This window comes from Labrenzia sp. PO1 (assembly GCF_012273635.1).
GTDB lineage: Bacteria > Pseudomonadota > Alphaproteobacteria > Rhizobiales > Stappiaceae > Roseibium > Roseibium algicola.
Map to the genome: position 1 here is coordinate 922,161 of NZ_JAAXCR010000003.1, position 57,227 is coordinate 979,387.

Below are 57,227 nucleotides of genomic sequence, written 5' to 3' on the forward strand. Positions count from 1 at the left end.
CTTCCTGATGCACGCGCTGCGGATCCAGTTGACCGTCCGAAGCATCCATCAGCTCTGCGAGCTGTCGCTTCAGCCGTGCCTTTATGGCGTCCGGTTTGCGCGCAGGCAGATCCTCGGCGGCCTGGGTCAGTTCGGCGATCCTGTCGATCTGATCTCGTACCACCTTGCCAATTGCCTGCCCCTCGCTGTGGCGCATGTCGACAAGGTCAATCAGCGCAGCATCCAGGGTCGTCAGTAGAGTGTTGTGAAGCGCTGCCTGAACCGCTTCGTCTTCTTCGGGTTCCTTGAGCTCAAAGACGCCTTTTTGCGCCAGAATGGCGTCAAGCGACGGCGGAGCAAGATCAGGTACCCGGTTCTTGAGGAGATCGATTGTCGCAAGGACAGCTTCAAGAGCCGATTCATTGACCTGGAGCTGCTGTTCGGACGGGTCTCTCTGCATGGACAGCCCGACGGAAACATTTCCGCGCCGAAGAAGCTTGCCGCAACGCTCGCGGATCTTCGGTTCGAGCGTCTCCAAACCCGTCGGGATGCGGATACGAAGGTCAAGGGACTTGCCGTTGACAGATCTCAGTTCCCAGGTCCAGCGAACCGGTCCGGATTCTCCAAGGGCCCGTGCAAAGCCCGTCATGCTGGCAAGTGCCATGTGCCCCCCTTTGCGAATGTGCCGCCACCGGCCCGCCGCAAAGGCGGGCTCCGGTCAATTGGATGTGGCTGGCTGCGTTTCCTGGTTTTGCTCCGCCTGACGACGGTCTCTTTCCACCTGACGCCACTTGCGGACGTTTGCCTGGTGCTGCTCGTAGGTCTCGGCAAAGATGTGGCCACCGGTTCCGTCGGCCACGAAATAGAGATCCTGCGTGCGGGAAGGATTGGCGACCGCTTCCATGGCCGCGCGACCCGGATTACCGATCGGTCCTGGCGGCAAGCCGTCGATCTGGTAGGTATTGTATTTGTTGTCCGCCTTCAGCTCGGATTGCTTGATTGCCGAGCGGTCCTTGAGCCACGCTTCACCACCATAAAGACCGTAAAGGATCGTCGGGTCGGACTGCAGGCGCATGTTCTTGTTGAGACGGTTCACGAAAACACCGGCGACGCGCGGTCGCTCGTCTGCCAGGGCTGTTTCCTTTTCCACGATCGACGCGAGAATGACCAGGTCTTCCGGCGTTTCGACCGGCAGGCCTTCCGTCCGGCGTCCCCAGATTTCGCTCAGCAGCTTGGACTGCGCCGCTTTCATCTGGTTGAGAACTTCCTGGCGCGAGGCACCGCGTGCAAAGGTATAGGTTTCGGGAAGCAGTGCACCTTCTTCCGGAACCTCGGTAATCTCGCCTACAAGCACAGGGTGCTCGCGCACGCGCTCGATGATCTGGGCGGTGGTCCAGCCTTCCGGGATCGTTACCGAATGGGTGACGGCATTGCCTTCCACCAGATCGGTCATGATCTCCTGCATCGAGACGCCGGGCGCAAAAGCGTATTCACCGGCTTTCAGTTTGGTGGCGTTCTTGTAGAAGCGGATGCCCAGGTTGAAGATCCACTCGTCCAGCAGATTGTCGCTGATGACGCCCTGCCCTGAGAGCCTGTCGGTAATACCCGAAAGCCCGGCACCTGAAGAAATCACCACGGTGGCGTCCTTCTGCAGCGGGCCCTTTTCCTCGAATTTCTGTTTGCCGAAATAAAGCGCGCCCCCGAACGCGGCAAGTCCGAACACGGTCAACGTGATGACCATGTTGATCAGAATGACGAAGGGGTTGCGTACATGCCTGGAGCGTTGCGGAGGCGCAGGCGCCGGTTCCGGCTGCAAGGCTTCACGCGGGCTTTTGGGCTTAATGCGCATATTGGGTCGCACCTCCAAGATCGAGCCCCCAAATCCCTGACTTAGGCTCAAACGGACCAGTTGTCACAATCAAAGTTTCAGGCCGGCCCGAGAGAATCGGACCGGCCTGAAGAACTTGAATGGGTTATGCGGCAACTTTGCGGAAGACAAGCGAGGCATTTGTGCCGCCGAAGCCGAACGAGTTCGAAAGGGCGACATTTATATCCAGCTTCTTCGGCTTGTGCGGCACCAAGTCGATAACCGTCTCGACAGACGGATTATCGAGGTTGATCGTCGGCGGAGCCATACCGTCACGCATGGCCAGAACCGAGAAAATGGCCTCGACCGCACCAGCAGCACCGAGAAGGTGACCGATGGAGGACTTGGTCGATGACATTGTCAGATCGGCGGCATGTTCTCCCGCAAGCCGGGTGACAGCGCCAAGTTCGATCTCGTCGCCAAGCGGCGTCGAGGTTCCATGAGCATTCACATAGTCGATGTCGGCCGGCGTGACCTGGGCGCGCTTCAGCGCAGCTTCCATGCAACGGTAGGCACCATCGCCATCGGAGGACGGAGCGGTGATGTGATAAGCATCGCCGGACAAGCCGTAACCGATGATCTCACCGTAGATCTTTGCGCCGCGGCGAACTGCATGCTCGTATTCTTCGAGCACGACGACACCGGCACCTTCGCCCATCACAAAGCCGTCGCGGGCGACGTCGTAAGGGCGGGAACCTTTTTCGGGAGTGTCGTTGAAAGCCGTGGAAAGCGCACGGCAGGCAGCAAAGCCCGCGAGTGCAAGACGGCAGACCGGAGATTCCGTACCGCCGGCAACCATGACATCCGCATCACCGAAGGCAATCAACCGCGATGCATCGCCAATGGCGTGCGCGCCGGTCGAACACGCGGTCACGACAGCGTGGTTCGGGCCCTTCAGGCTGTGACGGATCGAGACATACCCGCCGGCAAGGTTGATCAGACGGCCGGGAATGAAAAACGGAGAAATGCGGCGCGGGCCTTTTTCGGCCAACAGATTGGCGCCCTGCTCGATGCCCTGAAGACCACCGATGCCGGAGCCGATCAAAACGCCAGAGCGTACCTGTTGTTCGTAAGTCTCGGCCTTGTAGCCGGAATCGGCCATTGCCTGATCGGCAGCCGCCATCGCGTAGACGATGAAATCATCGACCTTGCGCTGTTCCTTGACGTCCATCCAGTCATCCGGATTGAACGCGCCTTCAACGGACGAGTCACGCGGGATCTGACATGCGATCTGGCAGGCCAGATCGTCAACTTTGAAATTCGTGACCTTGTTGGCCCCGCTCTGTCCTTCAAGGATCTTTTTCCAAGTGACATCGACACCACAGCCAAGCGGCGTCACCATGCCCAACCCAGTTACGACAACTCGCCTCATACACCCGCACTTACGTTGGAAGGGCCAGGCGGGGTTTCGCCCCGCCGGCCCGATCTTCAAACATTCACAAGAAAGGGGTTACCCTTACTTGTTGGCTTCCAGGAATTTGACAGCATCGCCAACGGTCAGGATGGTTTCTGCTGCGGTGTCCGGGATTTCTACGCCGAATTCTTCTTCGAACGCCATGACCAGCTCGACCGTGTCAAGGCTGTCTGCGCCCAGGTCGTCGATGAAGCTTGCACCTTCAACAACTTTGTCAGCATCTACGCCGAGGTGCTCAACGACGATTTTCTTTACCCGATCCGCGATATCGCTCATCTTTCACTTCCTTAGTTTTCATCTATTCGTCACTCGCGAAACTGCCCCCATCCGGTTTGCAAACAAGCGGTGGCGCGAACTCGCGGTCTTTAAGATGTCGCCGCACACCAGGCCAGTTTATTTGGCCAACTGTGCAATTCGAAACAATCGGCGGGTTGGTAACACACTTTGTTGACCTTTACCAGCCGATCCAGACCGCTTGTGAGCGGCCCGGATTCTTTTTGCCTGCTCGGCAAAAATTCCTTTTAAATCATAGCCATGCCGCCATTAACGTGCAGGGTCTGCCCGGTCACGTAAGCGGCTTCATCGCTGGCCAGGTAGACGGCGGCTGCGGCAATCTCTGCGGAAGTGCCCAAACGCCCTGCGGGCACGCTCGTCAAAATCGATTCTTTTTGCTTGTCGTTCAGCGCATCGGTCATTGCCGTTTCGATGAAACCGGGCGCAATCGTATTGACCGTGATGTTGCGGCTGGCGACTTCCCGGGCAAGCGACTTGTACATGCCGATCATGCCGGCCTTGGCCGCCGCATAGTTGACCTGACCGGGGTTTCCGGTGACGCCGACGACGGACGTGATGCCGACGATGCGGCCGGACCGACGCTTCATCATGCCCTTGATTGCGGCGCGGCACAGACGGAAGCCGGACGACAGGTTCACTTCCAGAACCTGATCCCACTCTTCATCCTTCATGCGCATGAAGATGTTGTCGCGCGTGATCCCGGCATTGTTCACCAGGATGTCGACAGAGCCCATTTTCTCTTCAGCCGCCGGCAACAAGGCATCAACAGCCGCGCGGTCGGACAGATTAGCCGGCGTCACATAGGCGCGTTCGCCGAGATCAGCAGCAAGCGCTTCCAGCTTTTCAGCCCGCGTGCCGGACAAGGAGACGGTTGCGCCCTGTGCATGGAGCGACCGGGCGATTGCTTCGCCGATCCCACCGGTGGCACCGGTGACAAGCGCGTTTTTCCCTTCCAAGCTGAACATTCGGGATCCTTCCATTGTTCCTGTTTGGGTCCGCGGCGGACCAAATCGTCGCCTCGGCCGATATAAGCCTTATCCGGAGATCTTTTCCATAAGGGCGTCGATGTCTTCCGGAGAATTGACCGCCATGCCGGTGGCTTCCTTGGCGATCCGCTTGACCATGCCGGTCAGCACCTTGCCTGTCCCAACCTCGACAAAGGTGTCGACACCGTTGTCGGCAAGCCAGGTGATGCTTTCGCGCCAACGCACGGTACCGGTCACCTGCTGAACAAGACGATCGCGAATTTCATTTGCGTCAGTGATCGGGCGCGCAAGCACGTTTGCTACCAGCGGCACGACAGGAGAGCGAATTTCGGCATTCGCCAGAGCTTCGGCCATCTTGTCGGCAGCCGGGCCCATCAGAGAACAATGGAACGGTGCGCTGACCGACAGCATCACCGCACGGCGCGCGCCCCTGGCCTTGGCAATCTCGACGGCGCGCTCGACGGCGGCCAGATGCCCGGAAACAACCACCTGCCCCGGCGCGTTGTCGTTCGCGGCCTGGCAGACTTCGCCCTGTGCGGCAGCCTCGGCCACTTCTGCGGCAACATCAAACTCCAGCCCGAGCAACGCAGCCATTGCACCCTGACCGGCCGGAACCGCATCCTGCATGGCATCTCCGCGCACGCGCAGGAGCTTTGCAGCGGTCGCAATATCCAGGCTGCCGGCAGCAGCCAGCGCGGAATATTCACCAAGAGAATGTCCTGCGACAAAGGAAACACTGCCGGCAAGGTCGAGGCCGCGGGCTTCCAGAACGCGCATGGTCGCAAGGCTGACCGCCATAAGTGCAGGCTGAGCATTTGCTGTCAGCGTCAGCGTTTCTTCCGGACCAGTCCACATGACATCGGACAGCTTCTGGCCAAGCGCCTCGTCGACTTCGTCGAAAACGGCTTTTGCTTCCGGGAACGCATCGGCAAGGGCTTTACCCATTCCAACGCCCTGACTGCCCTGGCCGGGAAATGTGAATGCAATGGTCATCTGGAAACGCCTCCGTGACTCGTGAGCGGACCTTGTTGTTCTTATAGCGAAAGGTCGACGGCTTATTAGAAAGCGGAGAAGACAGCCCGTGCAGGCTGAAATCGAACTTGGCGCGAGGCTATGATACGGTCTTGACCAAACTGTCAAGGCCCACAGGGCAATCATTTCCGCTTTTCGGGCGGTTTTGCCGGTTTTCCTTTGTCCTGATTATCCCTGAAATGCCCGGCAACCCGATGGGCGTTGTCTTGCGCGCGAAACCGGTCCTCCCCTTACCTGCTTCGGGAACTCGATATATATAGACAGTCAGGCAATCTTCCAAATCGGCAGCGTTCGTATCTTCTCCCGATTTTCGATCCTTTCGGAAGTATGCTGCTTGCAATTTCCGCAAAACAGAGTATAGAGCGCGCTTCATCCGGGGTTTGGCCGGGGGCTGAACGGAAGGGCATGACGCCAGGATCCTTGATCGGATCCGACTTCCCGTGTTCCCGCTCTCGTTAGAATTCTCGTGCCTTTCCGGGGCTACGAGGAGGCTCTGCGCCGATCCCGCGTTGTCAACACGAAGAAAGGCTATTTCCATGCCTCTTTACGAGCACGTATTCCTGGCTCGCCAGGACGTTTCGGCCCAGCAGGTCGAACAACTCGTCGAACAGTACAAGGGCCTCATCGAAGGCGCTGGCGGTACTATCGGCAAGGTGGAAAACTGGGGTCTGCGTTCCCTCGCATACCGCATCAAGAAGAACCGCAAGGCTCACTACACCCTCATGAACATCAACGCTCCGCACGCCGCGGTTGCCGAGATGGAACGTCAGATGGGTCTGAGCGAAGACGTTCTGCGTTTCATGACCTTCAAGGTCGATGAACTCGACGAAGAGCCGTCTGCAATGATGCAGAAGCGCGACCGTGACGACCGCCGTGGTGGCGATCGTGGTGGCCGCTTTGGTGGTGGCGATCGCGGCGGTGACCGCGGTGGACGCGGTGGCGACCGCGGTGAGCGCGCTCCGCGCCGCGCAGAAGGGGAGTAAGATTGATGGTTGATATTGCACAGCTCCCGAGCCGCCGTCCGTTCTTCCGTCGCCGGAAGACCTGCCCGTTCTCCGGCACCAACGCGCCGAAGATCGACTACAAGGACATCCGTCTGCTGCAGCGCTACATTTCCGAGCGCGGCAAGATTGTTCCGAGCCGCATCACCGCGGTTTCCGCGAAGAAGCAGCGTGAACTGGCCCGTGCGATCAAGCGCGCCCGCCTGCTCGGCCTGCTGCCGTTCGTGATTAGCTAAGCGTTTCTCGAAAATCTTGAGACGTTTCTTTCGGGGGTTCCCGGAAGACCCGAATTGGGGCCGCGGGCAAACGGCCTCTAACCATCCTCAACGGGTGGGACAGTAGGAGAAATGACATGCAAGTTATCCTTCTTGAGCGCATCGCCAAGCTCGGCCAGATGGGCGACACCGTTCGCGTACGCGACGGCTATGCCCGTAACTTCCTGCTGCCGCAGGGCAAGGCACTGCGCGCCAACAAGTCGAACCTCGAGCGTTTTGAGCGTGAACGCGTTCAGCTCGAAGCTCGTAACCTTGAGCGCAAGAACGAAGCTGAAGGCGTTGCCTCCAAGCTCGACGGCGAATCCCTGGTGATGATCCGTTCCGCTGGTGAAACCGGCCAGCTCTACGGTTCCGTTTCCACGCGCGATATTGCTGACGGCCTGACCAATGCCGGCTTCTCCGTTTCCCGCAGCCAGGTTGAACTGCGCAACCCGATCAAGACGATCGGTCTGCACAGCGTTCTGATCCAGCTGCACCCGGAAGTCGAAGTCGCCATCAGCGTCAACGTTGCCCGTTCTGAAGACGAAGCTGTCCGTCAGGCTGCCGGCGAAGATCTCTCCACGCCGGAAATGGACGTCTTCGAATTCGAAGAAGACGAAGAAGCAGAAGACACCGAAGAAGGTGCAGAAGCTTCCGAAGAAGCAGTGGAAGAAGAAGCCTAAGCACTTCGCTTCCCTTGTGGACTTTAGAAAACGGCGCTGGCTTCAGCGCCGTTTTTTTGTTTGCCGGCAACTTTTTGAAATGATGGCAAGCCACGCCTAATCCTGGCTTTTCAGTTTCCGGTTTAAGGCCTTGAAACTGCTCGAAAATTCATTAACCAGCTATTAATCTTCTCGAAAATATCATAAATTTCAATAACTAAGAGGTAGGCCCTTGAGTCTTCAATCGAGTTCAGAGTCAAGCTGGATTCGATTCTTTCCCCGCTGATTTGTCCAAGCCGGTGGGAATCGAAATCAGCCATTTTTGAACCTTGAGCCCTCCCCCGTCACAGAGTATTCCCAATGAACTTGGGTCAACGGGGGTCGTTATGAAGGGCACGCTACAGAAGGTCGAAACGGAAGAAGACATCCAGCGCTTGGCACCACACAATGCCGAGGCGGAACGTCAGCTTCTGGGAGCGATTCTCGTTAACAACGAGACGTTCTACCGGGTCTCAGACTTTCTGGAACCACATCATTTTTTCGTGCCTGCTCACCAGGATATCTACGAGAAGATCAGCCATCTGATCCGCGCCGGCAAAACCGCGTCGCCGATCACGCTGAAGACCTTCTATCCCGCCAACGCGAAGATTGCGGATCTGTCCGCGACCCAGTTTCTTCTGCGACTGGCCGGTGATGCCGCCTCGATCATCAACGCCGAAGACTACGGCCGGACCATCTACGACCTGGCGATCCGTCGCAATCTGATCCGCATCGGCGAGGACATGGTCAATATCGCCTTCGACGCCCCGATCGATGTGCCCCCCTCCCAGCAGATCGATGATGCCGAGCGCCGCCTGTTCGAACTTGCAGAAACCGGCCGCAGCGAAGGCGGGTTCGTCGCGTTTGGCGACGCCCTGACCGAAACCATCGAGATGGCGCACGCCGCCTATAACCGTGAAGGTGCCCTTTCCGGTATTTCCACAGGCCTGCGCGAACTGGACCGTTTGATGGGTGGTCTGCAGCATTCGGACTTGATCGTGCTTGCCGGTCGTCCCGCGATGGGCAAGACCTCCCTGGCAACCAACATCGCCTACAACATCGCCCAGTCCTACAAGTCCGAAGAACAGCCCGACGGCTCGATCAAGACCGTGAACGGCGGCGTTGTCGGCTTCTTCTCTCTGGAAATGTCGGCCGAACAGCTGGCCACCCGTATCATTTCCGAACAGGCGGAAATCTCGTCCTCGAAAATCCGCCGCGGCGATATCACCGAAGCGGAATTCGAGAAGCTGGCCGCCTGTGCCCAGACCATGCAGGCCGTCCCGCTTCATGTGGACCAGACCGGTGGTATTTCCATCGCCTCGCTGGTTGCCAAGGCACGGCGTCTGAAGCGTCAGCGCGGTCTCGACCTGCTCGTGGTCGACTATATCCAGCTCTTGTCGGGCTCGAACAAAAACTCTGGCAACCGCGTTCAGGAAATCACCGAAATCACAACGGGTCTGAAGGCGCTTGCGAAGGAACTTCACGTCCCGATCATCGCGCTGTCACAGCTCTCCCGTCAGGTGGAATCGCGTGACGACAAACGACCGATGATGTCGGATCTGCGTGAATCAGGCTCCATCGAGCAGGACGCCGACGTGATCCTGTTCGTGTTCCGTGAAGAATATTACCTGTCCAAGACCGAGCCGGAATTCGGAACTGTCGAACACGAAAACTGGCAACGGGATATGGAGCGGCTCAAAGGCAAGGCAGAAGTCATCATCGCCAAGCAGCGTCACGGCCCGACCGGTACGGCGAACCTGCACTTCGAAGGCCAGTACACCCGCTTCTCCGATCTTGCCGAAGAAGATCACCTGCCCGAACGCTACGAATAACGGGCGTCTTCGCGATTTTGGACGGTCCTTGAGACAAGGTGCCCCGATAGCCGCCTGATGCCGCATTCAAGCTCTCGTCTGCGGCTCACTTGCGGCATTTGGCAATGGACACGCCGTCGCTCACGATTAAGCCACTGTTAAAACTCCTCACTTACTTTAAGTAGAAAGAATTTCGCCTAAAATCTTTTCCAGGTGACCGCATCTTGTATTCGTCGGCACAAAAACTCCTCGAAGAAGCTCGCATCTTTCCGCGTAAAAGATGCAAGTGGTCCGGCCTTTTGAAGCAGGACGCGACCCATCGCCCCTGCGTGGTCGAAGACATCAGCGTCGGTGGTTGCCGCGTTGCGACCAACACCAAGGGTCTTGAACGGCATCAGCGTATCACCATCGAAATCGAAAGCCGGAAATTGCGGTTTTACGGTGAAATTCGGTGGGTGCGCTCCGGCGAAGCCGGCGTCGAATTCCTCTATATGGATTGAGCTTCCGCTCTTCAGCGCACTTCCCGGGGGGAGCGCTGCAGTGCGCTTCACTTGGTCACGCTTTTGGCGGTTTGGCCGTTGGTGCAAATACGCCCCGATGCGATAAGCTCACTCTCGAATTTCAGACATTGATTCTGACTGGAGAGATATCCGGACCGTGCCTGCGACGATTGAACAAGCCTTCCCATCTGATCTTTACGGCGGACGACTGACGATCGACCTCGATGCGATCGTGTCGAACTGGTCCTTGCTGAAAGGCAAGGTAAGCGACAGCACCGATTGCGCTGCCGTTCTGAAGGCCGATGCCTATGGAACCGGACAGGACAAAACCGCTGCAGCCCTCTACCAAGCGGGATGCAGGACGTTTTTCGTCGCGGTGCCGACCGAGGCCCTGACGTTACGTGCAAGTCTTCCGGACGCCGTCATCTACGTGCTCGACGGGCTGTTTCCGGGAACGGCCGACCACTTTCTGACCCATGACATCCGTCCCGTCCTCGGCAGTCTGGAAGAACTTCTGGAATGGGGGGAAGTCTGCAAGGCGTCGGGCAAGAACAATGCCGCCGCTGTCCATGTCGATACCGGCATCCACCGTTTGGGCCTGTCTCCGGCTGAACTCACCCGCGCTCTGGGTGACAACGCCGTTCTGGGGCCGTTCCAGCCATCACTGGTGATGAGCCATCTTGCCTGTGGCTCGACACCCGACCACGACATGAACCGGCGGCAACTCAAGTTGTTTACAGAGACAACCGCCCCCTTCCCTCACATTCCGCGGTCGCTGGCAAATTCAGCCGGGGTGCTGCTTGGCCCGGACTACCACTTCGACCTTGTCCGTCCCGGGATCGCGCTTTACGGCGGGCAGGCTATCGAAACCGAGCCCAACCCGATGAAACCGGTCGCCAAGGTGGAAGCACGCATCATGATCGTGCGCGACGTTCCACAGGGCGATACGATCGGCTATGGCGCGAAACAAACCGCAAGGCGCCCTTTGCGCAATGCCGTCGTGGCTGCCGGTTATGCCGATGGCATGATCCGCCGTGCCGGCTCCACGGACGACCGCCCGGGTGGCTTCGGGCTGATCGGCGGTTACAAGGTGCCGATCCTCGGCCGGATTTCAATGGACATGATCACGCTCGACGTGACGGATGTGCCTGAACACCTGCTTCAGCGCGGCGCGTTTGTGGAAATGCTGGGGCCAGGTGTTGCAGCTTCCGATCTTGCCGCTTATGCGGAAACCATCGACTACGAATATCTGACAAGCCTCGGACGTCGGTTTGAGCGCGTCTATGCGCCCCTGACCTGACCGGAGCCGAGAGCGAAAGGCAATTTGCATGGCACGGCGCTCCACATCCTTCGTCTGCCAGTCCTGCGGCGCGGTTACCGCCAAGTGGGTTGGCCGTTGTGAAAGCTGCGGTGAATGGAACACCATCGTGGAGGAGCAGACCGGCGGCGGCGTCGGTGGCGGCCCCGGCAGGGCTTCCCGCAGCAAGGGCCGTGTCATTCCCCTTGTCGGCCTTTCCGGCGATGCCAAGGAAGCCCCGCGCATTCAGACGAAGGTGCCTGAACTTGACCGGGTGACTGGTGGCGGCTTCGTACGAGGGTCTGCCCTGCTGGTCGGCGGCGACCCCGGCATCGGCAAATCCACATTGCTGATCCAGGCGGCTGCGCAACTGGCCAACCTCGGGCACAAAACCGTCTATATTTCGGGCGAAGAAGCCATTGGACAGGTTCGGCTCCGGGCCGAAAGGCTCGGGCTCGCCCAGGCCCCCGTGGCACTGGCTGCGGAAACGAGCGTTGAAGACATTCTGGCGACGCTGGAATCCGACACGGCGCCGGCCTTACTCATCCTCGACTCCATTCAGACGCTCTGGACAGACCAGGTGGAATCTCCTCCCGGCACCGTGACGCAGGTGCGTGCGTCCGCCCAGGCGATGGTGCGTTATGCCAAGAAGAACGGCACCACCCTTGTTCTTGTCGGCCATGTGACCAAGGACGGGCAGATTGCCGGCCCGCGCGTGGTCGAGCACATGGTCGACGCGGTGCTCTATTTCGAAGGCGACGGCGCTCACCAGTATCGTATCCTGCGCTCGGTCAAGAACCGCTTCGGCGCGACGGATGAAATCGGCGTTTTCGAGATGACCGGCAAGGGACTGCAGGAAGTCCCCAATCCTTCCGCCCTGTTCCTGGGAGACAGAAACACGTCTGCGCCCGGAGCAGCCGTTTTCGCCGGTCTGGAAGGCTCAAGACCTCTCCTGATCGAGATCCAGGCACTGGTGGCGCAGTCTTCTCTGGGAACACCGCGCAGGGCCGTCATTGGCTGGGACAGCGCGCGGCTTTCCATGATCCTGGCCGTGCTTGAGGCACGGTGCGGCGTCCGCTTTTCACAACATGATGTCTATCTGAACGTCGCCGGCGGTCTCAAGATCAACGAGCCTGGAGCCGATCTTGCCGTGGCAGCAGCGTTAATCTCCTCACTCAGCGGACTTGCCCTTCCGGCCAATTGCGTCTATTTCGGCGAAGTCAGCCTGTCGGGGGCCATCAGGCCGGTCGCCCAAGCCCCTTCCAGACTGAAAGAAGCCGAGAAACTCGGCTTCGATCAGGCTTACTGTCCGGAGGGCAATCTCAAGGACGGCACCGTGTCTTCGTTCAGGACGACAGGCGTGCCGGAACTTGGGGACTTTGTTGCCAAACTTTCGGCGGAGGCTAGTGCTACGGGGCAGACCTGACGCAAGATGGTGACGGGTTTGGGCAAAAAGTTTAAGCTCTTGAAAGAGCGCCAGACAGAGGATTTTTCAGGAACATGCCGATAACGCTGCTGGACGGACTGCTCTTGGTCATCATGTTCATCTCGGCGGTCCTTGCGATGATCCGCGGATTTGTCAGGGAAGTTCTTTCCATCGTTTCCTGGGTGGCTGCGGCAGCTGCGGCATTCCTGCTGTACGAACGGGTTCTTCCTTACACAAAGCAGTATATCAACCATGACCTGGTTGCCATGGGCGTATCTGCCGCGGCAGTCTTTCTGGTCACGCTGCTTGTTGTCAGCTATATCACCATGCGGATTTCCGATTTCGTGCTCGACAGCCGGATCGGCGCCCTCGACCGGACCCTCGGGTTCGTGTTCGGAGCTGTGCGCGGTCTGCTGCTGGTCGTCGTCGCGATGATGTTCTTCAACTGGTTCGTCCAGCCGGAACAGCAGCCGAACTGGGTCAAGACAGCCAAGTCGCGGCCGATCCTGCTGTCTATCGGTGAACGGCTGGTGGCTGTGCTGCCAGAAGACCCGGAAAAGGCGATCCTGGACAAGATCCGGCAGAACAACCAGGCCGGAGGGGGAGCAACCCCGACTGATGAACCGGCCTACAGCGATTCAGAACGTCAGGGACTTGAACAGCTGACGACGGATAGTAACTAACAGGCCTTGGGCATAAACCAGGGACACTAACCGAGACTGGGGCAGTAACGGGCACCGCTTGAGGTGCAGCGCTGAATGAGGCATCCCGCGCCCAAATATGTGCGGGACGATGTACCATTTGCAAAGCGGCCAATGTTTCGTCCACCTGCGTGACGATGACAGACTTTTGACCGCAAGACCCGGCCGGTCCTCCCACCGGCCAGAACGAAGGAGTGTTCGCCATGGCTGGCGGAACCGACGTGCACGAACCGTTCGACATCAATGCAGATACCTTGCGCGAAGAATGCGGTGTTTTCGGCATTCTGGGTCATGAGGATGCCAGCGCGCTGACCGCGCTCGGGCTTCATGCGCTCCAGCACCGCGGGCAGGAAGCAGCGGGGATCGTCACCGTTGACAACGAGCAGTTCCGTGCGGAACGCCATCTCGGGCTGGTGGGCGATCACTTCTCCGACGCCGACACCATCGAGCGGCTGAGCGGAAAGGCCGCTGTCGGCCACGTTCGGTACTCGACGACCGGTGAAACCATCCTGCGGAACGTGCAGCCGCTCTTTGCCGAGCTGGACGGTGGCGGCATTGCCGTTTGCCACAACGGCAACTTCACCAACGCCCTCACCCTGCGCCGCCAGTTGATCCGAGACGGAGCAATCTGCCAGTCGACCTCCGATTCAGAGGTGGTCCTGCAGCTCGTTGCCCGCTCGCGCAAGGGGAAAATCGTCGAACGTTTCATCGACGCGATCACCCAGATGGAAGGTGCCTATTCTCTGGTGGCGCTGACGTCGAAGAAACTGATCGGCGCGCGTGACCCGCTCGGCATTCGCCCGCTGGTGCTGGGCGATCTGAATGGTGCTCCGATCCTGGCCTCGGAGACCTGCGCACTCGATATCATCGGGGCAAAGTTCATCCGCGAAGTGGAAAATGGCGAAGTTATCGTCTGCACGTCAACAGGGATTGAATCCTTCTTCCCGTTCGGCAAACGCCCGGCTCGTCCGTGTATCTTCGAATACATCTACTTCTCCCGCCCCGACAGCGTTGTCGGCGGTCGCAGCGTCTACGACGTTCGCCGCGAAATGGGGCGCCAGCTGGCCCGGGAATCCAACGTCGAAGCCGACGTGATCGTTCCGGTGCCGGACAGCGGTGTGCCGGCGGCCATCGGCTTCAGCCAGGAAAGCGGCGTGCCGTTCGAACTCGGCATCATCCGCAACCACTATGTCGGCCGCACGTTCATCGAACCGACCCAGCAGATCCGTGCACTTGGCGTGAAGATGAAACACTCCGCCAACCGGGCTCAGATCGAAGGCAAGCGCGTCGTGCTTGTGGACGACAGCCTTGTGCGCGGAACAACATCGGTCAAGATCGTGCAGATGATCCGCGAAGCGGGTGCGAAGGAAGTTCACTTCCGGCTCGCCAGCCCGCCGATCAAGTATTCCGACTACTACGGCATCGACACGCCGGTGCGTGAAAAGCTGCTGGCTGCAAAATACGGTCTTGAGGAAATGCGCGCCTATATCGGTGCCGACAGCCTGGCCTTCCTGTCCGTCGATGGCATCTACAAGGCCATGGGCTACGATGGCCGCGACGATGCCAACCCGCAGTTCACGGATCATTGTTTCACCGGCGATTACCCGACACCGCTGACCGATCTTTCCGAGGATCAGGACTTCGTCAGCGCCCCTCGCCTGGTCGAGGTCGGCTAAAGCGCTCAAAACTCTTTGGACCGCTTCAATTTATGCCTTTCGGCGGTACCGCCGGAAGGCAAATTGATCTAAGAGATCACGCATGATCAAAGACTTTGAAGGCCGGGTCGCTCTCGTCACCGGCGCCTCCCGCGGAATTGGCTATCAGATCGCAAAGCAGCTCGGCGAACGTGGTGCGCATGTCATTGCGCTTGCGCGAACTGTCGGCGGCCTGGAAGACCTCGATGACGAGATCCGCTCCGCAGGCGGGGAAACAACGCTCGTCCCGCTTGACCTGACCGACTTCGACGCGCTCGACCGGCTTGGCGCCGCGATCTACGAACGCTGGAAGAAGCTCGATATCTTCGTCGCCAATGCCGGCATGCTGGGTGTTCTGTCGCCGATCGGCCACATCAGCCCGAAGGACTTCGAGAAAGTGACGGCGGTGAATGTCGTTGCCAACTGGCGGCTGATCCGCTCTCTGGACCCGCTCCTGCGCCAGTCGGACGCGGGCCGTGCACTGTTCCTGTCTTCCGTTCATGCAAGCACCTGCACACCCTTCTGGGGCCTACAGTCCATCAGCAAGGCTTCCGTTGAAGCCATGGCACGGACCTGGGCGAACGAAAGCCTGCAGACCAAGATGAAGATCAACCTGGCCGACCCGGGCCCTACCCGCACAGGGCTGCGCGCCAAGGCAATGCCAGGCGAGCTCGCCACCAATCTTCCGACGCCGGATGATGTTGCGGCAGATCTTCTGCCCTTGCTGATGCCGGACGTTCTGGAAACCGGCGGCCTGTACGACCGCGTCAGCGGAGAATGGATTCAGCCCTAAGGCGGATCCTGCTGGGCTGATCCAATCAAGGGTTGCATAGCCCGTTCATTCCCTTTACGCCTTCCGGTCGATGATCGGAAGGGAAGCATGCCATGCGGTCAGATATCAGTGTCATCGCCTGGGATTTCGACGGCGTTCTAAACCGCAATGTCGTCGACGGCAGGTTCATCTGGGCTGACACGCTGGAGAGCGACCTCGGAATTGCACTCGATGCATTCGAACGCGGCGTCTTCGATGCCTCCTTCCTCCAAGTCATCTCCGGGAAACGGGACATAAAAACTCACCTGCAAGACTGGCTTGACCGGTGTGGCTACCTCCTGGATGCGGGAGATCTTCTCGACTACTGGTTTGCCAAGGATGATCTGCGGGATCCCTTCACCTGCAGCCTGCTTGAACATCTGACAAGTCATGACGTCGTTCAGGTAATTGCGACGAACAATGAAGATCGCCGCTCCAGCTACATCGAGCATCAGGCCGGCTTCGGCTCGCTGGTCAGCCGGATTTTCTCTTCCGGCCGCATCAAGTCAGCCAAGCCGGACACCGCGTTCTTCGCCCATGTCAGCGACACTCTCAAGGTTGCCCCGTCCGAGATCTTGCTGATCGACGACAGCGCCACAAACGTTCGCGTAGCGAAGGCGCTTGGCTGGAAGGGCTTTCATTTTACCGAGAAGACCCGCCTGGAACTTGCTTCCTTTCTGGAACTTTGAAAGCATGCAGGGTATCCAGCGGCGGTCGCTGCAGAGGAGCCAGGAAGATGAAACTCGGCGCGTTCTCGGTCAGTCTGGCCGTCAAGGACCTCGAAAAATCGAAGGCGTTCTACGAAGGACTTGGCTTCGTGGATATCGGCATCTCGGACGCGGACAACTGGGCGGTCCTGAAGAATGGCGATACCATCATCGGTTTGTTTCAGGGCATGTTCGACAAGAACATACTCACCTTCAATCCCGGCTGGGACCAGGATGCCAGGACACTGGAAGATTTTCAGGATGTACGGGACATCCAAAAGACGCTGAAGGCGAAGGGATACACATTCGTATCCGAAGCTGACGAGGCCGGCAGTGGTCGGGCCAGCTTCATGCTGGTCGACCCGGATGGAAACCCGGTTCTCGTCGACCAGCATGTGTGAGGCTGATTAAGCAGCTTCGAAAGGCGCAAAGGAACTTTCGGCGATTTCCTTCAGGTCGGCAAAGACGCCGGGAGCGCCAACAACGACACGTGCGCCGTCGTAAAGGGACTGGTTGATGTCCTGTTCCAGAACTTCACCACCGGCTTCCTTGGTGATCAGCATGCCTGCAAGGCAGTCCCAGGCGTTCATGTGGGATTCTACATAGCCGATAAGGCGCCCGGAAGCCGCGTAGGCAAGCATCAGACCGCCCGAGGCGTTGCGGAAGAACACACCGCCCTTGGAGACCAGAGCACCGACGACGTTGACCGCATCCGTAACGGCAGTGCGGCCATTGAAACCAACACCGACTGAACCGTGAGAGAGGCTTTCGCTGTCGGAGGCACGGATCGGCTTGCCATTGAGGAACGCACCGTGACCGGCGGCAGCCTTGAAGGTTTCCTTGGACACCGGATCATGGATCACACCGACAATCACCTGGCCCTGATGAACGCAGGAGATGATGACGCACCACTGCGGAATGCCGGCAACGAAATTTGCCGTACCGTCGATCGGGTCGGTAACCCAGGTGTAGCCCGAAGACCCTTCTTCCATGCCATGCTCTTCGCCCAGGATACCGTCGTCCGGATAGCTCTTTGCGAGTTCCGCGCGGATGAGCGTTTCCACATTGCGGTCCGCTTCCGAGACGAGGTCCTGATGCCCCTTCTGCGTAATCGTCAGCGTGTCCAGCTTGTGAAAATAGTCGAGACCGAGCTCGCCAGCCTTTTCGGCAAGGGCAACGGCGAATTCCAGCCGGTCGATGGACATGGTTCAAACTCCCTTAAGTGTCGATAGCGCGGCGGAAAGCTGCTTTCCCGCCAGGAAAGAAGAATACTGGCTGGCAGCCTGGCAAAATGGCAGGCTGCCCTCCCCACTCAGCCCCGTTTTCTCTTCGGGGCGTAAGGGTTTTCGCCTTTGCGGTAGGACAGGCGAATGGGAGTTCCGTGTATGTTGAAGGTCTGGCGCAGCGAGTTGACCAGATAGCGCGTGTAGCTTTCCGGCAATTGTTCGGGACGCGAACAAAAAACCACGAAATGTGGCGGCCGCGTCTTGGGCTGGGTCATGTAGCGCAGGCGCACCCGGCGTCCGGCAACTGCGGGGGGCGGATGGTTCGCGGTGACCTTGTCCAGCCAACGGTTCAGCTTGGCGGTCGAGACACGCGAATTCCAGGCCTCGTAGGCGGTAAAGACGCTTTCGATCAGGCGATCGACGCCCTGCCCTTGCTGGCCGGACAAAGTCGCGATCTGAACACCGCGGATCTGGTTGAAATACCGCTCGTTGGCGTCCTTGATTTTCTTCCAGGCTTCTTCCCGGTCTTCGATCAGGTCCCACTTGTTGATCGCGATCACCAGCGCGCGGCCTTCGCGCGCAACCAGATCGATGATCTGCAGGTCCTGCTTCTCGAAGGACATGGTGGCGTCCAGCGTGACAACGACCACTTCGGCGAACTTGATCGCACGCAGAGCGTCTGCCACGGAAAGCTTTTCGAGCTTTTCCTGAACGCGCGCCTTTTTCCGGATACCGGCCGTATCGAACAGCTTGATATGCCTGTCGCGCCAGACCCAGTCTACCGAGATGGAATCGCGCGTGATGCCTGCTTCCGGTCCGGTCAGCATGCGGTCTTCGCCCAGCATGCGGTTGATCAGCGTCGACTTGCCCGCATTCGGGCGGCCGACGATGGCAACACGCAGCGGTCTTTCAATTGTGCCGACCGGCTCTTCGTCCTCGACGAATTCACCGTCCTCGTCGACATCCACGTTGGTGATTGCCTCTTCGCGCTTTGCCTCTTCTTCTTCCGTGACCCGGTCGACATGAGGTTTCAGAGCATCATAGAGATCAGCAAGCCCTTCGCCGTGTTCAGCGGAGATTGCAATCGGATCACCAAGACCAAGCGAATAGGATTCGTAAAGTCCGCTCTCTCCGGCCCTGCCTTCCGCCTTGTTGGCCAGCAGGATCACCGGACGGGTGGTCTTGCGTGCGACTTCGGCAAAATGGGCATCAAGCGGCGTTACACCGGCACGAGCGTCAATCACGAACAGAACCGCGTCGGCGGTTTCGATTGCCTCCTCGGTCTGCCGGCGCATGCGGCCCTCGAGGGATTCCTTGTCCGCATCTTCGAGACCGGCGGTGTCGATGATCGTAAAGCGCAAGTCGCCCAAACGGGCATCGCCCGGCCGCCGGTCTCGCGTCACACCAGGTGTGTCGTCTACCAGCGCCAGGCGCTTGCCCACAAGGCGATTGAACAGGGTGGACTTGCCGACATTCGGCCGTCCGATAATGGCGACAGTAGCGCCCACAGCAGTTTCTCCTGATAGGCGGGCCTCTTCGGGCCCTGCCTCAAATGCTAGTTGAAGGCAGCGACGCCGTCATTGCCTGTCAGCACGATAATCCGGCCTCCGGCGACGATCGGTGTCACATAGACATCCGTATTGGTCCGCTGCGTCAACATGGTTTTTCCAGAAGCGGCATCCACGATTGCGATCTGACCGTCGCTGGAAAAGGCAACCAGTGCCCCATTCGCCAGGATCGGTCCAGCCCAGTTGCGGCGCTTCTTCTTCTTTTCCGGACGCGGCAAGGCCGTTGCCCAGAGGGTTTCCCCGTTTTTCAGATTGAGGGCGACCATACGGTCGTCGAGATCAACCATGAACAACGCGCTGCCGGAGACAACCGGCGTGTGCACGCTGCCGAGATCCTGTTCCCAGCGACGCTGGCCGGTGCGGGCATCCACCGCAACCGTGCGGCCGGCAACACCAGTGGCATAAACCGTACTGCCGGAGACAACCGGGCTCGCCGAAACGTCCGCGAGACCGGACAGGGCAAGTGTCCTGAAGCCGCGCGACACGCCATCGATCCAGGCCGGTTCGCCCGACTTGATGTCGATGGCCATGATTTCACCGGAGGAGAACGGCACGATGACACGGTTGCCGGAAATGGCCGGATTGGCCGCAGACAACAGACCAGCAGTTTCCTCGATACCTGCATAGGTCCAGGCAACGCTGCCGTCAGACTGCTTCAGGGCATAGACTTCGTTGGACTGGGATACAACGATCACATGACCGGCACCGGCAACAGGCGCACCACGAGCCGGCGTGTCGATGTCGACTTTCCAGATTTCCCGGCCGGAGCCGGCTTCAAGAGCCGCCACCTGACGATAGCTGGTGGCTGCGTAGACAACGCCGCCTTCAACGGCAACACCACCACCAGGACCCACATCCCTTTCGCCTTCCGGACGCAGGTTCTGGGTCCACTGGCGTCCACCGCCCGTCGACAACGCTACGACTTCGCCATTCGGCTTGTAGACATAAATACGGCTGCCATCGCTGACCGGACGGGAAGACACCCGAAGTGCGGATGTTGTCAGCCCGCCGCCGGACGAGCCGACCTGAGCGCGCCAGGCACGATTGCCGGAGACGGATATGGCGACGTTGCCCGGATCGTTGGTCAGGCCACCACCGGCTGTTGACCAGGACTGCCCGCCAGTCGCAGAACCGACCTTTGCTGCCTGGCCGAGCGCTTCGGCTGCCGGATCGGCGCCGTCGAACACGGGCTGGCGCTCACCCTTGAGGATTTTCTCGCGAGCAAACGGGTTTATGTTCTCGGTAAATTCGCTGACCGACCCGCAACCGGTGAGGACGAGCGAAAGCGCAATGGCACTAAAAACACCGCGTCTGCGGAAAGAAACGGTTACAAAACTCACTGGTTGTTTCCTTCACTGTCCGCCTTGGCTTCGCCGTTGCTGGACCGGATCACGTCACTCAGGATTGACACGCGGCGGCTCACGTCTGCCGGTGTTTCCGCGTCGTCTTCAAGAGCGGAAATCCACTGACGGGCTGTTTCAATATCGCCGTCTTTCCATGCACTTAGGGCAAGAAGTTCGCGTGCAGCTGCACGGAACGGACCAGTGTCGCCGGTCAGCTTCTCGACCCTGTCGGCAATATCGCCGTAGCCTTGGGTGTCGACGGCAAGATAAGCGGCACGCAGCGCTGCAACATCACGCAGAGCATCCATGATGCTGGTATCGCGCGACAGGGCATCGAATTCGGCCAGGGCTTCTTCAGTCTTGCCGGAATTGGAAAGATCGGTTGCCTGACGCAGTTTCGCCAAGGCCGGGTATCCGCCAAGGGCGTCGTCCAGTTCACCGTAAAGAGCTGCTGCTTCTTCGTAGTTCTGGGCTTCGGAAAGCCTCACGGCTTCAAAGAACGTGTCGCCAGCGCTCTGGGACTGCTGTTCCTGCCAGTAGAGCCAGCCGCGATAGCCGCCGGTTCCAACAATGATCAAGACCGCAACGCCAAGCACCCACGGACCGAAGCGGTCCCAAAGCCGACGGTATTTTTCCTGGCGGATATCTTCATCGACTTCACGAAAAATGTCAGACATGCGTGTCTATTTCCTGCATTCACTTCTTCGGCCCGGCACGTCTGCCCGGGCACGGCCCCTTCATGAGTGGCGCACATTATCCACTTGATCCGGCTCGGGCAATTCCCTGAAGGGGCTTAAATCGGTCCTTCATGGCGCAAGTGGGGCAATCCGGCACGGAATGCCGGATTTCTAACGTAATTTCAAGCTCCGCGACCGCTATCAGGCCACCGGAACGCCGATCAACAAGGCGTGCAGCTTCCACGCGAACAGTCCGTAGAGGACCAAGCCCAACAGAATCACGACAAAATCGGAGTATTTTCCGGGCTTGGCCGTTGCCAGTGCACCTATCTGCCCTGCGCCGGGCCCGCGGCGCTTGACCGAAATCCGGTCTGCCACTGCCCAGGCGAGAAAACCGCCAAACAAAAGCACCGAAGCCAGATCGCCATTTGCCAGAAGGTGAGCCAATGCCCACAGTTTTACGGCTACCAGCATCGGATGTTTCAGGACTGTCTTGATCCGCGACGGCACATAGGCAGCGACAAGGAAAATGAAAACAGGAACCATGAACAGCATGGTGACGTGGCGCAGCCAGAACGGCGGATCGTACAGCACCGGCGGGCCTTCAAAACGGGCCACGCCATAACCGTAAACGATCAGCCCCAGACCGACGAACGACAAGAGCGTATATAGACCCTTGTACGGTGTTTCGCCGAGCCTTGAGACCAGCCCATTGCGCGTTGCCGGAAACATCGGCAACGTGTGAATTCCCAAAAACAGCACAAGGCCGGCGATCAACAAGGCCATTTCCGCTCTCCCTCTTTTGCCCGCAAGCGGCCGGGTGCCCTCAGACCCGGACATCCCTTGCGGCGAAGATAGGTGGCTGGCGGTGCACCTGCAACCAGCTTCAGACGAGCAATTTGACTGCCTCTGCGGCAGCAAGCGCCTGTGGACGGCTGGCCTGGTGTTCGATTTCGATGAACGTTCCCGTTTCGGCAGATTTCAAAATCGACACCATGACGTCGACCGCATGCAGTGCCCGTTCGAGCGAACAGCGGAACTCGGTGTCGTCTCCACTCAGGATCGACTGGGCCATGTCTGCCAGACCGGCAGCGCGGTAGTTCGCACGCGGCAGGCCGTTGTCATCGACATTCGCCAAACCGAACGGGTGCATCGCATCGTCTAATGCTTTTGTCGTTCCATCTTCGGTGACCAGGCTTACGTCTCCGCCGAAATAGTTCGGGTCGGCCAGAAAAAGTGTTCCCCGGGTACCGTAAAGCTCCATAGGCTGGTGCCTGTGTGCCCAGACGTCCCAGCTCGCCGTCAGCGTTACTTTTGCACCGGAACGGAACTCGAGAATCGCATGGATTGTGGTTGGGGTGGAGACATCGATCTTTTCACCATTTCGAGTGCCACTCCCGATCGTCCGGGTCTTGAACGGCATGGCTGACATGGCGCACACACGCTTTACCGGGCCGATCAGATTGAGCAGAGCGGCAATGTAGTAAGGTCCGAGGTCGAGAACCGGCCCCCCTCCCGGCTTGAAGAAGAAGTCCGGGTTGGGGTGCCAATGCTCCATGCCGTGGCTCATGACATGGCACGTGCCACCAACGATTTCTCCGATCAGTCCTTCGTCAACTGCCTTGCGGGCAATCTGATGTGCCCCGCCCAGAAACGTATCCGGTGCACACCCGACCCTCAGATGTTTTTTGCGTGCAAAATCGGCAAGCGCCTGCCCGTCCCGGATCGACAGAGCCAGAGGTTTTTCCGAATAGACATGCTTCCCGTGTGCCAGGATTTCATGGGAAACGAGATAATGGGCATCGGGAACAGTCAGATTGACGATCAGATCGACATCATCCGCCAGAAGCAGGTCGTGCACGGTGAGTGCACGCACGCCGTATTCGGATGCGCGCTCTTCCGCAGCATGACGGTTCAGATCCGCACAGGCCCTGATTTCAAGGCCATTGAACTTTGGCGCCAGATCAAAATAGGTCTTTGAGATGGTGCCGCATCCGATGATGCCGATGCCCAGTTTGTCTGCCATGAACCTCTCCGCGGATTCGATGCAGACATCCTAGAACAAAGACAGTGTCTCGGAAATCAAATGGATGCCGGGAAACGCCGCCAGGGTTACATCGGCATGGTGCACTGCCGGCAGGTGCCGCGCAGTTCGATGGTCGTCCGGGACAACTGGAAGCCTTCGCTCTGTGTCCATTCCCTCAGGAGAGAAATGGCCTTGTCCGGCGTAAACTCGCTGACAACACCACATTTTTCACAGATGGCGAAGGCAGCCGTGCCATGACCGGAGCAGCCCTTGTGGGAACAGGCCACAAAGGCATTGAGGCTTTCCAGCCGGTGGACCATTCCGTATTCCACCAGCTTGTCGAGAGCCCGGTAGACCTGCAGCGGTGCACGAAAACCGCTGTCGCGCAACAGATCGAGAATCGCATAGGCCGTCAAAGGTCCACCAGCGTCCGACAACGAGCCGAACACCAGGGCCTGGTTCTTGGTCAGTTCGGGATGTGTCTCAACGCTCACGGACGATCTCCTTTCGTGCTCGATCTCACCCTTCTCACGATTTGCACACCCGGGACAAGACTGACGACAAACAGCGCCATCGCCGCAACAACGATGGAGGGGCCGGACGGGGTATCGTAGGTCAGCGAACTATAGAGCCCGCCGACGACGGCGGCAGCTCCGGTCAGGGCTGCAATCACCGCCATCTGTTCCGGCGATGCCGACAGGCGCCGGGCGGCAGCGGCGGGAATGATCAGCAGCGCTGTGATCAGCAGCGCGCCGATGATCTTCAGAGAAATGGCAATGACGATTGCCGTCAGCAGCATGAAGATCAGCTCGGTCCGCTCAGGCTTCAGCCCCTCGCCCGCGGCAAGGTCCGGACTGACCGTTGCTGCGAACAGGCGGCGCCAGATGACCACGAGGACACCGAGCACGATCGCACCGCCAGCGTAGATCATGGCGATGTCCATGGGTGTGACGGCCAGGATATCGCCGAAGAGCAGCCCCAGCAGATCGACCCGGACCCATGTCATGAAGGCCAGACAGACCAATCCCAGGGCGAGCGCGGAATGGGACAGCAAGCCAAGCAATGCATCGGAAGACAGCGTGTCGCTGCGCCTCAGTGCCATCAGCACGATCGCCAGAAGGATGGAAACAACCCCGACTGCCAACGTGGTGTTGACGTTGAGGAGCAGCGACAGGGCAACGCCCAGCAAGGCTGCATGGGACAGCGTATCGCCGAAATAGGCCATGCGACGCCAGACGATGAAACAGCCAAGCGGTCCTGCAACAAGTGCCACACCTATGCCGGCAATGAGTGCACGGGTGAAGAAATCATCCAGCATTTCGAATGCCGCCTTCTTTCTCCGCAGCCGCGTCGGCAGGTGCGTGATGATGCTCGCCGGAACAGGAGGAACACAGCGAACCGTCCGCGTGGCGCACCTTTCCATCCGGCAGATGCACGTGGTCATGGTGATGTTCATAGACGGCAATCGCCGCATTGCGCCGGTTGCCAAACAGCGCATGATACCGGTCGTCACGGCTGACGTCAGAGGGGGTTCCGCGGCAGCAAACGTGACCATTGAGGCAAATCACCTGATCTGCTGCGGCCATCACGACATGAAGATCGTGAGAGATCATCAGGATGCCGCAGCCAAGCGTGTTGCGGATTTCGGAAATGAGGTCGTAGATCGCGATCTCTCCGGCATAATCCACGCCTTGCACCGGCTCGTCCAACACCAGCAGCCCGGGATTGCGGGCAATCGCGCGGGCCAGCATGACACGCTGCATTTCACCGCCGGAGAGCGTGCGCATCTGAGAAGTCATCAGCCTTTCAGCGCCGGTGCGCGCCAGCGCAGCGCGGCATTCGGCATCGGACAGGGGGTTCGTCAGCCGCATGAACCTGGCGACCGTCAGCGGCAACGTCCAGTCGATGGCGAGCTTCTGCGGCACGTAGCCAATCTTCAGGCCGGGCTTGCGTTCGGCACGGCCTTCGCTCGGGCTCAGGATCCCAAGCGCCATCTTGGCCGTTGTCGACTTGCCGGACCCATTGGGCCCGATAAGCGTCACGATTTCACCCGGTGAAACCGATAGATCTACGCCGCGCACCAGCCATTCACCGCCCTTGCGGATGCCTGCGCGGTCAAGCTGAACAAGCCTGGTATCCGAATTTGTCATAGTCCTGAAAGCCTGCTGCGCTCTTTGGGAACCAACGCCCTGGCGTTACGTTATTACGTATGTAGCGTTCAAGCCACTTGCTTGCAACTTGTCCCGGTGCTGATTAACACTCAAAGCAACACCGGTGCGCCCGCAAGCGCCCGAATGTGCCAGCAGAACAGGAAGCAAAGCATGATTTTCCCTTGTATTTTGTCCGGTGGTGTCGGTTCGCGGCTGTGGCCGCTGTCACGCACCGACCGGCCAAAACAGTTTTTGCCACTGTTTGGCGGGGAAAGTCTGTTCCAGAAGACCTGCAAGCGCGTCAATCGGCCGGACCTTGCCGCTCCGATCGTGATCGGCAGCAATGCCCACCGGTTTCTGATCGGCGAGCAGCTCAACGAACTGGGGCTGGAAGCCCAGTCGATCCTGCTTGAGCCTGTCGGCCGAAATACAGCGCCCCCTGCCCTGATGGCAGCGTTGATTGCCGCTGAAACCGACCCGAACGCCCTGATCCTGCTGTTGCCCTCCGACCACCTGATCCGGAAGGAAGATCTTTTCCTGACTGCCGTCCATCAGGCGGAGACAGCCGCTCGCGCAGGCAAGATCGTGACCTTCGGCATCGAACCCAGCGAAGCCAATACCGGATACGGATACATCAAGGTTGCAAGTGGCAGCGAGCCTGTGCGGCCTGTGGAAGCCTTTGTCGAGAAGCCTGACCAGGACCGTGCCGATGCCTTCCTGAAGGACGGCAGCTATGTCTGGAATGCCGGCATCTTTCTTTATGCCGCCAATACGATGATTGATGCTTTCAAGAAGCACCAGCCGGAGCTTTACGAGAACATCGTCGCCGTCATGAAGACACGGCATGGGGATCTGGATTTTACGCGACTGAACCAGGAAGCCTTCGAAACACTGGACAACATTTCCATCGACTACGCCATCATGGAAAAGGCGGACAACGTCGTCTGCGCGCCCGTTGCACCGGAATGGGACGACCTGGGTTCCTGGTCGGCGATCTGGACGGTCCTGGACAAGGATGCCCAGGGCAATTCCGGATTGGGCGATGCCCGCTTTCTCGATAGCAACAACTGCCTGGCCTATGCTGAACGCGGGCTCGTATCCGTTATCGGCCTTGAGGATGTCATGGTGATCGCCACGACCGACAGCGTTCTTGTTGCCCACAAGGACAAGGCGCAGGACGTCAAGACCGTTGTGGAGCAACTGAAGGCGGAAGGCAGGCATGAGGTGGACCGGCACCCGAGGTCCTACCGTCCTTGGGGCTATACCGAACGCATCAACGCCGGCGAACGTTTTTCCGTTCAGTCGATGATGATCAAGCCGGGCAAGAGGCTCAGCCTGCAAAGCCACCTTCACCGGACGGAGCACTGGGTGGTGGTGTCTGGTACGCTCGAGATCACGATCAACGGCGAAACGCGTCTGCTCAGCGAAAACCAGTCCGCATATGTGCCGCTTGGAGCGCAGCACACGTTGCATAACCCGGGCAAGATTCCGGTGCGGATGATTGAGGTGCAGTCCGGAACCTACTTGCAGGAAGACGATATCCGGCGCCATCCGGAAACATCACAAAAACTCTGACGAGATCGATTTTCCTGTGATGCGTTCTTGCCCTGCCAGATGATTTCCGGCAAGACTTCACGTCAATTCGCGACCATGCCCCAGAGGCCAACGCCACGCGACGGAGAGGAAAACGCTCATGCATCATGTCTTCATTTGCGATTATGTCCGCACGCCCATCGGACGCTATGGCGGCATGCTGTCCTCTGTCCGCGCTGACGATCTAGGTGCGATCCCCATCAGCGCCCTCATGGAGCGCAATCCGGACACGGACTGGGCCGAGGTAGATGACGTCTTTTATGGCTGTGCCAACCAGGCCGGTGAAGACAACCGAAACGTCGCGCGCATGTCGGCACTGTTGGCGGGCTTGCCGGAGACAGTTCCCGGTCTGACACTCAACCGGCTATGTGGTTCGGGAATGGATGCCGTGATGACTGCGGCCAGGGCGATCAAGGCCGGCGAAATCGATCTGGCCATCGCTGGCGGCGTTGAAAGCATGTCCCGCGCACCTTTTGTCATGCCAAAGGCAGACACCGCCTTTTCCCGCTCGGCTGAAATCTTCGACACGACAATCGGCTGGCGCTTCGTCAATCCGCTTCTCAAACGCCAATATGGTATCGATTCCATGCCGGAAACGGCGGAAAACGTTGCCGAACAATTCCAGATCTCGCGACAGGACCAGGATGCCTTCGCGCTGCGCAGCCAGCAGCGAGCCGCCGCCGCTCAGCAATCCGGTCGGTTCGCCGAAGAAATCGTTCCCGTGATGATCCCCCAGCGCAAGGGCGACCCTATTCTGGTGGACAAGGACGAACACCCCAGGAACACAACGCTGGAGGCCCTTTCGGCGCTCAAGACGCCGTTCCGTGAAAATGGTTCGGTGACCGCCGGCAACGCGTCCGGTGTCAACGACGGTGCTGCGGCTTTGCTGATCGCGTCGGAAGCTGCGGTGGCCAAGCACAATCTCACGCCGATCGCCCGCGTCGTCGGTGGAGCCACCGCTGGGGTTCCGCCGCGGATCATGGGCATTGGCCCCGCGCCGGCGACACGCAAGCTCTGCGCGCGCCTCGGAATCGCGCTGCCGGAGTTCGACGTGATCGAACTCAACGAAGCTTTCGCCGCACAGGGCATTGCAGTCATGCGAGACCTTGGCCTGCCCGAAGACAGTGAAATCCTCAATCCGAACGGCGGTGCGATTGCACTCGGTCATCCGTTGGGGATGTCTGGCGCCAGAATCACGGGAACAGCAGCCCTGGAACTGAAAAAACGGGATGGAAACCTGGCGCTTGCCACCATGTGCATCGGTGTCGGCCAGGGTATAGCGCTGGCTCTGGCATCAGCGTGAGGCGTTTCTGATCAGATCGACAGTTTGGCGTACCGGTCTTCACCTGTGCGCCAATACCGGCTCGGGCCAGTCCCCACCGGCACCGGCCGGTCTTGTGCGGCAGGTGTTGCTGTCTGAGGAAAAGGCCGTGACTGCACCCTCTCTTCCATCGTGTCGCTGACTTCGCCCAGTTCATCCGACAGCCTTTCGAAGAGCAGGCTGGGCATGCGCAGCGTCGCGACATAGTAGGAAATCGCCTCATCTGCCGCTTTTTCCAGGTCCAGTTGACCGATCTCGCGCAGGGCATTTTCCGCCATCACATGAAGCTCGACCGCGTCTTCGACCAATGGCTGCGCAACCTCTACCGCCTGGTCGGAATGGCTAGCAACCCAAAAGGCGGCTGACGCTGAAAGGCTAACAAAAACAAAAACGTGCAAGTTTCTCAAAAGAAATCGCATTACAACCCCAATGAATAATTAACAAAACGTTAAACTACCATTGGTCGTACAGGGCGCGTGGAAGATCTGCAACCTGTCCTTGCAGTTCTCCCTTTTTTTCGAACGCCATGGTTAACAGCGGTCTGCGTTGTTCGGAGACGCACCCTTCTTCGCTTCCCGATCCTGGAACGGACCACTGCGGACGTACTGACAGTCCTTCAGCTACATGACCTGGCCGCCCCTTCCCGGCACCGGAAACGGGGCACTGTCAGATTTGCCTGTAGGTATTTGCAGGTACGTAAAATTTTACATGCGGTATTACCGGGACTTTAGATCCTGCGACTGTATAAGCGCGGCATCAAAACGGAGGACGTCATGATCGAAAGGACCGGTGAGATGAGGCTCTCATCCCTGGGATTGCTGCTACTTTTAGCAGCTGCGGCCATGACCTTGTTTGCTGATTTGGGGCCACAGCCCTCGACTTCCGCCAAGGCCAAGTCAGTTTACCAGCAACTCGCTCATTGACCGTTTACGCAAGGTGCCTAACTGACCGAGAAGGTTCACCGGCGCAGATCGTGGCCGCGATTTGCTCTGGCTGGAACCGGCACTGGTTTCATTTGCCCGGTGAAAGATATCGGCAGTCTGTGCCTTGCGGCCCCACCTCCGCCTTTTCCGCTTCGGCCGGCTTCACCCAACAGCATGATGGCTGAGCCCATGACCACGGATCCGAGGGTGATGAACAGGCCGAATGCCAGCATGATGACCGGCAGCACCGGGTCCTCTGCCGACATGACAAGCACTCTCAGATTACCGATATTGCCGAGGAAAATGCCGCCGAGCACGAGGCCGGCAATTGCCGTTCCCGCCAGGCCGTTGACTGCAAGCAGACGAAACAAGGGATCTCTCGGAAGCTTCAAGCGAACCGGCCCCTTCATCGACAATGCCATGGCGCGCACTCCTCGCTCTGCGATTGCTGTTGCGATGCATGATCAGCCTAGCGCCGATCGATACCTGCCAACAACCTGTCAAATAGACCGATTAAGATCATTTTGAAGATCAGCTCATAGTTTATTCATCTTCGACGCAAGATTTGTGCAGCGCACTCTTGATTACAAATGCGTGAGCATATATTTGTTCGATATATCGAACCAACATATGACACTTCTTACGATGCCTATAGCGTCATCCGGATCGCAACCGGGCTCGTATGAAGGCCGTCATGCCGGGAGGACGCTCCCAGGCACGGAGTTGTCAATGAGTGTACGCAGTCTCTGCCTCGCAATCCTTTCTTTCGGGGATGCCACCGGATACGAAATCCGGAAGGAGTCGACCGAAGGCCGGTTCAGCTATTTCGATGATGCGAGCTTCGGCTCGATCTATCCGGCGCTGGCGCGTCTGGAATCGGAAGGGCTGGTAACCGTGCGCGAGGAGCCGCAGGCAGGCAAACCTGCCCGCAAGGTCTATTCCATCACCGATGCCGGCAGGGAAGACTTCATCCAGTCCCTGTGCGATCCACAGGCACCGGACACTTTCAAATCACCCTTTTTGCTGATCGCCCTCAACGCCGCGCAACTGCCTCCCGAGGTCATCCGCCGCGCGGTCGAACGGCGCAAGGCGCAGGTACACGCTGAGTTGCGCCTGCTGACAGACAACGAAAAAGACCAGGAATGTTCGCACCCCGGGTCCAACTGGACCCGTGAATACGGCATTGCCTGCATGAATTTCACCCTCGCCTATCTGGAAGAACATGGCGAGGCACTGATCAGGATTGCTGAAGAAGCGGCACAGCCGGTTGCGGCAGCCGCGGAGTAAGCGCAAGACGTTTCGGAGCTTTAGACAATGCGAGTGAAGTTTTCCTACCTCCTGGCGACCGGCATCGCGGCCGGTATCGGTTTCTGGATGTATAGCGGCACGATGGTGATCGGTGGTGTCGGCGACAGCGAACATGCCACCCCGCCCCCGGCACTCAGGGTCAGCCAGGCGTCCACGGAGACCTTCCGCGTTCAGGTGGAACGTCTGGTGGCGCAAGACCGTCGAGCCGTTCTGGAAGTGCGCGGGCGCACCGAAGCCGAAGCCACGGTGGCTGTCAGATCCAAGACAACCGATGACGTGGTGGAGCGCCCGGCGCAGGAAGGCGCGCATGTCGCCGCCGGCGATGTGCTTTGTGTTCTCGACAAGGGATCGCGGCAGTCACGCATTCTGGAAGCCAAGGCTGCCCTGGCTCAGGCGCAACTGGACCATGAGGCAGCAACTCAGTTGAACAGCAAGGGCTTTACCGCTCAAACCCGTGTGGCTGCCCTGCAGGCCCAGCTCGATGCTGCAAAGGCACGCCTGATTGAGGCCGAGCAGGAGCTGGAACACACAGTTATCCGCTCGCCGATTGCCGGCGTCATCCAGAGCCCCATGGCTGAAATCGGCGCACAGCTTGAACAAGGCGGCATCTGCGCGACGGTGGTTGATGCGGATCCGATGATTGCCATCGGCGAAGTGTCGGAACTGAATATTTCCGAGATCTCGCTGGACATGCCGGCAACGGTCACGCTCGTGACGGGTGAATCGCTCAGCGGCAAGGTGCGTTACATCTCGCCGACGGCAAATCCGGACACGAAAACCTTCCGTATCGAGATCGAGCTCCCCAATCCCGACGGCAAAGCCAGGGACGGCGTGACGGCAGTCACCAAGCTGGAGCTGGCTGCGGAGAAAGCACACAAGATTTCGCCAGCAATTCTGACGTTGAACGACGCCGGCCAGGTCGGCATTCGTGCAGTCGATGAAAACAACAAGACTGTCTTCTACCCCGTCAAGGTGCTGGGTGGAGAACAGGACGGAATGTGGATCGGCGGTCTTCCCGACGAAGTCGTCGCCATCACCGTGGGGCAGGAATACGTCTCGGATGGAGAACTCGTGCAACCGGTCTTTGAGACGGCAGAGGTGAGTCAATGATAGACATGCTTGAAGGCGTCCTTCGGCGCCCCAAGACGGTATTCGTGATGATGCTGGCGCTGATCGTTGCCGGTGTCGCCACCTATATCTCGATCCCGAAAGAAGCCAGCCCGGACATCGATCTGCCGATCTTCTACATTTCGATCACCCAGCAGGGCATTTCTCCGGAGGATTCCGAGCGCCTGCTCGTGCGGCCGATGGAAACGGAATTGCGCGGCCTTGACGGGTTGAAGGAAATCACCGCGATCGCGTCGGAAAGTCATGCCGGCATCGTGCTGGAATTCGACATCTCGTTCAACAAGGACGAGGCGCTGGCGGACGTGCGCGACAAGGTCGACCAGGCCAAGAGCAAGCTGCCGGACGAGGCTGAAGAGCCGACGATCACGGAAATGAACTTCGCACTTGCGCCGACCATGATCATCGCCTTGTCGGGCAACGTGCCGGAGCGCACGCTCTACAAGCACGCCCGGCGTCTCAAGGACGAGATCGAGGCTATCGACACCGTCCGGTCGGCGGATCTGACCGGGCACCGCGAAGAGCTGCTGGAAGTCCTGATCGACACCCAGAAACTGGAATCCTACTCGATCACCCAGCAGGAGCTCCTTAACTCGCTGCAGCTCAACAACCAGCTTGTTCCTGCGGGCTTTATCGACGGCGGCAAGGGCCGCTTCAACGTGAAGGTGCCTGGTCTCGTAGAGACCGCAGAGGATGTCTACACGCTGCCGCTGAAACAGAGCGGTGAAGGTGTCGTGACCCTTGCAGATGTCGCCGAGATCCGGCGCACCTTCAAGGATCCCAACGCCTACACACGCGTCAACGGCAACCGGGCAATTGCTCTTCAGGTCGTCAAGCGTATCGGCACCAACATCATCGAGAACAACGCGGCAGTCCGTGAAGTTGTCGAACATGCCTCCAGGGACTGGCCGGAAACCGTTCGTGTCGACATGATGCTCGACCAGTCCAACAACATCTTCGAAGTGCTTGGCTCGCTGCAATCTTCGATCCTGACGGCGATTTTCCTGGTGATGATCCTGGTTCTGGCGGCGCTTGGCATGCGCTCCGCACTGCTCGTGGGTCTGGCGATCCCGACCTCCTTCATGGTCGGCTTCCTGATCCTTGGCGGCGTCGGCTACACGGTCAACAACATGGTCATGTTCGGCCTCGTTCTGACCGTTGGCCTGCTGGTCGACGGTGCCATCGTGATGACCGAATATGCCGACCGCAAGATCCAGGAAGGCATGGAAGACCGCGAGGCCTATATCCGCGCTGCGAAGCTGATGTTCTGGCCGATCGTCTCTTCGACGGCCACCACACTGGTAGCGTTCCTGCCCATGCTGCTGTGGCCGGGTGTTGCCGGCGAGTTCATGAGCTACCTGCCGATCATGGTGATCATCGTCCTGACCGCCTCGCTGTTCACCGCCATGGTGTTCCTGCCGGTGACAGGGGGCATCCTGGCCCAGGTCTCGCATTTCCTGAACAGGTATGCCGCTGGACTTCTGGCACTGACATTTGGCGTTCTGGCCGCCGTCATTGTCGGATTCGGCCCGTTCGTACCGATGGCTCTCGAAGGCGTCGTGCCAGCGGTGGCTGCAACCGGCATCGCCATCCTGTGCGGCCTGGTGGCCCTCGTCCTTGTCGGCTTTGTTTCCTACAAGCTGCTGCGTCCGTTTGTGCACTGGTCTCAGGCACGAGCTGCCAAGAGAGCCGAAAAGGAACGTGCGGAAGCTGCCGCCCTTTCCGGCTCCGAAGCTTTCGATGTCAAGAAAGTAAGCGGGTTCACTGGCATCTATGTTCGCATCTTGAAGATGTTTGCAGGCAACCCGATCGGCAACATCGCCGCCATCGTGCTGCTGATCGGCAGTTGCTTTGCGATCGTCGGCGCGTTCATGGCGAACCCGACCGGCGTGCAGTTCTTCATTGATGAAGAACCGGAACAAGCGGTGGTTCTTGTTTCCGGCCGTGGCAACATGTCTGCCTCGGAAGCGCGCGATCTCGTTGTGCAGGTTGAAGACAGGATCATGTCCATTCCGGGCGTCGACAATGTCATCACCAACGCGTTCACACCCGGCGGTTCGTCCGGCGGCCCCTCCGTCGGCGACGTCCAGGACAAGCCTGCCGACGTGATGGGCGAGATCAATATCGAGCTTGCAGACTTCTGCTGCCGCCGGGTGGCGAAGGAGATCTTCGCCGACATCCGTAACGCGACCAGTGACATCCCCGGCATCAAGGTGGAGACCCGCAAGATCGAAGGCGGTCCGCCAACGGGCAAGGACGTTCAGCTGGAGATCAAGTCCACCGATTACAACGACATGGTTGCTGCTGTCGCCCGCATTCGCGAGCACATCAACGGCATGGACACACTGATGAACCAGGAGGACGACCGTCCCCTGCCTGGCATCGAATGGCAGATCTCAATCGATCGGGAACAGGCCGGCCGCTACCAGGCAAGCATCGCTTCCGTTGGCAACATGGTACAGCTGGTCACCAACGGTGTTCTGATCGGTACCTATCGTCCCGGAGACAGCGAGGACGAGGTGGACATTCGCGTGCGCCTGCCGGAGAACGAGCGGACCATCGACCGGTTCGACCAGCTGCGGCTGCAGACCTCGCTTGGACTGGTGCCGCTGGCAAACTTCGTCAGCCGCGAACCGGCCCAGAAGGTGTCGGAAATCGTGCGTCGTGACGGGCTCTATTCCATGTTCGTGAAGGCGGCGGTCAATCCGGAAAGCGGTTCCACGCCGACAGAACAGGTTGCAGCTCTTCAGAAGTGGCTGGATACGCAGGAATGGCCTGCCAACGTGTTTCTGAAATTCCGCGGCGCGGATGAGGACCAGCAGGAGTCAGGCGAGTTCCTGATGAAGGCGATGGTGGCATCGCTGTTCCTGATGTTCCTGATCCTGCTGACCCAATTCAACTCGTTCTACCAGACGATCCTGACGCTCTCGACGGTGGTTCTGTCAGTGTTCGGGGTGCTGCTCGGAATGCTCGTCACCAATCAGCCGTTCTCGATCATCATGACCGGGACCGGGGTGGTGGCGCTTGCCGGGATTGTGGTCAACAATGCCATCGTTCTGATCGATACCTACAACAGGTTCCTTCATGACGGCCTTCCCCCGCTGGACGCGATCCTGAAAACATCCGCTCAGCGTATCCGGCCGATCCTGCTGACCACCATCACGACCATCGCCGGCCTGGTGCCCATGGCCACCATGATCAACTTCGATTTCTTCAATCAGGTGATCACCTATGGCGGCATCACGGCGGTCTGGTGGGTGCAGCTGGCAACGGCGGTCATATCCGGACTTGCTTTCTCCACCTTGCTGACGCTGCTGATGATCCCGGTCATGATTGCGCTGCCGAGTGTATGGTCAAGCACCTTCTGGAAGGTGGTGTCCACCGTACGGCGCAAGCCAGGCACTGCCACCGAAGAGGTAACTCCGGAACCTGTGGCTCTTGGCGATCAGCCCGAACAGCGCCCGGCTGCAAAGGTGGTTTCCATGCCGAAGCCGTCGCAACCGAAAATCCCCCCGCAGGAGGAACTGCCGCACGCGGCAGAGTGATCCTAAGCACCTCCAAGCAGAAAGGCCGCCGGTTTCCGGCGGCCTTTTTGTTGGCAACATGCAGCGTGTCTTCACCCGAATTCCAACCACTGCCCCTTGAATTGCGGCCCATCAATCAATATAGTTGTAATATACAACTATATAGGCTTTTGCATGTCCCAGCATTCCCCCTCCCTCGTCAACGATATCCGTGCAGCGTCCCGCCAACTGGTCCGGGAATTCGGCTTTCTGGACAAGACCATCGCCGGTACGGATCTGTCCGGTTCAGGTGTCCATGCAATGATGGAAATCGGTTTGAACCCCGGCATTACGGCCAAGGAAATCTCGACGAGACTGAAGCTCGAGAAATCGACCATCAGCCGTTTGCTGAAGTCACTCGAAGCCCGCGGGGAAATCACGCAAACCCGGTCTGACAACGATGGCCGATCATTCGGACTGACTTTGACCGAAACCGGAAAGGCCACCTTTGCGAAGATCGACAACTTTGGCGATGCCCTGGCCCGACGGGCGCTCAACCGGATCAACGGGGACAAGGCACAAGAAATTTGCGATGCCATGTCCGCTTATGCGGAAGCGCTCGCCATGCCGCAGGAAACGCCGGCAGATTACCAGCCACAATTCACGGTCGCTGAAGGTTATCAAACCGGAATGATCGGCGACATTGCCGGAATGCATGCCCGCACTCACGGCCACATCGTCGGTATGGGGCCAACCTTTGAAAGTGTGGTCTCAAACGCCATGGCCGAATTCATGCCGCGCATCGGCAAACCGATGAACAACAGCTGGAGCGTGCTCGAAAACGGAGCCGTTATCGGATCGATCACAATCGATGGCGAAGACCTTGGCAACAACATCGCACATTTGCGCTGGTTCATTCTGTCCGAACGCCTGCGGGGCAAAGGACTGGGAAAAGTGCTGCTCCAGAAAGCCCTGGAACACTCGGATGCGCTTGGGTTCGATGAAATCCACCTTTGGACGCTCAAGGGGCTTGAAGCCGCGCGCGTACTCTACGAGAGAAACGGGTTCACCCTTGCGGAGGAATATGTCGGCGACCAGTGGGGCAAGGCCGTCACGGAACAGAAATTCATAAGAATTCGCCCGAAATAAATTGGTAGCCCCGCAGCCCCCCTATCACCGGGCCATATCAGCCTTTCAGCCCAAAAGGAACGGTTCGGGTCTTCGTCAGAACCGTTCCTGTGTTGACTCACCCCTTGGAGATGGAGTTCCCGCCATCACAGAGCATGGCGGAACCGGTGACGAAAGAACTGGCGTCGGACAGCAGAAACGCAGCCGCCTTGGCGATCTCTTCGGGTTCGGCCATCCGCTTCAATGCGTGGAGGCCGGCGATATACTCGCGGAATGCCGGGTCATCGCCCCCCATCTCGGTCTTCGTGCCACCAGGAAGAAGCGCATTGACCCGGATGTTTTCCGGTCCGTGTTCCACGGCCAGAACCTGTGTCAGGCCGACAAGCCCCGCCTTCGCAGCCGCATAGGCGGCCATGCCCGGAAAACCGATGGTATGGCCAACGAACGACGAGGTGAACACAATCGACCCGCCTCCCCGTTCGCGCATGGCCGGGATCTGGTATTTGGCGGCCAGAAAGGCGCTGTTGAGATTGGTGGCGACAACATGGTTCCAGGTTTCCATGCTCATGTCCGGCACCGGCCCCATCTCTCCTAGCGTACCTGCATTATTGAAGGCTCCGTCGAGGCCACCAAAGGCGTCGAGCGTCGCTTTCACGGAAGCTTCGGAAAATGTGGTATCGCAGACGTCGCCAACGAACAGTGCGATCCGGTTGGATGCATGGGGCAATGACGACCGTAGCTCTTTCAGTCGGTCTTCCCGTCGGGCAGCCAGCATCAGGTTCGCACCGGTGTCGGCCAGAAGACGCGCGGCAGCCGCTCCGATGCCACTGCTGGCACCGGTGATCAGAATTGTCTTTCCATCAAGCATGAGAAGGCTCCTCATTTGTCGAGGAGGCCTAATTGAACCAGAAAAGCGCCTGCTGAAACCCGATTTGCGATCAGGTGTGCGTCAGCCGCCGTGGTCCTTGTCCCTGTCCGCAATGTTGTCGAGATCTGTATCGCATTCGTCACCGTCGTCATCGAGGCCCAGCGAGGCGTCTGCGAGCACCAGCTTCCTGTGCGCACGCCAGGACAACGGAATGGTCAGCAGATAAAGGACCGCTCCTCCCGCCAACATCCGGAAAGGATAGGAAACGGTCAGCGCCACCACCAGAACCGCAACCAGGAACAACGGCAATACGAAGTCGCGGCGCACCCTCGTGCCCAGCGTCTTGCCGGAATAGGTCGGCAAACGGCTGATCAGCAGGAAGGCAACTCCGATCGTATAGGCTGCAACAAAAGCTGAATCTGCGAACCAGTGCGGAAACAGGCCGAGAAAATCGAGATAAAGCGGCAGGAGCACGGTCAGCGCTCCAGCCGGTGCAGGCACGCCTGTGAAGAAACGTGACGCCCAGGCAGGCTTGTTCGGATCGTCCAGGGCCACATTGAAACGCGCCAGACGGAGTGCGGCTGAAATCGCGAAGATAAGGCCTGCGATCCACCCCATGTTGCCTGCATCCTTGAGGATCCAGAGATAGAGCATCAAGGCCGGCGTGACGCCGAAATTGACGAAATCCGAGAGGGAATCCAGTTCCGCACCGAAACGCGACGTTCCCTTCATCATGCGGGCGACACGGCCATCGAGCCCGTCCAAGACGGCTGCCACGAGAACGGCACCGACCGCGAATTCCCAGCGGCCTTCGAAGGCCATGCGCACAGCCGTCAGACCGGAGCACAGCGCCAGCAACGTCACCATGTTCGGAATGATCAGGCGCAAGGGTACGCGCCGGAAGCGCGGTGTTCTGCGGGTGTCGGCCGGTCCTTGATCGGGCGTCTCGTTCACGGTGGCCTCAGCTTACACGGGTCAGGGACTGAGCCGGGCTTTGCGGTGCCGACAGATCGGCCAGCACGGTCTCGCCGGCAATCATGGTCTGGCCGAGGGCAACCTTTGGCTGGGTTCCGACCGGAAAATAGACATCAAGACGCGAACCGAAACGGATCAGACCAAAGCGCTCGCCGGCAGAGAGATTTTCTCCTTCACGAACGAAGCAGACAATACGGCGGGCAACAAGACCGGCGATCTGCACGACACCGATCCGGCCGTTGCCGGTGTCGATGACCAGTCCGTTGCGCTCGTTGTCTTCACTGGCCTTGTCCAGTTCCGCGTTCAGAAACTTGCCGGCACGGTAGGCGACGCGCTCTATGCGCCCGCCAACAGGTGCCCGGTTCACATGGCAGTTGAACACGTTCATGAAGATGGAGACCCGCATCAGCGGTTCAGCGCCGAGTTCCAGCTCAGCAGGCGGGCGTGCCAGGCCAACTAGGCTGACGACACCATCTGCCGGAGAAATCACCAGCCCTTCGCCGACAGGCGTCACACGCTTGGGATCGCGGAAGAAATAACAGACCCACCCCGTGAGGAAGAGGCCGATCCAGAACAGCGGATCGATGAACCAGCCGATAACGAGGGTCGCCACCAGAGCAATCGCAATGAAGGGCCAGCCTTCACGATGGATCGGCACCATGGCCTTGGAGACGGAATCGACTATCGACATCTTCTTTTTTCGCTTTCCATTGCTGCCCGGCGGCAGGCGTATTCCCGGCCCGGGACTGAACGCACCCGTTGCGCTTTAGCTTCTGCCCCGCTTCTAGTGGCTTTTCAAGGCAAAGAGAACCTGCTTTTCATGAAAATCACACGGTTTGCGACCCACTTGAGCCAGTGGAAGCCGTCCGATAGTCGCTCTCCCAGTAGGGCGGTCGACCGTACTTTGAAATCAGGAAATCGACAAAGGCGGTCACCTTGGGCGGAACGAACTGGCTTGGCGGATAAACGGCCCAGATCGCCCCGGTGCGGGCAATCGTATAGTCTTCCATGACGGCGACCAGTCGCCCGTCGCGAAGGTCTTCCCAGACATGTGCCAGTGACTTCAGGCTGAGGCCAAGGCCGTGAAGCGCGGCGTCGTAAGTCAGGTCGCCGCTATCGCCCTTGATCACCGGCTTCTGGATTTCGAAGGCGAGCTCCCCCTCCGGCCCGTTGAAATACCAGAACGGCATGGAGGCCATGGCGATGCAGTCGTGGTTGGCAAGGTCTTCCGGTGTGTGCGGCACACCCTTGCGAGCCAGGTAGGCCGGTGATGCACACAGGGCCCTTGGATTTCCGCCCAGCTTGCGGGACAGCAGAGAGGAATCGGTCAGTGGCGCTCCCCTCACCGCCATGTCATAGCCTTCCTCGATCACGTCCACGATCCTGTCGGAAAAGTCCATTTCCAGCCTGATATCCGGGTAGAGTTCGCGGAACTCCACCAGATACGGCAGAATGTGCTTTCTGCCGAAGAATGTGTTGCAGGAAAACCGAAGCGAGCCGCGCGGCGCTTCTGTGGAGGCTTCCAGGATCGAGCGAGCCTGTTCGATCTCACCAACTGCGGTGCGCGCGTGTTGCAGCAAAACACGGCCGGCTTCCGTCAACATCGTGCGTCTGGTGGTGCGGGCAAAAAGCTGGGATCCGAAGGACTTCTCAAGGCCGGTCAACCGCGTGCTGGCAGCTGAAGGCGACAAGCCGATTTCCCGGCCGGCAGCAGCCATGCTGCCCAGTTCCGCGATGCGGACAAAAAACTGCAGGTCTTCCAGTCTCATTGTTCCAATCTTTCGAAGAATTAATTCTACACTAGCCTCATTCTTCGAAGGAACGCAATATGAGACAAATGCTCATCCCAAGCGATGGAGAGCACCATGACACATACAGGAGACGACTACGAAGCCCGCGCCCGCGCTTCCCGCCACCAGGAACTGCGCCGCCTTGCCAAGGCACTTTCAAGACTGTTGTTCAAAAGGGGTGAAGCTGCCCAAAACACCAATGTGCCGACAACAGGCCATGTGGCCTGCGACAATGATCCGGCACCGCAAACAATTCGTGCGGCCTGACCTCCGGCAAGTTTCTGACTTCTTGTCATGCAGGAAGACCGGTGGTGGAGATCCGGGATCATTGAGCCCAGATCTCTTTCAAGGGTCAGCGTCATACCGGGAACAAGTGCATTCCGTCCCCCGGCCAAAGCCTGGCCAGGCCGGATGACCAGAAATAGCTGTCGCCAGACCTATTTCGCCGGTACGTAATCAGCCCTTTGACCACGTGTGACGATACCAAGATCGTCATTTTCTCTTGCGGCTCGCAGCCGCTCCTCGGCCTCGTCCGCTTCGCGCTGGCGGGCCCACATGGAAGCGTAAAGACCGTCTCTGGCCAGAAGCTGCTGATGGGTGCCGCGCTCGGCAATCTCGCCACCTTCCAGAACGATGATCTGGTCTGCGTTGACCACGGTCGACAGGCGGTGGGCAATCACCAGCGTCGTCCGATCCTGCGAAACCTCATCCAGCGCCGACTGGATCTCGCGTTCGGTATGTGTGTCGAGCGCCGATGTCGCCTCATCGAGGATGAGGATTGGCGGAGATTTCAGAATGGTGCGTGCAATCGCAACACGCTGCTTTTCACCGCCCGACAGTTTCAATCCGCGCTCGCCGACTTCCGCGTCATAGCCCTGAGGTAGCCTTTCGATGAAGTCGTGGATCTGCGCCATGCGCGCAGCCTCCCGCACTTCCTCGTCGCTGGCGTCCGGGCGGCCATAGCGGATGTTATAGGCAATGGTATCGTTGAAGAGCACCGTGTCCTGCGGAACCATGCCGATGGCCTGACGCACGCTTTCCTGCGTCACGTTTCGGACATCCTGACCATCGATCTCGACTGAACCGTCGGTGACGTCGTAAAACCGGAACAGGAGACGGGAGATCGTCGATTTGCCCGCACCGGAGGGACCGACGATGGCGACGGTCTTGCCTGCTGGAACCTCAAAGTCGATCCCCTTGAGGATCGGCCGGTCGGGATCGTAGTGAAAGCGGACGTCCTTGAACGCAATCTTTCCCTCAACAGCCTTCAACGGGCTGGCGTCGGGCTTGTCCTCGATTTCGGCGGGAACCATCAGCAGGTCGAACATGGACTCGATATCCGCAAGACCCTGACGGATTTCGCGGTAGAGGAAGCCGATGAAGTTGAGCGGAATGGAAATCTGCATCAGCAGCGCGTTGATCAGGACAAAGTCGCCGATGTTCTGCTCGCCCGCCAGAACAGCCTGTGCAGACAGCCCCATGCAGGCCGCCATGCCAATGCCGAGGATAACCGCCTGACCGAAGTTGAGCCAGGAAAGGGACGTCCAGGTTTTCGTCGCGGCGCTCTCATATTTCGCCATGGAGACATCGAAGCGCGCAGCTTCCATGTTTTCGTTGCCGAAGTACTTGACCGTTTCGAAGTTGAGCAGACTGTCGATGGCCTTGGAGTTGGCATCCGTGTCGCTGTCGTTCATTTCGCGGCGAATGCCGATCCGCCAGTTCGAGGTCTTGATGGTGAACCAGACGTAGGCGACGATCATCACCGCGACGATGACAACATAAAGGAAACCGAACTGGTACCAGATCACGGCTGCCATGATGGCAAATTCCAGAACCGTCGGAATGCCGTTCAAGATGGTGAAGCGGACAATCGCTTCTATGCCCTTCACCCCGCGTTCAATCACACGGCTGAGCCCACCCGTCCGCCGGGCAAGGTGGAAACGCAGGGAAAGCTGGTGCAGGTGGCGGAATGTCAGGATTGCGAGCTGGCGTACAGCATGCTGGCCGACCCGGGCAAACAGCGCATCACGCAGCTGGTTGAAAGCCACGGCCAATACGCGGGCTGCATTATAGGCAAGCACCAGCATGACCGGAGCGACCAGGAAAGCAGGCAGGTTGGAGCCTTCACCCGTCAGTGCATCCGTCGCCCAGGCGAAAAAATACGGCGACAGGACCGTCACGATCTTGGCAATGATCAGTGCGAAAATGGCCAGAAGCACACGCTGCTTGAGATCCGGCCGATTAGACGGCCAGATGTAGGGCCACAGGTTGGCCAGCGTCGTGAAGGTGCTGCCTTCGTCTGCGTTGACAGGCTTGCGGATGTGCGCTTGAGCGGAATGGCTGCCGGCAGCCGCAGCCGAAGGCTTTTGCGGCGGGGTCGCTGTCTGATCGGTCACACAAAATCTCCAGGCCGCGGAAGGCGGCCACTTGGGTTAGTCTGAAGAGGAAACCACTTGCGCACCGGCTGACTGTCCTGACTGGTCCGGCTGCGCCGCGTTCAGGCGCTCCCAGAAGTCCTTGGTCCGGCACTCCGCCAGACTGAGCACTTGCCAATTGAGCGCGTAGTGGCAATTCCTGCCCCGCGTGTCACAGCACAAGAGCCCGGCGTCCTTCAAAACCTGCAAATGCTGAGACACGGTCGACTGAGCCAACGGCAGGTGACTGACGATCTCACCGCAGCAGGCGCCCTGACGGCTTGCGAGCTGCTTGATGATTGCCAGCCGGGCCGGATGTCCAAGTGCACGGAAGATAGCCGCGAGTTCCTCGCAACTTGCCAGACCTTCCTTGGAGGTCATGCAATTTCCACCGGCCGGCAGATCCGTCCCGCTCATGGGGCGGTTTCCTCATTCACGATTGTTTGTTTCATCGTTGATATGCGATGAATCATCAAAAAAACAAGGGGCTGATGCAAAAAGGCAGAGGATCATTCCGATCCCCTGCCTTCATTTTTGACATTCGACCAAGGCGTAACTGACAGAGATAAGCAGCGACAACAGCCGAGAATTTTATAAATGCCCATGGCCGTTTTCAGACGTGCCAACAACGCCCGAAGTGCCGACAGAGGCCGGTATCACCTCAGCCGTTGTTTTCGTCTGGTTTCGGCCAGCTCAGATCGCCTTCTGGTGTCAGGAACACTTGCCCCGGGTAAATCAGATCAGGATTGCGGATCTGTTGCTGGTTGGCCTTGTAGATCGTCGTATAGCGAACGCCCTCTCCATAAAGACGCCGGGATATGCGCCACAGGTTATCACCCTTGCGGATGATCACGACGGGAAGAGATTTTTTCACTTCTGCGCCCTGGCCATCGGCTCCTGCACCTTCACCGCTTGCGACGACCTTTGTCAGCACAATCTGCTTGTCCTGTTCCTTTTCAAAGGTAACGGCTGCACGAGCGTCGACCGAGCTGCCATCCTCACCGATCAAATCGGCGCGAACCTCGACATTTCCTTCAGAAATATTCTTGCCACCTTCAATCAGCCACTTCCCGCCCGAACCGACCTTAGCTTCGCCCTGAAACTCGTCGCCGACGTAGACACGAACCGATGACCCAGGTTCGCCGGTACCGGCGACAAAGACCTTGTCCTTTTCGGATTCTACAGCTTCCACGGTCACCGTCGGCGCATCCGGTGCTGCTGCAGGAACATCAGCCGGTTCATTCTGGCCGGCTTGCGCAACGTCTGCGCCACTGTCCTGTGTCGCTAAAGCTGCCGGCGCTGCCCCTGATGACGTCGAAGCAACTTCGGTTTCCGCTGAAGCCGCCTGTCCCGATGCCTTCGCGGTGGAAACGGCATCACCACTGCTTGCCGTTTCCGGCACCGCGGTGCCTGTTCCAGATGAAGTGGTGTCGGCAGACGCAACAGCGGTCTGCTCAGAGGTGCCGGCGGGCTGTTCGCTCGTCTCCCGGGAGGCCGTCTGCTGGCTTGCAGAGGTCCCTGCGGCAGCTTCCGCAGAAGCAGTTTCAGTTGCGGACGTCGAGCCGGAGGCTTCGGCGGCGGTGCCTTCTGCAGGATTGGTTGTCGCAGCTGTTTGCGAACCTTCGCCAGTCGAAGTGATGGAAGCCACCTGCTGCTCGGCCTCAGGCTTTTGCAAGACGTCCGACGGACCGTCAGGCGTATTCAGAACCACAAGGGGTTGTTCCTTGCCGCCTTCCGGCAGAGAAACGGCAAGTCGTTCTTCGGAGGTGGCAATCGCTTTGCCGGTGTCGTCATGAACTTCCAGGCCAACGTCATAGTCGCCCGGCTTCAACGGCTCATCCAGAATGATGGTCCATTCACCGACCTCATTGGCAATGCTCTTGCCGACAACCTTGCCGTTGGCAGTCAAGGCAACGATAGCGCCTGCGACAGACCGGCCCGCAACGACCGTTTCACCGGTCGGCTCAACGCCGACAACGTCAAAACTTGGGCCTGCGCTTGCCGTTTCCGCGGCAGGAGCCTCATCTGACGCATCAGCCTTATCTGTTTCTGCAGATTGCGTCTTTGTGCCTGTATCAGTGCCTGCAGCCTGTTCGGTCGTTGCACTGTCGCCGGAGACCGATGGCGTGGCGGCAACTTCGGGACCGCTCTGGAAAGGCAGACGCCCTGTATCGCGATAGATGTAGCCCGTCACGAGAGCGGCCAGGCCAACAGGCACGGCTACGATCAAAGTCCAGATGAGTGTCTTGTTATTCATTGTGTGTCCTGCCGGGAAAGCAGCCAGGCGATGCGGCGCTTTCCAAATCCGTTCCCCTGTTTGCGCCCTTTCGGGTGCTGCCTGTCTCAGCCGAACTCCTGACCTTGATGGCCATGTTTCCTTTGCCGTCGGCTCTTCTTCAGATCGTGGTTCATGCATAGCCGTCTTTTCCAGGCGCGGCAAGAAAACCCGGTTCAGAACCAAGGCCTTTCAAACAGAATGCTTGACCTTGTGGCAATCTGAATGCCACATCTTTGCGTCATGAATACGGTTTCTCAAAATCAGCTTACAAGCGTCTGTGTTTACTGCGGGTCCAGCTTCGGTTCGGACCCTGCACACGAGGCATCCGCCACCCGTCTGGGCCAGCTAATTGCCGAGGCTGGACTTCGACTTGTCTATGGCGGCGGCTCTGTCGGTCTGATGGGAACCGTGGCCAATGCCGCCCTCGAAGCCGGCGGCAAAGTGACGGGAATCATTCCGCGTTTCCTGGAAAAACGCGAGGTGATGCTGGACACCCTCGAAGACCTGATCGTCACGCAGGACATGCACGAGCGCAAACACCTGATGTTCGAGAAAGCCGACGCCTTCATCGCGTTGCCCGGCGGTATCGGCACCCTGGAAGAAGCCGTCGAAATGATGACCTGGGCCCAACTCGGACAACACCGCAAGCCGGTGGCACTGGCCAACCTCAACGGCTTCTGGTCGCCTTTGCTGGAACTTCTGGATCATATGCGGGCACAAGGATACATCCGTCCGGATACTGAAGTTCCTTATCTTGTTGCCCGATCCGTGGACGATATCCTGCCAATGCTGCGCCGCGCGATCAACGGTGAACCCCTGCCGGCACAAGAAGCATGCGCCTCGGTAACAGATCTCTAAAACTCTACTGAGTATAGAGGTTGGGAATACGTTCCCATGACTGTGAATATTGGAACCAATTCGATTTGCAGTCTGAGGACTTGAATAGTACCGTCGCACGAAACGCAGGAAGAACAGGCCATTAAATGCAAACTACCCTTCTTGTTGAAGATGCGGCGTTTTTCGAGAAGGCAATCGTCAAGAAACTGCATGAGGTCGGCCGCCACCAGATCATGGTGGCACGTAGCTACGAAGAGGCCGAGAACTGCCTCAATCTGCCTATCGGTGAACCTGACCTTGCTCTTGTCGACCTGACCCTTCCAGACGCCCCCGACGGCGAAATCGTCGATCTTTGCGAGAAGTGGAATATTCCCACGATCGTCTTCACCAGCCGCTTCGACCCGAAAACCCGAAGCAAGTTCCTGGAAAAAGGCGTTATTGACTACGTTCTGAAGGATTCTCCCGGCAGCCTGAACTATGTTGCGGACCTGATCCGGAAACTGGCGCAGAACCCCAAGATCGGCATTCTCATTCTGGACGATTCCGCGGTGGAGCGGGACGTGATCTCCAAGATCGTCGGCAAGCACCTATACAAGATCTATCAGGCCAGCTCTACGGACGAAGCCCTCCAGACCCTGAAGGATTACAAGGACATCAAACTTGTTCTGGCGGACTATTTCATGCCCGACAAGGACGGTTTTGCCTTTCTGAAAGCCGTCCGCAGAGTGCATGACCCGGAGAAAGTCGGCGTCATCGGCATGTCGTCCTATGCCAATCCGGACAACCGGGTGCGGTTCCTGAAATACGGTGCAGCGGATTTCGTCGACAAGAACTGCCCTCCGGAAGAGCTGCTGCTGCGCGTGTCGCAGAACCTCGACTACATCTACCGGATCGAGGAACTCAACAACATGGCGATGCGGGACTCCCTCACGGGTCTCTACAACCGCCGTTACCTTCTGGAACAGGCCACCAAGGCAATCGCGACCTGGCCGGTGTCCGAAGGACGTGCGCATTGGCTCGCGCTCCTCGACCTGGACTCCTTCAAGGCAATCAACGATTCACTCGGCCACGATTTCGGCGATGCGGTTCTGATCAGTTTTGCCCGCCACATGATGAAGCTCGCAAAGGAAGACGATATCGTCTCGCGGCTCGGCGGCGACGAATTCTGCATCGTGTTCCGGGACAAGGAAGAAGCCGACGTTGTCGATGGACTGCAAAACCTACTGGACAACGTTCTGGCCTCGCCCGTGCGTCACGACGGCGAGGAACATCTGATGAAGACAAGCGTCGGCGTCGCCCCGCTCGAAAGCGGCAGGTTTGGCGACGCCCTGAAGACCGCCGACCACAGGCTTTATGCCGCCAAACGCAGTGGCCGCGGCCAGCTGGTTTCTTCGGACTGACCGCATCTTCCACAGTGCTCTGGCTGCCATTGCCCTACTTTCAGCTCCGGTAGCGCCGCCAGCTGTCGTAGGTAAACACCGCCAGCGCAGCCCAGATCATGCCGAACGTCATCAGCTTGGTTGGGTCCAGCGGTTCGCCCCAGATATAAATCGCCATCAGGAAGTGCATGGACGGCGCCATGTACTGCATAAGCCCCAGCATGAAGAGCGGCAGGCGCCGGGCGGCAGAAGAAAAACAGATCAGCGGCAAGGCCGTGACAATGCCCGTCCCCACGAGGGCGAGCAGAACCGGCGGATCGTTCAAGACCATTGCGTCGACACCCCAGCTGAGGCTCAACAGCATGTAGCCGGCGGCGAGCGGAAACAGCACAAGCGTTTCCACGAACAGTCCCGGGGTCGCCTTCACGGGCGTCACTTTTCGCACGTAGCCGTAGCCTGCGAAGGAAAACGCCAGCACCAGAGACACCCACGGCAAACCGCCTGCCAGGATCGCCTGCAGAACCACCGCAATGGCGGCAACGCCGACAGAAATCCCCTGCCAGGTCGTCAGCTTTTCCCTCAACACGAACAGGCCAACCAGAATGCTGACCAGTGGGTTGATGAAATAGCCGAGCGAAATATCGAGCACGTGATTGTTGGAAATTGCCCAGACGAAGGTCAGCCAGTTGACGGCAATGAAAGTGGCAGACGCCGTCAGCCCCATGAGCACCTTCGGCTGGCGGAATACCTCGCGCACTTCCTGCCAGCGGCCACGCGCATAGAGAAACAGACCGACAAAAAGCACCGACCAGAGGATCCGGTGAGACACCACAAGATCTGCTGGCACGGTATCGGTCAGTTTGTAATAGGCCGGGAGGAAGCCCCACATGCCGTATGCCGCCAGGCCAAACAGAAGGCCCTGACGGAATTCGGCATTCGCTTCGGTGCTGGTCACCGTCTGCGACATGGCATTGCCTTTCTGGCGCCCGAAAGGCGCGTGACCAGGATCAGGCCACGTTGGCTTTCATCAGCGCGAATGTAATGGAGTCGACCAGGGCCTGGAAAGAGGCGTCGACGATGTTGGAGGATACCCCGATCGTGAACCAGCGCCGGTGCGTGACTGTGTCCTGGCTTTCGATCAGAACGCGCGTGACAGCGCCCGTGCCACCATTGAGGATGCGCACCTTATAGTCAATCAGTTCCAGGCCGTCGATGGCAGACTGGTATTTGCCCAGATCCTTTCGCAGTGCCATGTCCAGCGCATTGACCGGGCCGTTGCCTTCAGCAACCGACATTCGGGTTTCGCCGTCGATATCGACCTTCACCACGGCTTCCGAAACCGTAACCAGATCACCGATTGCGTTAAACCGGCGTTCCACCATCACGCGGAAGGACTCGACAGCGAAGTAACGCGGCACCTCGCCCAATTCCCGGCGCGCGAGCAGCTCGAACGACGCGTCGGCAGCCTCGTAGGCATAGCCTTCGGCTTCCCGTTCCTTGACCTTCGCCAACAGTAGGTCAAGACGCGGGTCTGACTTGTCGACTTCGATGCCCACCCGGGCCAACTCTCCCAGAAGGTTGCTCTTGCCGGCCTGGTCGGACACCAGCACCCGCCGCTGGTTGCCGACACTTTCCGGTGCGACGTGTTCATAGGTCTGCGGATCCTTCAGGATCGCGGAGGCATGAATACCGGCCTTAGTGGCGAAGGCGGTTTCACCCACATAGGGGGCCTGCCTGTCCGGCGACCGGTTGAGGATTTCATCGAACGCATGGGAGATTGAAGTGATCTCTTTCAACTGAGCGTCGCTGACACCGATTTCGAACCGATCTGAGAATGCCGGTTTCAGCTTGAGTGTCGGGATCAGGGTGATGAGGTTGGCGTTGCCGCAGCGCTCACCCAGCCCGTTCAAGGTTCCCTGAATCTGCCTTACGCCGGCATCCACTGCCGCCAGTGAGTTGGCGACCGCGTGACCGGTGTCGTCGTGGGTATGGATGCCGAGATGCGTTCCGGGAACAACCTCCTGCACCTTGGTGACGATGTCGAAGATCTCATCGGGCAGCGTGCCGCCGTTGGTGTCACACAGAACGATCCACCGCGCGCCTGCATGGTATGCCGTGCGGGCACAATTGAGCGCGTATTCCGGATTGGCCTTGAAACCATCGAAGAAATGCTCGCAGTCGATCATCGCTTCCTTGCCGGCAGCAACGGCTGCGGTAACGGTCTCGTAGATCGAATCGAGGTTTTCCTCGTTGCTGCAACCAAGCGCGACCCGGACATGGTAGTCCCATGCCTTGGCCACGAAGCAGCAGGCATCGGAACTTGCGGACAGCACGTCCTGAAGCCCCGGATCGTTCGCGGCCGAGCGGCCTGCGCGCTTGGTCATGCCAAACGCGGTGAACGTTGCCTTGCGCGTCCGCTTTTCACTGAAGAACTCACTGTCGGTCGGGTTGGCACCCGGATAGCCACCTTCGATGTAATCGACGCCAAGCCGCTCCAGAAGTTCGGCAACCACAACCTTCTCGTTGACAGAGAAGTCGACCCCGCTGGTCTGGGCGCCGTCACGCAAAGTCGTGTCGAAAAGAAAAAGCCGTTCCTTGGTCATATCCGTATCCTGAGCAGCGTCGGGGCTGTCTTTTATTCGTTGTCATTTGCCCCGGTGCGAACCGGTGGCCAGGTTTCCGTGTCGTGATCGGGGTGCTGGAACGAAACGAGCGACGCCAGAAAAGGCGCTGCCTCCATATCGTCTTCCGTCACCCTTTCGGGAATTTGAGCCATGCTGTCGGCATAAGGCAGCTTTGCCTCGACGCCGAACTGGATGCTGGGCGGGATTTGCGATGGATCGTCAAAGGTCCCGATGGCCAGTGCAATGCCATCCGGCGCTTCATAGGTCAGCGGCGTACCGCAATCGGCGCAAAAGCCCCGGGTTGCGTGATTGGAACTCTGGAAGTGCTTCAACGATCCACGTGTCCAGACAAGCCTGGATGTTTCAGGAACACTGACCAGTGGCGCGTAAAAGCCACCAAAGGCCTTCTGGCACATGCGGCAATGACAGATGGAAGCCTCGCCCAGTGGCCCTTCCACCTTGAACCGCAAGGCACCGCACTGACAGCCTCCGGTATGGATCTCCGTCATCCGCCCCTCCCTTCCCAATGATCCGTGTCATGATCGGGGTGCTGATTGTTGGTTGCCGTGACATCATTGATCCCACCTGGCAGGTCGTCCCGATTTGACTGCGTTTCGTTCAGTTCGAAAAGATGCCCGTAGAACGAGACACGCCCCTCGACACCGGACTGTTCAACCGGCGTGACTGCGGCAACATCGTCCAGGCTGCCATGGGTAAAGGAAATGTGGTCGTCGCCAATCGTATCAAAGGCCAGAGGCGTGCCGCAGGTTCCACAGAAACCCCGGCGGACAGGCTTGGAAGAGTGGAACCATGAGGGTTCGCCGCGGGTCCATTCAAATTCGGACTTCGCAGCACCGATCAACGGCAGAAAGAAATTCCCCGATGCCTTCTGGCACATGCGGCAATGACACAGATGCGGATGACTGACCTCTCCCGTCACCTGGTAACGCACGGCGCCGCACTGGCAACCGCCGCTCAGCTTTTGAAGATTATCGCCCATCAGAAACTCTCCCCGCCACAAGCGTTCAGGATCTTGCGGCAGACACCGTCAAGGTCGTGCGTCACCTCCGCATTCCAGAAGCGCAAGGTCGTCCAGCCGAGAGCCTGAAGCTTGCGGTCGCGCGCGATATCACGCGCCTGGCCCTGCAGTTCTGCGTGCTGGGATCCGTCCAGTTCCACGATCAAGCGATGAGCAGGTGCCGCGAAATCGACAATGACCCCTTCGATCGGCATCTGCCTGCGAAAGGAAATCCCCTCCAACCGATGCGCCCGGATCACTTGCCAGAGCTTCTTTTCAGCGTCCGTCATTTGCGAACGCAGGCGTTTGGCGTTGTATCTGAGTTGCTTGGAAACAGTCTGGTGCGGCATGTAGCGACCTCTTAGCGATAGCCTGAAACCAGTGTTTGTTACATAAGCTGTATACCCCCCTCTGTCCGCTTGCGCGGACATCTCCCCCTCAAGGGGGGAGACCGGAGCATGCGGGCTGATTTGAGAAAACTCATACAGCTTTGGAGAGGTCTCCTCCCTGAGCAGAACTCCGGTCTTGCGCCATAGCCGGTTTAAAAATGCATGGCAGCGCGGCATACGCCCCTCTCCGCCCTCGCGGGGGAGATGTCCCCATAGGGTAAGGAGGGGGGTATCCCGTCTTTCCGCCCGGCTCGGTCTCACCGCTTGACTTCCCAGGTTGTCACGCGGGCACCGGTTTCTGAGTCTTTTGAATCCTTTAGAAGAATTCCCTGAGACGTCAGTTCATCGCGGATCGCGTCAGCTTCGGCCCAGTTCTTGGCATTGAGGGCCTCCAGGCGTTTTTCGATGGCTGCCAAAATGCCGGCCTCATCAACGCCAGACAAATCCGCCTTGACCGGATGAACGCCGAGGAGCGCGGCAGATGCCGAGTAAACATCCAGCTTGGCAGGGTCCTTGGAAGCCTCGACGGCGAGCGCATGGAGCGCCTGAATGGCGCCTGCGGTGTTGAGGTCGTCCAAAAGGGCATCAAGCACCTCGGCGGCAGGGGCTGCATCCGTTTCGACCGGATCCGGCCAACGGGCGAGAAGGTTTTCAGCTTCTTCAAGCTTGCGTTTGGAGAAATCGATCGGCTCTCGATAGTTGGTCATCAACATGGCAAGGCGCAGCACTTCGCCCGGCCACATGCGGCCGCCGAAACTGTCCGTTTCCAGAAGCTCCTGAATGGTGAAGAAGTTGCCCTCGGACTTGGACATCTTCCGGCCTTCCACCTGCAGGAAGCCGTTGTGCATCCAGTAGTTGGCCATGACCTTGGTGCCATGAGCGCAGCGGGACTGGGCGATTTCGTTTTCGTGGTGCGGGAAGATGAGGTCCAGCCCGCCGCCGTGAATGTCGAACACTTCACCCAGATGGTGCGCACTCATGACAGAGCACTCAATGTGCCAGCCAGGACGCCCCCTGCCCCACGGGCTGTCCCAGCCGGGCTCTTCTTCAGAAGACAGTTTCCAGAGCACGAAATCTCCGGGGTTCTTCTTGTGAGCATCAACCGCAATGCGAGCCCCGGCCAGCTGCTCGTCCAGCTTCCTCTTTGACAGGCCGCCGTAGTCGGGCATGGACTGGGTGTCGAACAGAACTTCACCGCCCGCCTGATAGGCGTGTCCCTTTTCGATCAGCGCCGCGATCATCTCGACCATGCCGCTGATATGCTGGGTTGCGCGCGGCTCGATGCTCGGCTCCAGCACGCCCAGAGACCTGATGTCCTTATGGAACTGGTCCGCAGTCTTCTGCGTCACCCGGGCAATGGCTTCATTGAGCGGCAGATCGGGAAAGTCACGAAGTGCGCGTGCGTTGATCTTGTCGTCAACGTCAGTGATGTTGCGCGCATAGGTGACGTGGTCGGCACCATAAAGATGGCGCAGAAGCCGGAAGAGCACATCGAAGACGATGACCGGTCGCGCGTTACCGATGTGGGCAAAGTCATAGACGGTCGGTCCGCAGACGTAGAGACGCACATTCCCGTCATCGATCGCCCGGAAGTCCTCCTTCTGGCGCGTCAATGTGTTGGTGAGCTTCAAGCCCTTGAAAGTGCCGGATTTCTCTGTCTCAGCGGCGCTCATGTCAAACGGTCTCCTGGCCGGCTGGCCGGGCGGTCCGTCTCAAAGGAAATTTTGCCAAGAGGGAACGGCCACAGCCAGCGGTGTCGCTAGCTGCAAATAATGGTGATCGAAATGATGTTCCGTGTGGCCGTCATCATGGAGCGCTTTATGGACCGGAAAACAGAACCCGGTCAAGGCTGGAGTTGCCGCCGAAACGCCAATTTCCGTGCGTTGTGGCCCCAACGCGTCACTCCCACGAGCGATAACGGATCGCGCGCTTTTCCTGTTGCGGCAACAAACGGGATCGGCTTTGCAATGGCAAGGAAGCTTAACGCAGTTCAATTATGCGCAAGATGCACTAAACTTTCCCCGTTGGGAATCAGAGGGGGTATTTCCGATGGGAATATTTTGCACGTGCCGTAACAGACATCTTGGTCTTCTTTTCACGCTGGCAGCGTTTTTGTCCGGACCACTTTCGGCACCATATGTCCAGGCACAAACCGCGGCACCGGCGACCAGCGAGACCCAGGTCGTTCCGCCCCCTGTTTTCGAGGAACCTCAGACGCCGATCGCCAGGGCCATTCAGGCGCAAGTTTCTACGAACCTGCCCGAAGGTCTTGCCCTCTATTATGGCGAACGCGCGTTCGCACCGGTCTGGTTCAACGAGAATGGCCTCACGGAAGACGCTCATCTGACCATTGCCGCCATGGCGGCGGCGAACGACCATGCGCTCAACCCCAACAATTACGATCCCCTCGGCTTCATAAAGCGTTCGGAAACTTCCCAGAGCGAGCAGGAATGGGCCCAGTTCGATCTGGACCTGTCCGTGCAGTTCCTGCGCTATGCGACCCACCTCTCCTCCGGCCGCGTTCAACCCAACAAGGTCAACAAGGCGCTGAACGTGTTTCCGGATCGGCCTGATCCGAAAGTGCTTTTTGAAAATGCCGAACAGGCCGTGGACTTCGGGGCCTTTCTGGAAAGCCTCGCACCCCAGACCGACAATTATGCCCGCCTGAAGCGGCGCCTTGCCCAATACCGGGAGAAGGCTGCTGCCGGTGGCTTTACCCAGGTTCCGGATGGTGACGTTCTGAAACCAGGCATGAGCGATCCGCGCCTGGAGGTTTTGCGAATCCGGCTCATGGAAGAAGACATTGTCATTGCCGGAGATCACACCGGTGATGTCTATGACGGCGCCCTGGTGGAAGCCGTCAAGCTGTTCCAGGAGTACCACGGCCTTGAAACCGACGGTGTCATAGGCAAGGCGACAATTGCCCAGCTCAACATTCCGATCCAGGAAAAGCTCATCCAGATGGAGCTCAACATGGAGCGGCGGCGCTGGATGCCGGATGATCCGGGACAGTTCTACGTCTTCGTCAATCTGGCAGACCAGAACCTGAAGGTGGTGCGGGACGGAAAGACCATTCACACGGCGCGGGTCGTTGTAGGCAAGCCCTACCACGCAACGCCGGTGTTTTCCGACCGGCTGGAATATGTGGAAATCAACCCGTACTGGAACGTGCCCTACTCCATCGCGACGAAGGAGTATCTGCCGAAACTCAAGCAGAACCCCACGGCGCTCAGCAACAAGAGCATCCGGATCTTCCAGGAAGGCAACGAGGTCGCGCCGACACAGGTTGCCTGGAACAGCTATTCCGGTGGCAATTTCCCGTTCCGGCTGCGCCAGGACCCGGGTGAGGACAATGCGCTTGGTCGCATCAAGTTCATGTTCCCCAACCAGTTCAACATCTACATTCACGACACCCCGTCGAAATCCCTGTTTACCAGAGCGGAGCGCGCCTTCAGCCACGGCTGCATTCGCGTATCGGATCCTTTTGCCCTGGCGGATGTTCTTCTGGTCGATTCCGACGCCACTCCGGGTAAATGGGAAGCCATTCGCGACAGCGGCGAGCGTACGGTCGTCAAAACCAAGGTCGAAATCGACGTGCACCTCACCTACCTGACCGCGTGGATGAACAAGGACGGATCAACACATTTCAGAAAAGACATCTACGACCGCGACAAGGTGCTGCTGGAAGCGCTTCGCAGAGCGATGACAGAGAACCTCTAGAGGCATAACATACTGTTCTAATTGAACTTTACTTCCGTTTAGATATCTGAACGGTAGCTGAATGCGGCACTCAGCATGGGTTCAAGCCGGCCCCACTAATCTCCAGTCAATCGAAACGGATTGCCATCTGGAGTTACCCATGCTGAACCGCCTCTTCGTCATCTTCTTCCTGGCCCTCATCCTGGGTGGCCCGTTTGCAGCCATCATCGCAATCACCGACGGCACCAAGGCGTTTGGCCAGGAAGCCCAGCAAAAGGGCATGTGCCTGACTACCGGCACCGGCTGCGGCAACGGGAATATCATTGTCACGGTGGCCAGTCGGATATAAAAGCGCGCTCGCAGGCATTGCGGGAGCCGGTGAACGTTCACCTGAAAGCGCGTGTACCTTCAAAGTTGTTTCCACTTGAAAAGAGTGGGAATCTTGTCTGAGATTGGTCGCACACAGGACATTCCAGCCTCTTTGCTTGCAGTTTACTCCGATGTTTGGCAAGGTTGTCCCATGGACTACAAAGCACTTGAAGATAAAGCAGAATCCGCGGCGGAATTCTTGAAGATGATGGCATCCGCGCCGCGATTGCTGTTGATGTGTCTTGTCCTCGACAACGAACGCAGCGTTGGCGAACTGGCAGAAAAAACCGGCATGCGCATGCCGACCGTCTCACAGCAGCTCGCCCTTCTGCGCGCGCAGGGTCTCGTCACGACCCGCCGCGAAGGCACGACCATCTATTACCGGCTCGCCAGCGAACCTGTTAGGGACATCATGTCCGTGCTTTACAAGAACTTCTGCGCGGATGCCGAACTGCCCGGCCCAATGCAGCTGGAAGCACTGGACGCGGACTGACCTGCAAAGTCAGGCTTCTTTCAAATCCAGCAAATCTCTGACATTTTCCCGGAACGCGGCAGCCCGCTCGATAGCCCAGTCGCAGAACCGCCTTTGCTGCGGTCGCATTACACGGCCACTTATCGACAAGAGCCGGTAACGATAGCCTGTCTGAACATGTTTTGCGGGACCAAAGGGCATTATCAAGTGCCCGCCAACCAAGGCGTCAAACGCTTCCGTAACGCCGCAAAGCACAAGGCCCTGGCCGGACAGGGCTGCTTGCATTCCCGAACTGATCCTCGAGAAGCGAACCCCTGAGACCTTTTTGCCCGTAGTGACGCTGAAGGTTAGCGACCAGTCCTGCCAGCTTGCCCATTTGGGATCAGGTGTCCTGTTGTCCAGATGCACAAGAGGCACCTTGGCCAGGCTTTTCAGCTCTTGCGAAACACCATGATGGTCCGCGAACTGCGGCGTGCAAACCGGAACAACATAGTCGCCGAAGAGATCGATCGCATCCAGCCCCGACTCGGGTGGCGGACTGTAGCGAATTGCGAAATCGAAGCCGTCGGCAGCAAGATCGATCCGCTTGTTTGATGCATTGAGCCTGAGATCAACCGCAGGATTGAGACGATAGAAGTCCGAAATACGCGGCGTAAACCAATTTTCAGCGAAGGATTCAGGAAGCGTTACAGAAACCTGGTTGGCTGTGCGCACGCGCCTCAATTCCATCAAGACATCATCGAGAATGGACAAGCCGCCTGTCAGTCGATCCTTGACGCGTAGTGCTTCATCCGTCGGCTTGGCCCCTGTCGAACTGCGCAAAAACAAGGTTCTGCCCAGATAGGCCTCAAGTCCCCTGATCTGCTGGCCGACCGCTGCTGTTGTGACGCCAAGTTCTTCCGCCGCAGCCCGGAACGTTCCTGTCCTCAGCACGGCCTCGAAAGCTCGTAATGCGTTCAGATGCGATACTTTCATACGCCTATTACTAAAGATTTTCTTTTCACGTAGCGAGACAAAATGAGCTGACCTTCCGGAAAATCGGAGCGATCCTGTCATCTGCAAACCGACTGACCTTGTCACGAGGGAAGAAAAAGTTTCGCCCCATCTTCCACGGAAGGACTACCAAGATGAAGAAGTACGTCATCGAACGAGATATTCCGGGTGCCGGCAACATGAGTACCCAGGATCTCGCAGCAGCCTCACGGAAGTCCAATGATGCGCTGGCAGAATTGGCGCCGTTCATACAGTGGCAACATTCCTACGTTGCCGGGGACAAGACCTTCTGCATTTATCTGGCAAAGGACGAAACCACGATCCTTGAACACGCCCGTCGCAGCGGTTTTCCAGCCAACAGCATCACCGAAGTGGCATGCGAAATCGATCCGACCACTGAAAACAGTAAAGGGGCGTGAACATGCTCGCTCCCTACACCCTCTTCTGGGAACGCTTGTCCGGCGCCATCGCACCACAAGTCATGCTTGAAGAACTGGATGTCAGTCATTGTCTTGTTCATGTCGACATGACGGCAGGCGATCATCGGCAGGAAGCGTACCGGTCACTAAACCCCGTGATGCGCATTCCTGCGCTCCGATTGCCGGATGGCAAGGTCATTGGCGAAAGCTCCGCAATAATGCTTGTCCTCGGCGAAGCGCATGCCGGCTCCGACCTTGTCCCCGCACCGGACGATCCCGACAGGCCGGAATTTCTGTTCTGGCTGACATCCATGGCCGCGAACGGTTACCCGATTTT

The 57,227-nt window shown here is 58.7% G+C and carries 57 protein-coding genes (2 of these 57 cut by a window edge); 26 read left to right on the forward strand and 31 right to left on the reverse strand.

Annotated elements, in window-relative coordinates:
• From HCG46_RS19075 to fabD, 6 genes are all read right to left on the reverse strand, one after another.
• A protein-coding gene (locus tag HCG46_RS19075; RefSeq protein ID WP_168687083.1) for a YicC/YloC family endoribonuclease crosses the window boundary here: on the reverse strand, positions 1-643 show its 5' portion. It extends 251 nt beyond the left edge of the window; 643 of the gene's 894 nt are visible here — the first part of the coding sequence; it begins with the start codon at positions 641-643; its stop codon lies beyond the left edge, outside the window.
• A 54-nt stretch (positions 644-697) separates the two neighbouring features.
• Positions 698-1,828, reverse strand: a complete 1,131-nt coding sequence (gene mltG / locus HCG46_RS19080) for an endolytic transglycosylase MltG (RefSeq protein WP_023003969.1) — start codon at positions 1,826-1,828, stop codon at positions 698-700.
• A gap of 124 nt (positions 1,829-1,952) precedes the next feature.
• Entirely contained in the window at positions 1,953-3,218 is a 1,266-nt protein-coding gene (gene fabF, locus HCG46_RS19085; RefSeq protein ID WP_031270725.1) for a beta-ketoacyl-ACP synthase II, read from the reverse strand.
• Positions 3,219-3,302: 84 nt separating this feature from the next.
• The gene (locus HCG46_RS19090; RefSeq protein WP_006931822.1) at positions 3,303-3,536 is read right to left on the reverse strand and encodes an acyl carrier protein; all 234 of its coding nucleotides are present in this window, start codon (positions 3,534-3,536) and stop codon (positions 3,303-3,305) included.
• Between the two features lie 245 nt (positions 3,537-3,781).
• The gene (gene fabG, locus HCG46_RS19095; protein WP_031270724.1) at positions 3,782-4,519 is read right to left on the reverse strand and encodes a 3-oxoacyl-[acyl-carrier-protein] reductase; all 738 of its coding nucleotides are present in this window, start codon (positions 4,517-4,519) and stop codon (positions 3,782-3,784) included.
• Between the two features lie 69 nt (positions 4,520-4,588).
• Positions 4,589-5,533: an ACP S-malonyltransferase gene (gene fabD, locus HCG46_RS19100; protein ID WP_168687084.1), complete on the reverse strand. Its 945-nt coding sequence runs from the start codon at positions 5,531-5,533 to the stop codon at positions 4,589-4,591.
• Between the two features lie 575 nt (positions 5,534-6,108).
• Between fabD and rpsF the strand changes: the two genes are divergently transcribed.
• From rpsF to HCG46_RS19160, 12 genes are all read left to right on the forward strand, one after another.
• Entirely contained in the window at positions 6,109-6,555 is a 447-nt protein-coding gene (gene rpsF, locus HCG46_RS19105; RefSeq protein WP_023003965.1) for a 30S ribosomal protein S6, read from the forward strand.
• 5 nt (positions 6,556-6,560) lie between these two features.
• Positions 6,561-6,809 (forward strand): 30S ribosomal protein S18, encoded by a 249-nt coding sequence (gene rpsR / locus HCG46_RS19110; RefSeq protein ID WP_023003964.1) that lies wholly within the window; start codon positions 6,561-6,563, stop codon positions 6,807-6,809.
• Positions 6,810-6,925: 116 nt separating this feature from the next.
• Complete coding sequence (gene rplI, locus HCG46_RS19115) at positions 6,926-7,510, forward strand: 50S ribosomal protein L9 (protein ID WP_168687085.1); 585 nt, start codon at positions 6,926-6,928, stop codon at positions 7,508-7,510.
• A gap of 365 nt (positions 7,511-7,875) precedes the next feature.
• Positions 7,876-9,360, forward strand: coding sequence for a replicative DNA helicase (locus tag HCG46_RS19120; RefSeq protein ID WP_023003962.1), 1,485 nt, complete (start codon positions 7,876-7,878; stop codon positions 9,358-9,360).
• Between the two features lie 203 nt (positions 9,361-9,563).
• Entirely contained in the window at positions 9,564-9,839 is a 276-nt protein-coding gene (locus tag HCG46_RS19125) for a PilZ domain-containing protein (protein ID WP_023003961.1), read from the forward strand.
• Positions 9,840-9,996: 157 nt separating this feature from the next.
• Positions 9,997-11,139 (forward strand): alanine racemase, encoded by a 1,143-nt coding sequence (alr, locus tag HCG46_RS19130; RefSeq protein WP_168687086.1) that lies wholly within the window; start codon positions 9,997-9,999, stop codon positions 11,137-11,139.
• A 28-nt stretch (positions 11,140-11,167) separates the two neighbouring features.
• On the forward strand, positions 11,168-12,562 hold the full coding sequence (gene radA / locus HCG46_RS19135; protein WP_062489055.1) for a DNA repair protein RadA: 1,395 nt from the start codon (positions 11,168-11,170) through the stop codon (positions 12,560-12,562).
• A 74-nt stretch (positions 12,563-12,636) separates the two neighbouring features.
• Positions 12,637-13,245, forward strand: a complete 609-nt coding sequence (locus tag HCG46_RS19140; RefSeq protein ID WP_023003958.1) for a CvpA family protein — start codon at positions 12,637-12,639, stop codon at positions 13,243-13,245.
• Between the two features lie 221 nt (positions 13,246-13,466).
• Entirely contained in the window at positions 13,467-14,939 is a 1,473-nt protein-coding gene (gene purF, locus HCG46_RS19145; RefSeq protein WP_023003957.1) for an amidophosphoribosyltransferase, read from the forward strand.
• Between the two features lie 82 nt (positions 14,940-15,021).
• Positions 15,022-15,750, forward strand: coding sequence for an SDR family NAD(P)-dependent oxidoreductase (locus HCG46_RS19150; protein WP_152506948.1), 729 nt, complete (start codon positions 15,022-15,024; stop codon positions 15,748-15,750).
• 92 nt (positions 15,751-15,842) lie between these two features.
• The gene (locus HCG46_RS19155; protein WP_168687087.1) at positions 15,843-16,457 is read left to right on the forward strand and encodes an HAD-IA family hydrolase; all 615 of its coding nucleotides are present in this window, start codon (positions 15,843-15,845) and stop codon (positions 16,455-16,457) included.
• Positions 16,458-16,504: 47 nt separating this feature from the next.
• Positions 16,505-16,876 carry a VOC family protein gene (locus tag HCG46_RS19160; RefSeq protein ID WP_168687088.1) on the forward strand — a complete coding sequence of 124 codons (372 nt, stop codon included), beginning with the start codon at positions 16,505-16,507 and terminating at the stop codon, positions 16,874-16,876.
• A 6-nt stretch (positions 16,877-16,882) separates the two neighbouring features.
• Here the strand turns inward: HCG46_RS19160 and HCG46_RS19165 are convergent, their stop codons facing one another.
• The 9 genes from HCG46_RS19165 to HCG46_RS19205 form a co-directional block, all read right to left on the reverse strand.
• Positions 16,883-17,680, reverse strand: coding sequence for an inositol monophosphatase family protein (locus HCG46_RS19165; protein WP_023003953.1), 798 nt, complete (start codon positions 17,678-17,680; stop codon positions 16,883-16,885).
• Between the two features lie 107 nt (positions 17,681-17,787).
• The gene (der, locus tag HCG46_RS19170; protein WP_023003952.1) at positions 17,788-19,209 is read right to left on the reverse strand and encodes a ribosome biogenesis GTPase Der; all 1,422 of its coding nucleotides are present in this window, start codon (positions 19,207-19,209) and stop codon (positions 17,788-17,790) included.
• 47 nt (positions 19,210-19,256) lie between these two features.
• On the reverse strand, positions 19,257-20,609 hold the full coding sequence (locus HCG46_RS19175) for a PQQ-binding-like beta-propeller repeat protein (protein WP_168687089.1): 1,353 nt from the start codon (positions 20,607-20,609) through the stop codon (positions 19,257-19,259).
• Positions 20,606-21,289: a tetratricopeptide repeat protein gene (locus HCG46_RS19180; protein ID WP_168687090.1), complete on the reverse strand. Its 684-nt coding sequence runs from the start codon at positions 21,287-21,289 to the stop codon at positions 20,606-20,608. Before HCG46_RS19180 ends, HCG46_RS19175 begins: the two co-directional genes overlap by 4 nt.
• A 201-nt stretch (positions 21,290-21,490) precedes the next feature.
• Positions 21,491-22,075, reverse strand: coding sequence for an NnrU family protein (locus tag HCG46_RS19185; RefSeq protein WP_062489062.1), 585 nt, complete (start codon positions 22,073-22,075; stop codon positions 21,491-21,493).
• A gap of 100 nt (positions 22,076-22,175) precedes the next feature.
• Positions 22,176-23,315, reverse strand: a complete 1,140-nt coding sequence (locus HCG46_RS19190) for a Gfo/Idh/MocA family oxidoreductase (protein ID WP_168687091.1) — start codon at positions 23,313-23,315, stop codon at positions 22,176-22,178.
• Positions 23,316-23,401: 86 nt separating this feature from the next.
• A complete protein-coding gene (locus HCG46_RS19195) occupies positions 23,402-23,809 on the reverse strand; it encodes a Fur family transcriptional regulator (protein ID WP_023003947.1) in 408 nt (135 codons plus the stop codon).
• The gene (gene znuB, locus HCG46_RS19200; RefSeq protein ID WP_168687092.1) at positions 23,806-24,633 is read right to left on the reverse strand and encodes a zinc ABC transporter permease subunit ZnuB; all 828 of its coding nucleotides are present in this window, start codon (positions 24,631-24,633) and stop codon (positions 23,806-23,808) included. The genes HCG46_RS19195 and znuB overlap by 4 nt, the downstream gene beginning before the upstream one ends.
• On the reverse strand, positions 24,623-25,465 hold the full coding sequence (locus HCG46_RS19205) for a metal ABC transporter ATP-binding protein (protein ID WP_055653619.1): 843 nt from the start codon (positions 25,463-25,465) through the stop codon (positions 24,623-24,625). The genes znuB and HCG46_RS19205 overlap by 11 nt, the downstream gene beginning before the upstream one ends.
• A 171-nt stretch (positions 25,466-25,636) precedes the next feature.
• On the opposite strand from HCG46_RS19205, the gene HCG46_RS19210 reads away from it, so the two are divergent.
• Both HCG46_RS19210 and pcaF read left to right on the forward strand, forming a co-directional pair.
• Entirely contained in the window at positions 25,637-27,040 is a 1,404-nt protein-coding gene (locus HCG46_RS19210; protein ID WP_168687093.1) for a mannose-1-phosphate guanylyltransferase/mannose-6-phosphate isomerase, read from the forward strand.
• A gap of 118 nt (positions 27,041-27,158) precedes the next feature.
• Positions 27,159-28,361 carry a 3-oxoadipyl-CoA thiolase gene (gene pcaF, locus HCG46_RS19215; protein WP_023003943.1) on the forward strand — a complete coding sequence of 401 codons (1,203 nt, stop codon included), beginning with the start codon at positions 27,159-27,161 and terminating at the stop codon, positions 28,359-28,361.
• An 11-nt stretch (positions 28,362-28,372) separates the two neighbouring features.
• Here pcaF and HCG46_RS19220 read toward each other — a convergent pair whose 3' ends face one another.
• Both HCG46_RS19220 and HCG46_RS19225 read right to left on the reverse strand, forming a co-directional pair.
• Positions 28,373-28,687 (reverse strand): hypothetical protein, encoded by a 315-nt coding sequence (locus HCG46_RS19220; protein WP_168687094.1) that lies wholly within the window; start codon positions 28,685-28,687, stop codon positions 28,373-28,375.
• Between the two features lie 650 nt (positions 28,688-29,337).
• Complete coding sequence (locus HCG46_RS19225) at positions 29,338-29,724, reverse strand: hypothetical protein (RefSeq protein WP_168687095.1); 387 nt, start codon at positions 29,722-29,724, stop codon at positions 29,338-29,340.
• A 307-nt stretch (positions 29,725-30,031) separates the two neighbouring features.
• Here HCG46_RS19225 and HCG46_RS19230 point away from each other — a divergent pair, with 307 nt between their 5' ends.
• From HCG46_RS19230 to HCG46_RS19245, 4 genes are all read left to right on the forward strand, one after another.
• Positions 30,032-30,589 (forward strand): helix-turn-helix transcriptional regulator, encoded by a 558-nt coding sequence (locus tag HCG46_RS19230; RefSeq protein ID WP_023003940.1) that lies wholly within the window; start codon positions 30,032-30,034, stop codon positions 30,587-30,589.
• A 27-nt stretch (positions 30,590-30,616) separates the two neighbouring features.
• On the forward strand, positions 30,617-31,720 hold the full coding sequence (locus HCG46_RS19235) for an efflux RND transporter periplasmic adaptor subunit (RefSeq protein ID WP_062489067.1): 1,104 nt from the start codon (positions 30,617-30,619) through the stop codon (positions 31,718-31,720).
• Positions 31,717-35,280 (forward strand): efflux RND transporter permease subunit, encoded by a 3,564-nt coding sequence (locus HCG46_RS19240; protein ID WP_168687096.1) that lies wholly within the window; start codon positions 31,717-31,719, stop codon positions 35,278-35,280. The genes HCG46_RS19235 and HCG46_RS19240 overlap by 4 nt, the downstream gene beginning before the upstream one ends.
• A 153-nt stretch (positions 35,281-35,433) precedes the next feature.
• On the forward strand, positions 35,434-36,387 hold the full coding sequence (locus tag HCG46_RS19245) for a helix-turn-helix domain-containing GNAT family N-acetyltransferase (protein WP_168687097.1): 954 nt from the start codon (positions 35,434-35,436) through the stop codon (positions 36,385-36,387).
• A 97-nt stretch (positions 36,388-36,484) separates the two neighbouring features.
• Here HCG46_RS19245 and HCG46_RS19250 read toward each other — a convergent pair whose 3' ends face one another.
• From HCG46_RS19250 to HCG46_RS19265, 4 genes are all read right to left on the reverse strand, one after another.
• Positions 36,485-37,234, reverse strand: a complete 750-nt coding sequence (locus HCG46_RS19250; RefSeq protein WP_168687098.1) for an SDR family oxidoreductase — start codon at positions 37,232-37,234, stop codon at positions 36,485-36,487.
• Between the two features lie 81 nt (positions 37,235-37,315).
• Positions 37,316-38,188 (reverse strand): phosphatidylcholine/phosphatidylserine synthase, encoded by an 873-nt coding sequence (locus HCG46_RS19255; protein WP_062489071.1) that lies wholly within the window; start codon positions 38,186-38,188, stop codon positions 37,316-37,318.
• A gap of 7 nt (positions 38,189-38,195) precedes the next feature.
• A complete protein-coding gene (locus HCG46_RS19260; protein ID WP_286185457.1) occupies positions 38,196-38,936 on the reverse strand; it encodes a phosphatidylserine decarboxylase in 741 nt (246 codons plus the stop codon).
• A gap of 100 nt (positions 38,937-39,036) precedes the next feature.
• Positions 39,037-39,978, reverse strand: coding sequence for a LysR family transcriptional regulator (locus HCG46_RS19265; RefSeq protein ID WP_168687100.1), 942 nt, complete (start codon positions 39,976-39,978; stop codon positions 39,037-39,039).
• Between the two features lie 96 nt (positions 39,979-40,074).
• On the opposite strand from HCG46_RS19265, the gene HCG46_RS19270 reads away from it, so the two are divergent.
• Complete coding sequence (locus tag HCG46_RS19270) at positions 40,075-40,266, forward strand: hypothetical protein (RefSeq protein WP_152506961.1); 192 nt, start codon at positions 40,075-40,077, stop codon at positions 40,264-40,266.
• Positions 40,267-40,436: 170 nt separating this feature from the next.
• On the opposite strand, the gene HCG46_RS19275 is transcribed toward HCG46_RS19270, so the two are convergent.
• The 3 genes from HCG46_RS19275 to HCG46_RS19285 form a co-directional block, all read right to left on the reverse strand.
• Entirely contained in the window at positions 40,437-42,320 is a 1,884-nt protein-coding gene (locus HCG46_RS19275; protein ID WP_168687216.1) for an ABC transporter ATP-binding protein/permease, read from the reverse strand.
• Positions 42,321-42,431: 111 nt separating this feature from the next.
• Positions 42,432-42,830 (reverse strand): metalloregulator ArsR/SmtB family transcription factor, encoded by a 399-nt coding sequence (locus tag HCG46_RS19280; protein WP_152511140.1) that lies wholly within the window; start codon positions 42,828-42,830, stop codon positions 42,432-42,434.
• Positions 42,831-43,074: 244 nt separating this feature from the next.
• The gene (locus HCG46_RS19285; protein ID WP_168687101.1) at positions 43,075-44,670 is read right to left on the reverse strand and encodes a LysM peptidoglycan-binding domain-containing protein; all 1,596 of its coding nucleotides are present in this window, start codon (positions 44,668-44,670) and stop codon (positions 43,075-43,077) included.
• 261 nt (positions 44,671-44,931) lie between these two features.
• Between HCG46_RS19285 and HCG46_RS19290 the strand changes: the two genes are divergently transcribed.
• Positions 44,932-45,549, forward strand: a complete 618-nt coding sequence (locus HCG46_RS19290; RefSeq protein ID WP_031270713.1) for a TIGR00730 family Rossman fold protein — start codon at positions 44,932-44,934, stop codon at positions 45,547-45,549.
• 125 nt (positions 45,550-45,674) lie between these two features.
• On the forward strand, positions 45,675-46,928 hold the full coding sequence (locus HCG46_RS19295; RefSeq protein WP_023003925.1) for a diguanylate cyclase: 1,254 nt from the start codon (positions 45,675-45,677) through the stop codon (positions 46,926-46,928).
• A gap of 40 nt (positions 46,929-46,968) precedes the next feature.
• Here the strand turns inward: HCG46_RS19295 and rarD are convergent, their stop codons facing one another.
• The 6 genes from rarD to cysS all read right to left on the reverse strand — a co-directional run bounded on the left by rarD (position 46,969) and on the right by cysS (position 52,611).
• Positions 46,969-47,874: an EamA family transporter RarD gene (rarD, locus tag HCG46_RS19300; protein WP_168687102.1), complete on the reverse strand. Its 906-nt coding sequence runs from the start codon at positions 47,872-47,874 to the stop codon at positions 46,969-46,971.
• A gap of 40 nt (positions 47,875-47,914) precedes the next feature.
• Positions 47,915-49,510 (reverse strand): citramalate synthase, encoded by a 1,596-nt coding sequence (gene cimA / locus HCG46_RS19305; protein ID WP_168687103.1) that lies wholly within the window; start codon positions 49,508-49,510, stop codon positions 47,915-47,917.
• Between the two features lie 32 nt (positions 49,511-49,542).
• Complete coding sequence (locus HCG46_RS19310) at positions 49,543-50,040, reverse strand: GFA family protein (RefSeq protein ID WP_031270712.1); 498 nt, start codon at positions 50,038-50,040, stop codon at positions 49,543-49,545.
• Positions 50,037-50,531, reverse strand: a complete 495-nt coding sequence (locus tag HCG46_RS19315; protein WP_168687104.1) for a GFA family protein — start codon at positions 50,529-50,531, stop codon at positions 50,037-50,039. The genes HCG46_RS19310 and HCG46_RS19315 overlap by 4 nt, the downstream gene beginning before the upstream one ends.
• A complete protein-coding gene (locus HCG46_RS19320; protein WP_168687105.1) occupies positions 50,531-50,899 on the reverse strand; it encodes a DUF559 domain-containing protein in 369 nt (122 codons plus the stop codon). The genes HCG46_RS19315 and HCG46_RS19320 overlap by 1 nt, the downstream gene beginning before the upstream one ends.
• A gap of 296 nt (positions 50,900-51,195) precedes the next feature.
• Positions 51,196-52,611 carry a cysteine--tRNA ligase gene (cysS, locus tag HCG46_RS19325; protein WP_168687106.1) on the reverse strand — a complete coding sequence of 472 codons (1,416 nt, stop codon included), beginning with the start codon at positions 52,609-52,611 and terminating at the stop codon, positions 51,196-51,198.
• A gap of 439 nt (positions 52,612-53,050) precedes the next feature.
• Here cysS and HCG46_RS19330 point away from each other — a divergent pair, with 439 nt between their 5' ends.
• From HCG46_RS19330 to HCG46_RS19340, 3 genes are all read left to right on the forward strand, one after another.
• Positions 53,051-54,658: a L,D-transpeptidase family protein gene (locus HCG46_RS19330; protein ID WP_168687107.1), complete on the forward strand. Its 1,608-nt coding sequence runs from the start codon at positions 53,051-53,053 to the stop codon at positions 54,656-54,658.
• 139 nt (positions 54,659-54,797) lie between these two features.
• Positions 54,798-54,986: a hypothetical protein gene (locus tag HCG46_RS19335; protein WP_023003917.1), complete on the forward strand. Its 189-nt coding sequence runs from the start codon at positions 54,798-54,800 to the stop codon at positions 54,984-54,986.
• Positions 54,987-55,157: 171 nt separating this feature from the next.
• Complete coding sequence (locus HCG46_RS19340; RefSeq protein WP_023003916.1) at positions 55,158-55,499, forward strand: metalloregulator ArsR/SmtB family transcription factor; 342 nt, start codon at positions 55,158-55,160, stop codon at positions 55,497-55,499.
• Positions 55,500-55,508: 9 nt separating this feature from the next.
• Here HCG46_RS19340 and HCG46_RS19345 read toward each other — a convergent pair whose 3' ends face one another.
• Positions 55,509-56,534 carry a LysR substrate-binding domain-containing protein gene (locus HCG46_RS19345; protein ID WP_286185459.1) on the reverse strand — a complete coding sequence of 342 codons (1,026 nt, stop codon included), beginning with the start codon at positions 56,532-56,534 and terminating at the stop codon, positions 55,509-55,511.
• 71 nt (positions 56,535-56,605) lie between these two features.
• On the opposite strand from HCG46_RS19345, the gene HCG46_RS19350 reads away from it, so the two are divergent.
• Both HCG46_RS19350 and HCG46_RS19355 read left to right on the forward strand, forming a co-directional pair.
• A complete protein-coding gene (locus HCG46_RS19350) occupies positions 56,606-56,890 on the forward strand; it encodes a DUF4242 domain-containing protein (protein ID WP_168687109.1) in 285 nt (94 codons plus the stop codon).
• 2 nt (positions 56,891-56,892) lie between these two features.
• Positions 56,893-57,227 carry the 5' portion of a glutathione S-transferase family protein gene (locus HCG46_RS19355; RefSeq protein ID WP_168687110.1) on the forward strand. The gene runs 310 nt beyond the window's last position, so 335 of the gene's 645 nt are visible here — the first part of the coding sequence; the start codon lies at positions 56,893-56,895; its stop codon lies off the right edge, out of view.

Coding starts and splice junctions, on each gene's coding strand:
- mltG (WP_023003969.1), bottom strand. CDS start 1,828: ATGCGCATTAAGCCCAAAAGCCCGCGTGAAGCCTTGCAGCCGGAACCG.
- fabF (WP_031270725.1), bottom strand. CDS start 3,218: ATGAGGCGAGTTGTCGTAACTGGGTTGGGCATGGTGACGCCGCTTGGC.
- HCG46_RS19090 (WP_006931822.1), bottom strand. CDS start 3,536: ATGAGCGATATCGCGGATCGGGTAAAGAAAATCGTCGTTGAGCACCTC.
- fabG (WP_031270724.1), bottom strand. CDS start 4,519: ATGTTCAGCTTGGAAGGGAAAAACGCGCTTGTCACCGGTGCCACCGGT.
- fabD (WP_168687084.1), bottom strand. CDS start 5,533: ATGACCATTGCATTCACATTTCCCGGCCAGGGCAGTCAGGGCGTTGGA.
- rpsF (WP_023003965.1), top strand. CDS start 6,109: ATGCCTCTTTACGAGCACGTATTCCTGGCTCGCCAGGACGTTTCGGCC.
- rpsR (WP_023003964.1), top strand. CDS start 6,561: ATGGTTGATATTGCACAGCTCCCGAGCCGCCGTCCGTTCTTCCGTCGC.
- rplI (WP_168687085.1), top strand. CDS start 6,926: ATGCAAGTTATCCTTCTTGAGCGCATCGCCAAGCTCGGCCAGATGGGC.
- HCG46_RS19120 (WP_023003962.1), top strand. CDS start 7,876: ATGAAGGGCACGCTACAGAAGGTCGAAACGGAAGAAGACATCCAGCGC.
- radA (WP_062489055.1), top strand. CDS start 11,168: ATGGCACGGCGCTCCACATCCTTCGTCTGCCAGTCCTGCGGCGCGGTT.
- HCG46_RS19140 (WP_023003958.1), top strand. CDS start 12,637: ATGCCGATAACGCTGCTGGACGGACTGCTCTTGGTCATCATGTTCATC.
- purF (WP_023003957.1), top strand. CDS start 13,467: ATGGCTGGCGGAACCGACGTGCACGAACCGTTCGACATCAATGCAGAT.
- HCG46_RS19150 (WP_152506948.1), top strand. CDS start 15,022: ATGATCAAAGACTTTGAAGGCCGGGTCGCTCTCGTCACCGGCGCCTCC.
- HCG46_RS19155 (WP_168687087.1), top strand. CDS start 15,843: ATGCGGTCAGATATCAGTGTCATCGCCTGGGATTTCGACGGCGTTCTA.
- HCG46_RS19160 (WP_168687088.1), top strand. CDS start 16,505: ATGAAACTCGGCGCGTTCTCGGTCAGTCTGGCCGTCAAGGACCTCGAA.
- HCG46_RS19165 (WP_023003953.1), bottom strand. CDS start 17,680: ATGTCCATCGACCGGCTGGAATTCGCCGTTGCCCTTGCCGAAAAGGCT.
- HCG46_RS19180 (WP_168687090.1), bottom strand. CDS start 21,289: ATGTCTGACATTTTTCGTGAAGTCGATGAAGATATCCGCCAGGAAAAA.
- HCG46_RS19185 (WP_062489062.1), bottom strand. CDS start 22,075: ATGGCCTTGTTGATCGCCGGCCTTGTGCTGTTTTTGGGAATTCACACG.
- HCG46_RS19190 (WP_168687091.1), bottom strand. CDS start 23,315: ATGGCAGACAAACTGGGCATCGGCATCATCGGATGCGGCACCATCTCA.
- znuB (WP_168687092.1), bottom strand. CDS start 24,633: ATGCTGGATGATTTCTTCACCCGTGCACTCATTGCCGGCATAGGTGTG.
- HCG46_RS19205 (WP_055653619.1), bottom strand. CDS start 25,465: ATGACAAATTCGGATACCAGGCTTGTTCAGCTTGACCGCGCAGGCATC.
- HCG46_RS19210 (WP_168687093.1), top strand. CDS start 25,637: ATGATTTTCCCTTGTATTTTGTCCGGTGGTGTCGGTTCGCGGCTGTGG.
- pcaF (WP_023003943.1), top strand. CDS start 27,159: ATGCATCATGTCTTCATTTGCGATTATGTCCGCACGCCCATCGGACGC.
- HCG46_RS19225 (WP_168687095.1), bottom strand. CDS start 29,724: ATGGCATTGTCGATGAAGGGGCCGGTTCGCTTGAAGCTTCCGAGAGAT.
- HCG46_RS19230 (WP_023003940.1), top strand. CDS start 30,032: ATGAGTGTACGCAGTCTCTGCCTCGCAATCCTTTCTTTCGGGGATGCC.
- HCG46_RS19235 (WP_062489067.1), top strand. CDS start 30,617: ATGCGAGTGAAGTTTTCCTACCTCCTGGCGACCGGCATCGCGGCCGGT.
- HCG46_RS19240 (WP_168687096.1), top strand. CDS start 31,717: ATGATAGACATGCTTGAAGGCGTCCTTCGGCGCCCCAAGACGGTATTC.
- HCG46_RS19245 (WP_168687097.1), top strand. CDS start 35,434: ATGTCCCAGCATTCCCCCTCCCTCGTCAACGATATCCGTGCAGCGTCC.
- HCG46_RS19250 (WP_168687098.1), bottom strand. CDS start 37,234: ATGCTTGATGGAAAGACAATTCTGATCACCGGTGCCAGCAGTGGCATC.
- HCG46_RS19265 (WP_168687100.1), bottom strand. CDS start 39,978: ATGAGACTGGAAGACCTGCAGTTTTTTGTCCGCATCGCGGAACTGGGC.
- HCG46_RS19270 (WP_152506961.1), top strand. CDS start 40,075: ATGACACATACAGGAGACGACTACGAAGCCCGCGCCCGCGCTTCCCGC.
- HCG46_RS19280 (WP_152511140.1), bottom strand. CDS start 42,830: ATGAGCGGGACGGATCTGCCGGCCGGTGGAAATTGCATGACCTCCAAG.
- HCG46_RS19285 (WP_168687101.1), bottom strand. CDS start 44,670: ATGAATAACAAGACACTCATCTGGACTTTGATCGTAGCCGTGCCTGTT.
- HCG46_RS19290 (WP_031270713.1), top strand. CDS start 44,932: ATGAATACGGTTTCTCAAAATCAGCTTACAAGCGTCTGTGTTTACTGC.
- HCG46_RS19295 (WP_023003925.1), top strand. CDS start 45,675: ATGCAAACTACCCTTCTTGTTGAAGATGCGGCGTTTTTCGAGAAGGCA.
- rarD (WP_168687102.1), bottom strand. CDS start 47,874: ATGTCGCAGACGGTGACCAGCACCGAAGCGAATGCCGAATTCCGTCAG.
- cimA (WP_168687103.1), bottom strand. CDS start 49,510: ATGACCAAGGAACGGCTTTTTCTTTTCGACACGACTTTGCGTGACGGC.
- HCG46_RS19310 (WP_031270712.1), bottom strand. CDS start 50,040: ATGACGGAGATCCATACCGGAGGCTGTCAGTGCGGTGCCTTGCGGTTC.
- HCG46_RS19315 (WP_168687104.1), bottom strand. CDS start 50,531: ATGGGCGATAATCTTCAAAAGCTGAGCGGCGGTTGCCAGTGCGGCGCC.
- HCG46_RS19320 (WP_168687105.1), bottom strand. CDS start 50,899: ATGCCGCACCAGACTGTTTCCAAGCAACTCAGATACAACGCCAAACGC.
- cysS (WP_168687106.1), bottom strand. CDS start 52,611: ATGAGCGCCGCTGAGACAGAGAAATCCGGCACTTTCAAGGGCTTGAAG.
- HCG46_RS19335 (WP_023003917.1), top strand. CDS start 54,798: ATGCTGAACCGCCTCTTCGTCATCTTCTTCCTGGCCCTCATCCTGGGT.
- HCG46_RS19340 (WP_023003916.1), top strand. CDS start 55,158: ATGGACTACAAAGCACTTGAAGATAAAGCAGAATCCGCGGCGGAATTC.
- HCG46_RS19345 (WP_286185459.1), bottom strand. CDS start 56,534: ATGACAGGATCGCTCCGATTTTCCGGAAGGTCAGCTCATTTTGTCTCG.
- HCG46_RS19350 (WP_168687109.1), top strand. CDS start 56,606: ATGAAGAAGTACGTCATCGAACGAGATATTCCGGGTGCCGGCAACATG.